This is a genomic window from Acinetobacter sp. ANC 4636 (assembly GCF_054454555.1).
Genome location: NZ_JBTKVD010000001.1, coordinates 115,344 through 171,955 on the forward strand (window position 1 = coordinate 115,344; position 56,612 = coordinate 171,955).

General features: G+C 40.1%; 61 protein-coding genes and 1 tRNA gene (2 of these 62 cut by a window edge). 41 read left to right on the top strand and 21 right to left on the bottom strand.

Annotated features, from left to right (window positions below):
* A protein-coding gene (locus tag ACX1N5_RS00550) for a LysR family transcriptional regulator (protein WP_004903780.1) crosses the window boundary here: on the bottom strand, positions 1 to 876 show its 5' portion. The gene continues 114 nt to the left of window position 1, outside the view; only the first 876 of its 990 coding nucleotides appear in the window; its start codon is at positions 874 to 876; its stop codon lies beyond the left edge, outside the window.
* Positions 877 to 1,399: 523 nt separating this feature from the next.
* Between ACX1N5_RS00550 and ACX1N5_RS00555 the strand changes: the two genes are divergently transcribed.
* Complete coding sequence (locus ACX1N5_RS00555; protein ID WP_131380925.1) at positions 1,400 to 3,004, top strand: isocitrate lyase; 1,605 nt, start codon at positions 1,400 to 1,402, stop codon at positions 3,002 to 3,004.
* Between the two features lie 196 nt (positions 3,005 to 3,200).
* Here the strand turns inward: ACX1N5_RS00555 and ACX1N5_RS00560 are convergent, their stop codons facing one another.
* Together ACX1N5_RS00560 and map are read right to left on the bottom strand one after the other, a co-directional pair.
* A complete protein-coding gene (locus ACX1N5_RS00560) occupies positions 3,201 to 3,509 on the bottom strand; it encodes a hypothetical protein (RefSeq protein WP_131380923.1) in 309 nt (102 codons plus the stop codon).
* Between the two features lie 260 nt (positions 3,510 to 3,769).
* Positions 3,770 to 4,594 (bottom strand): type I methionyl aminopeptidase, encoded by an 825-nt coding sequence (gene map / locus ACX1N5_RS00565; RefSeq protein ID WP_458799980.1) that lies wholly within the window; start codon positions 4,592 to 4,594, stop codon positions 3,770 to 3,772.
* Positions 4,595 to 4,801: 207 nt separating this feature from the next.
* On the opposite strand from map, the gene rpsB reads away from it, so the two are divergent.
* Positions 4,802 to 5,554, top strand: coding sequence for a 30S ribosomal protein S2 (gene rpsB, locus ACX1N5_RS00570; protein WP_004753293.1), 753 nt, complete (start codon positions 4,802 to 4,804; stop codon positions 5,552 to 5,554).
* Between the two features lie 144 nt (positions 5,555 to 5,698).
* Positions 5,699 to 6,574 carry a translation elongation factor Ts gene (gene tsf / locus ACX1N5_RS00575; protein ID WP_045793814.1) on the top strand — a complete coding sequence of 292 codons (876 nt, stop codon included), beginning with the start codon at positions 5,699 to 5,701 and terminating at the stop codon, positions 6,572 to 6,574.
* A 398-nt stretch (positions 6,575 to 6,972) separates the two neighbouring features.
* On the opposite strand, the gene ACX1N5_RS00580 is transcribed toward tsf, so the two are convergent.
* The 7 genes from ACX1N5_RS00580 to ACX1N5_RS00610 form a co-directional block, all read right to left on the bottom strand.
* On the bottom strand, positions 6,973 to 7,581 hold the full coding sequence (locus ACX1N5_RS00580; RefSeq protein ID WP_004753290.1) for a septal ring lytic transglycosylase RlpA family protein: 609 nt from the start codon (positions 7,579 to 7,581) through the stop codon (positions 6,973 to 6,975).
* 289 nt (positions 7,582 to 7,870) lie between these two features.
* Positions 7,871 to 8,872: a lytic murein transglycosylase B gene (gene mltB / locus ACX1N5_RS00585; RefSeq protein ID WP_458799983.1), complete on the bottom strand. Its 1,002-nt coding sequence runs from the start codon at positions 8,870 to 8,872 to the stop codon at positions 7,871 to 7,873.
* A gap of 14 nt (positions 8,873 to 8,886) precedes the next feature.
* On the bottom strand, positions 8,887 to 10,029 hold the full coding sequence (rodA, locus tag ACX1N5_RS00590; protein ID WP_131381190.1) for a rod shape-determining protein RodA: 1,143 nt from the start codon (positions 10,027 to 10,029) through the stop codon (positions 8,887 to 8,889).
* Positions 10,030 to 10,160: 131 nt separating this feature from the next.
* Positions 10,161 to 10,814, bottom strand: coding sequence for a hypothetical protein (locus ACX1N5_RS00595; RefSeq protein WP_458799984.1), 654 nt, complete (start codon positions 10,812 to 10,814; stop codon positions 10,161 to 10,163).
* 28 nt (positions 10,815 to 10,842) lie between these two features.
* Complete coding sequence (gene queF, locus ACX1N5_RS00600; protein WP_458799986.1) at positions 10,843 to 11,658, bottom strand: NADPH-dependent 7-cyano-7-deazaguanine reductase QueF; 816 nt, start codon at positions 11,656 to 11,658, stop codon at positions 10,843 to 10,845.
* Complete coding sequence (locus tag ACX1N5_RS00605) at positions 11,655 to 12,428, bottom strand: ABC transporter permease (protein WP_458799988.1); 774 nt, start codon at positions 12,426 to 12,428, stop codon at positions 11,655 to 11,657. The genes queF and ACX1N5_RS00605 overlap by 4 nt, the downstream gene beginning before the upstream one ends.
* Positions 12,425 to 13,360, bottom strand: coding sequence for an ABC transporter ATP-binding protein (locus ACX1N5_RS00610; protein WP_004753275.1), 936 nt, complete (start codon positions 13,358 to 13,360; stop codon positions 12,425 to 12,427). The genes ACX1N5_RS00605 and ACX1N5_RS00610 overlap by 4 nt, the downstream gene beginning before the upstream one ends.
* Before the next feature lie 181 nt (positions 13,361 to 13,541).
* Between ACX1N5_RS00610 and ACX1N5_RS00615 the strand changes: the two genes are divergently transcribed.
* From ACX1N5_RS00615 to ACX1N5_RS00625, 3 genes are all read left to right on the top strand, one after another.
* Positions 13,542 to 13,617: transfer RNA gene (locus ACX1N5_RS00615), tRNA-Arg, on the top strand.
* 959 nt (positions 13,618 to 14,576) lie between these two features.
* Positions 14,577 to 15,419, top strand: a complete 843-nt coding sequence (locus tag ACX1N5_RS00620) for a hypothetical protein (RefSeq protein ID WP_458803632.1) — start codon at positions 14,577 to 14,579, stop codon at positions 15,417 to 15,419.
* A complete protein-coding gene (locus ACX1N5_RS00625; RefSeq protein WP_458799993.1) occupies positions 15,406 to 15,861 on the top strand; it encodes a hypothetical protein in 456 nt (151 codons plus the stop codon). Before ACX1N5_RS00620 ends, ACX1N5_RS00625 begins: the two co-directional genes overlap by 14 nt.
* 8 nt (positions 15,862 to 15,869) lie before the next feature.
* Here the strand turns inward: ACX1N5_RS00625 and ACX1N5_RS00630 are convergent, their stop codons facing one another.
* A complete protein-coding gene (locus tag ACX1N5_RS00630) occupies positions 15,870 to 16,928 on the bottom strand; it encodes a phage portal protein (protein ID WP_458799995.1) in 1,059 nt (352 codons plus the stop codon).
* On the bottom strand, positions 16,928 to 18,706 hold the full coding sequence (locus ACX1N5_RS00635) for a terminase large subunit domain-containing protein (RefSeq protein ID WP_458799997.1): 1,779 nt from the start codon (positions 18,704 to 18,706) through the stop codon (positions 16,928 to 16,930). The genes ACX1N5_RS00630 and ACX1N5_RS00635 overlap by 1 nt, the downstream gene beginning before the upstream one ends.
* A 178-nt stretch (positions 18,707 to 18,884) precedes the next feature.
* On the opposite strand from ACX1N5_RS00635, the gene ACX1N5_RS00640 reads away from it, so the two are divergent.
* The 25 genes from ACX1N5_RS00640 (at position 18,885) to ACX1N5_RS00760 (ending at position 38,573) form a co-directional block, all read left to right on the top strand.
* On the top strand, positions 18,885 to 19,715 hold the full coding sequence (locus tag ACX1N5_RS00640) for a GPO family capsid scaffolding protein (RefSeq protein WP_458799999.1): 831 nt from the start codon (positions 18,885 to 18,887) through the stop codon (positions 19,713 to 19,715).
* Positions 19,716 to 19,763: 48 nt separating this feature from the next.
* Positions 19,764 to 20,771, top strand: a complete 1,008-nt coding sequence (locus tag ACX1N5_RS00645) for a phage major capsid protein, P2 family (RefSeq protein WP_458800001.1) — start codon at positions 19,764 to 19,766, stop codon at positions 20,769 to 20,771.
* A 5-nt stretch (positions 20,772 to 20,776) separates the two neighbouring features.
* Entirely contained in the window at positions 20,777 to 21,625 is an 849-nt protein-coding gene (gene gpM / locus ACX1N5_RS00650) for a phage terminase small subunit (protein WP_458800003.1), read from the top strand.
* 100 nt (positions 21,626 to 21,725) lie between these two features.
* Positions 21,726 to 22,175, top strand: a complete 450-nt coding sequence (locus ACX1N5_RS00655) for a head completion/stabilization protein (protein ID WP_458800005.1) — start codon at positions 21,726 to 21,728, stop codon at positions 22,173 to 22,175.
* Positions 22,172 to 22,384: a tail protein X gene (locus tag ACX1N5_RS00660; RefSeq protein ID WP_458800007.1), complete on the top strand. Its 213-nt coding sequence runs from the start codon at positions 22,172 to 22,174 to the stop codon at positions 22,382 to 22,384. The genes ACX1N5_RS00655 and ACX1N5_RS00660 overlap by 4 nt, the downstream gene beginning before the upstream one ends.
* A 2-nt stretch (positions 22,385 to 22,386) precedes the next feature.
* Complete coding sequence (locus ACX1N5_RS00665) at positions 22,387 to 22,779, top strand: putative holin (protein WP_458800009.1); 393 nt, start codon at positions 22,387 to 22,389, stop codon at positions 22,777 to 22,779.
* 3 nt (positions 22,780 to 22,782) lie between these two features.
* Positions 22,783 to 23,058: a phage holin family protein gene (locus ACX1N5_RS00670; RefSeq protein WP_458800011.1), complete on the top strand. Its 276-nt coding sequence runs from the start codon at positions 22,783 to 22,785 to the stop codon at positions 23,056 to 23,058.
* On the top strand, positions 23,055 to 23,909 hold the full coding sequence (locus tag ACX1N5_RS00675; protein WP_458800013.1) for an N-acetylmuramidase domain-containing protein: 855 nt from the start codon (positions 23,055 to 23,057) through the stop codon (positions 23,907 to 23,909). Before ACX1N5_RS00670 ends, ACX1N5_RS00675 begins: the two co-directional genes overlap by 4 nt.
* Positions 23,906 to 24,406, top strand: a complete 501-nt coding sequence (locus ACX1N5_RS00680; protein WP_458800015.1) for a phage tail protein — start codon at positions 23,906 to 23,908, stop codon at positions 24,404 to 24,406. Before ACX1N5_RS00675 ends, ACX1N5_RS00680 begins: the two co-directional genes overlap by 4 nt.
* Complete coding sequence (locus ACX1N5_RS00685; RefSeq protein WP_458800017.1) at positions 24,407 to 24,859, top strand: phage virion morphogenesis protein; 453 nt, start codon at positions 24,407 to 24,409, stop codon at positions 24,857 to 24,859.
* Between the two features lie 72 nt (positions 24,860 to 24,931).
* Complete coding sequence (locus ACX1N5_RS00690) at positions 24,932 to 25,465, top strand: phage baseplate assembly protein V (RefSeq protein WP_458800019.1); 534 nt, start codon at positions 24,932 to 24,934, stop codon at positions 25,463 to 25,465.
* Positions 25,462 to 25,809 (top strand): GPW/gp25 family protein, encoded by a 348-nt coding sequence (locus ACX1N5_RS00695; RefSeq protein ID WP_458800021.1) that lies wholly within the window; start codon positions 25,462 to 25,464, stop codon positions 25,807 to 25,809. The genes ACX1N5_RS00690 and ACX1N5_RS00695 overlap by 4 nt, the downstream gene beginning before the upstream one ends.
* On the top strand, positions 25,810 to 26,709 hold the full coding sequence (locus ACX1N5_RS00700) for a baseplate assembly protein (protein WP_458800023.1): 900 nt from the start codon (positions 25,810 to 25,812) through the stop codon (positions 26,707 to 26,709).
* A 2-nt stretch (positions 26,710 to 26,711) separates the two neighbouring features.
* Complete coding sequence (locus ACX1N5_RS00705; RefSeq protein ID WP_458800026.1) at positions 26,712 to 27,317, top strand: phage tail protein I; 606 nt, start codon at positions 26,712 to 26,714, stop codon at positions 27,315 to 27,317.
* A complete protein-coding gene (locus ACX1N5_RS00710; RefSeq protein ID WP_458800028.1) occupies positions 27,314 to 28,843 on the top strand; it encodes a BspA family leucine-rich repeat surface protein in 1,530 nt (509 codons plus the stop codon). The genes ACX1N5_RS00705 and ACX1N5_RS00710 overlap by 4 nt, the downstream gene beginning before the upstream one ends.
* Positions 28,840 to 30,243 (top strand): phage tail-collar fiber domain-containing protein, encoded by a 1,404-nt coding sequence (locus ACX1N5_RS00715; RefSeq protein ID WP_458800030.1) that lies wholly within the window; start codon positions 28,840 to 28,842, stop codon positions 30,241 to 30,243. Before ACX1N5_RS00710 ends, ACX1N5_RS00715 begins: the two co-directional genes overlap by 4 nt.
* A gap of 13 nt (positions 30,244 to 30,256) precedes the next feature.
* A complete protein-coding gene (locus ACX1N5_RS00720) occupies positions 30,257 to 30,538 on the top strand; it encodes a phage tail protein (RefSeq protein WP_458800031.1) in 282 nt (93 codons plus the stop codon).
* A gap of 104 nt (positions 30,539 to 30,642) precedes the next feature.
* The gene (locus ACX1N5_RS00725; protein ID WP_458800033.1) at positions 30,643 to 31,809 is read left to right on the top strand and encodes a phage tail sheath protein; all 1,167 of its coding nucleotides are present in this window, start codon (positions 30,643 to 30,645) and stop codon (positions 31,807 to 31,809) included.
* A 4-nt stretch (positions 31,810 to 31,813) separates the two neighbouring features.
* Entirely contained in the window at positions 31,814 to 32,329 is a 516-nt protein-coding gene (locus tag ACX1N5_RS00730) for a phage major tail tube protein (RefSeq protein WP_458800035.1), read from the top strand.
* 63 nt (positions 32,330 to 32,392) lie between these two features.
* Positions 32,393 to 32,728 (top strand): phage tail assembly protein, encoded by a 336-nt coding sequence (locus tag ACX1N5_RS00735; protein ID WP_458800037.1) that lies wholly within the window; start codon positions 32,393 to 32,395, stop codon positions 32,726 to 32,728.
* Positions 32,729 to 32,745: 17 nt separating this feature from the next.
* Positions 32,746 to 32,856, top strand: coding sequence for a GpE family phage tail protein (locus ACX1N5_RS00740; RefSeq protein ID WP_265596620.1), 111 nt, complete (start codon positions 32,746 to 32,748; stop codon positions 32,854 to 32,856).
* Positions 32,853 to 35,951: a phage tail tape measure protein gene (locus ACX1N5_RS00745; RefSeq protein ID WP_458800039.1), complete on the top strand. Its 3,099-nt coding sequence runs from the start codon at positions 32,853 to 32,855 to the stop codon at positions 35,949 to 35,951. The genes ACX1N5_RS00740 and ACX1N5_RS00745 overlap by 4 nt, the downstream gene beginning before the upstream one ends.
* A 12-nt stretch (positions 35,952 to 35,963) precedes the next feature.
* Positions 35,964 to 36,389 (top strand): phage tail protein, encoded by a 426-nt coding sequence (locus ACX1N5_RS00750; RefSeq protein WP_458800041.1) that lies wholly within the window; start codon positions 35,964 to 35,966, stop codon positions 36,387 to 36,389.
* Positions 36,386 to 37,882, top strand: a complete 1,497-nt coding sequence (locus ACX1N5_RS00755) for a contractile injection system protein, VgrG/Pvc8 family (RefSeq protein ID WP_458800043.1) — start codon at positions 36,386 to 36,388, stop codon at positions 37,880 to 37,882. The genes ACX1N5_RS00750 and ACX1N5_RS00755 overlap by 4 nt, the downstream gene beginning before the upstream one ends.
* 106 nt (positions 37,883 to 37,988) lie before the next feature.
* Positions 37,989 to 38,573 (top strand): hypothetical protein, encoded by a 585-nt coding sequence (locus tag ACX1N5_RS00760; protein WP_458800044.1) that lies wholly within the window; start codon positions 37,989 to 37,991, stop codon positions 38,571 to 38,573.
* A 264-nt stretch (positions 38,574 to 38,837) separates the two neighbouring features.
* On the opposite strand, the gene ACX1N5_RS00765 is transcribed toward ACX1N5_RS00760, so the two are convergent.
* The 3 genes from ACX1N5_RS00765 to ACX1N5_RS00775 form a co-directional block, all read right to left on the bottom strand.
* Positions 38,838 to 39,716, bottom strand: a complete 879-nt coding sequence (locus ACX1N5_RS00765; protein ID WP_458800045.1) for a hypothetical protein — start codon at positions 39,714 to 39,716, stop codon at positions 38,838 to 38,840.
* A gap of 500 nt (positions 39,717 to 40,216) precedes the next feature.
* Complete coding sequence (locus tag ACX1N5_RS00770; RefSeq protein ID WP_458800047.1) at positions 40,217 to 41,020, bottom strand: DNA adenine methylase; 804 nt, start codon at positions 41,018 to 41,020, stop codon at positions 40,217 to 40,219.
* Positions 40,986 to 41,186, bottom strand: a complete 201-nt coding sequence (locus ACX1N5_RS00775; RefSeq protein WP_458800049.1) for a Com family DNA-binding transcriptional regulator — start codon at positions 41,184 to 41,186, stop codon at positions 40,986 to 40,988. The genes ACX1N5_RS00770 and ACX1N5_RS00775 overlap by 35 nt, the downstream gene beginning before the upstream one ends.
* Before the next feature lie 112 nt (positions 41,187 to 41,298).
* On the opposite strand from ACX1N5_RS00775, the gene ACX1N5_RS00780 reads away from it, so the two are divergent.
* A complete protein-coding gene (locus tag ACX1N5_RS00780) occupies positions 41,299 to 41,580 on the top strand; it encodes an Ogr/Delta-like zinc finger protein (protein WP_458800051.1) in 282 nt (93 codons plus the stop codon).
* Positions 41,581 to 41,736: 156 nt separating this feature from the next.
* Here ACX1N5_RS00780 and ACX1N5_RS00785 read toward each other — a convergent pair whose 3' ends face one another.
* A complete protein-coding gene (locus tag ACX1N5_RS00785; protein ID WP_458800053.1) occupies positions 41,737 to 42,438 on the bottom strand; it encodes a hypothetical protein in 702 nt (233 codons plus the stop codon).
* Positions 42,439 to 42,476: 38 nt separating this feature from the next.
* Positions 42,477 to 43,931 carry a V-type ATP synthase subunit I domain-containing protein gene (locus ACX1N5_RS00790; protein ID WP_458800055.1) on the bottom strand — a complete coding sequence of 485 codons (1,455 nt, stop codon included), beginning with the start codon at positions 43,929 to 43,931 and terminating at the stop codon, positions 42,477 to 42,479.
* A gap of 341 nt (positions 43,932 to 44,272) precedes the next feature.
* Here ACX1N5_RS00790 and ACX1N5_RS00795 point away from each other — a divergent pair, with 341 nt between their 5' ends.
* Both ACX1N5_RS00795 and ACX1N5_RS00800 read left to right on the top strand, forming a co-directional pair.
* Positions 44,273 to 44,443, top strand: a complete 171-nt coding sequence (locus tag ACX1N5_RS00795; RefSeq protein WP_458800057.1) for a hypothetical protein — start codon at positions 44,273 to 44,275, stop codon at positions 44,441 to 44,443.
* 4 nt (positions 44,444 to 44,447) lie between these two features.
* Entirely contained in the window at positions 44,448 to 45,008 is a 561-nt protein-coding gene (locus ACX1N5_RS00800) for a hypothetical protein (RefSeq protein ID WP_458800059.1), read from the top strand.
* Between the two features lie 42 nt (positions 45,009 to 45,050).
* Here ACX1N5_RS00800 and ACX1N5_RS00805 read toward each other — a convergent pair whose 3' ends face one another.
* Entirely contained in the window at positions 45,051 to 45,401 is a 351-nt protein-coding gene (locus ACX1N5_RS00805; protein WP_458800061.1) for a hypothetical protein, read from the bottom strand.
* A gap of 85 nt (positions 45,402 to 45,486) precedes the next feature.
* Here ACX1N5_RS00805 and ACX1N5_RS00810 point away from each other — a divergent pair, with 85 nt between their 5' ends.
* Genes ACX1N5_RS00810 through ACX1N5_RS00825 form a run of 4 tightly spaced genes read left to right on the top strand, consistent with a single transcriptional unit; the run spans position 45,487 to position 48,845 of the window.
* Entirely contained in the window at positions 45,487 to 45,687 is a 201-nt protein-coding gene (locus tag ACX1N5_RS00810; protein ID WP_458800063.1) for a ribbon-helix-helix domain-containing protein, read from the top strand.
* Positions 45,688 to 45,691: 4 nt separating this feature from the next.
* Positions 45,692 to 45,937, top strand: a complete 246-nt coding sequence (locus ACX1N5_RS00815) for a hypothetical protein (RefSeq protein WP_458800065.1) — start codon at positions 45,692 to 45,694, stop codon at positions 45,935 to 45,937.
* 4 nt (positions 45,938 to 45,941) lie between these two features.
* Positions 45,942 to 46,115 carry a hypothetical protein gene (locus ACX1N5_RS00820; protein WP_458800066.1) on the top strand — a complete coding sequence of 58 codons (174 nt, stop codon included), beginning with the start codon at positions 45,942 to 45,944 and terminating at the stop codon, positions 46,113 to 46,115.
* A gap of 15 nt (positions 46,116 to 46,130) precedes the next feature.
* The gene (locus tag ACX1N5_RS00825) at positions 46,131 to 48,845 is read left to right on the top strand and encodes a toprim domain-containing protein (protein WP_458800068.1); all 2,715 of its coding nucleotides are present in this window, start codon (positions 46,131 to 46,133) and stop codon (positions 48,843 to 48,845) included.
* A 90-nt stretch (positions 48,846 to 48,935) separates the two neighbouring features.
* Here the strand turns inward: ACX1N5_RS00825 and ACX1N5_RS00830 are convergent, their stop codons facing one another.
* Positions 48,936 to 49,793, bottom strand: a complete 858-nt coding sequence (locus ACX1N5_RS00830; RefSeq protein ID WP_458800070.1) for a hypothetical protein — start codon at positions 49,791 to 49,793, stop codon at positions 48,936 to 48,938.
* Positions 49,794 to 49,862: 69 nt separating this feature from the next.
* Positions 49,863 to 50,132, bottom strand: a complete 270-nt coding sequence (locus ACX1N5_RS00835) for a hypothetical protein (RefSeq protein ID WP_458800072.1) — start codon at positions 50,130 to 50,132, stop codon at positions 49,863 to 49,865.
* A gap of 322 nt (positions 50,133 to 50,454) precedes the next feature.
* Between ACX1N5_RS00835 and ACX1N5_RS00840 the strand changes: the two genes are divergently transcribed.
* Both ACX1N5_RS00840 and ilvD read left to right on the top strand, forming a co-directional pair.
* Complete coding sequence (locus ACX1N5_RS00840; protein ID WP_458800074.1) at positions 50,455 to 51,609, top strand: Arm DNA-binding domain-containing protein; 1,155 nt, start codon at positions 50,455 to 50,457, stop codon at positions 51,607 to 51,609.
* Between the two features lie 802 nt (positions 51,610 to 52,411).
* A complete protein-coding gene (gene ilvD / locus ACX1N5_RS00845) occupies positions 52,412 to 54,241 on the top strand; it encodes a dihydroxy-acid dehydratase (RefSeq protein WP_131380911.1) in 1,830 nt (609 codons plus the stop codon).
* A 255-nt stretch (positions 54,242 to 54,496) separates the two neighbouring features.
* Here the strand turns inward: ilvD and ACX1N5_RS00850 are convergent, their stop codons facing one another.
* Complete coding sequence (locus tag ACX1N5_RS00850) at positions 54,497 to 55,597, bottom strand: diguanylate cyclase (RefSeq protein ID WP_458800076.1); 1,101 nt, start codon at positions 55,595 to 55,597, stop codon at positions 54,497 to 54,499.
* Between the two features lie 160 nt (positions 55,598 to 55,757).
* Here ACX1N5_RS00850 and ACX1N5_RS00855 point away from each other — a divergent pair, with 160 nt between their 5' ends.
* Positions 55,758 to 56,612, top strand: the 5' portion of a protein-coding gene (locus ACX1N5_RS00855) for an acyltransferase family protein (protein WP_458800078.1). Its footprint extends 123 nt past the window's final position; the window shows 855 of its 978 coding nt (coding positions 1–855); it begins with the start codon at positions 55,758 to 55,760; the stop codon falls past the right edge of the window.

Sequence of the window (56,612 nt, forward strand, 5' to 3'; positions counted from 1 at the left end):
ATGCAATAAAGGACACCATGCCATTTTTAATTCGATTTCTGGAATATAAAATGGAGGATCTTTAATCACAAGTTCCTGACTTTTTGCTTGTAAGCGTGCAATGCGGCTTGGTAGTGTTGCAATCAGATCAACATTTCTAGCGAGCAAGGCTGGCATTTGATAATGACGGGTAAAGACGGAAATTTTACGTTTTTGACCAATACGTTCTAAAGCTTGATCAATCCAGCCTAAACCTGCCTGTTTGTCAGGGTTGACACCAAAACCAATGCCCATACCTGTCTTGGAAACCCAGATGTGATGTGCATCAAGATAGTTTTTTAGGTTAAGGTTGTTGGCATTAGGATGTTTGGGGTTGACTAGACAAGAAAAGCTATCGCGCCAAACCAAGACCTGATGAAAGCTTTGAGGAATTTCATTGAAGCGATTAATTGCCAGATCGACCTTGCCTTGTTCCATATCACGGTAAGACACATCACTTGGAGTCAGGAAATCAAGAACGACATTGGGTGCTTCAGAACGTAGTGCTTTGACTAGGCGAGGTACTAAAGTTGCTTCAGCATAGTCAGACGTCATAATACGAAAGACACGATTACTCGTATATGGTCGAAATTCGGTACGTGGCTCTAAAATCATGGAAAGATCAGAAAGCACATCTCGAATACGAGGTTGTAGCTCCAAAGCGCGCTCTGTGGGGGTCATACCTTCAGATGAGCGAATGAGCAACGGATCATTAAAAAGAGTTCTTAATCTGCGTAAAATATTACTCATAGCGGGCTGGGTAACACCAAGTTGCTCAGCAGCACGAGTTACATTTTTCTCACGTAAAAGTACGTCAAGATAGATTAATAGATTAAGGTCAACCCGCTCCAAATTCATAGAACAAATACCGAATATAACCGTATGAAATTAGTTGTAAATTATGCCATAAGCAAAAGCTTTTGTGTGAAAATATCCAAAAAAACGCTGAATCTTTATAGTTGTGAAAGGATTTAGTTTCGTTTGATTTTTAATCTTCCTATAACATGCATATAAAAAGAATTTTTACTGAAAAAAACAGCAACAAAAAGCCTTCAAACACAGGTTGAATCTATTAGTCAAAGCCACCATACTTTAGTCGAATGATTAAAAAGATTAAAAAATCATCATTTTTTATAAAAAGCAGTCTAAATAAACTCTTTTTATTTCAATAGCTTGATAATAATCATTACGATTATAATACGACTTTGATCTATGTATTTTTTTAATAAATAGTGGGGATTAGTCAAGGATATTGGATTTAATTTTTTTTACGTTCTAATCTGTGTTCATCAGGCGGAAATGATCAAAAACCAAACAATCCAGTAAAGCGGGATTTGATCATGATGCGTTATGAAAATCCTAAAATTAAAAGGAACCAATCATGACTACATACCAAACAGCGATTGATGCAATTCGTGAATTGAAGGCAAAGTTCGGTAATACATGGGCAGATATCAGCCCAGAAGATGCAGCACGTATGCAACTGCAAAACCGTTTCAAAACAGGTTTAGATATTGCTAAATATACAGCTGCAATTATGCGTCGTGATATGGCTGAATACGATGCCGATTCTAGCAAATACACTCAATCATTAGGTTGCTGGCATGGTTTTATTGCACAACAAAAAATGATTGCTAACAAAAAATACTTCGGTACAACTAGCAAACGTTATATCTACCTTTCTGGTTGGATGGTTGCGGCACTTCGCTCAGAGTTTGGTCCACTTCCTGACCAATCTATGCACGAAAAAACTTCAGTTCCAGCGCTTATCGAAGAGATCTACACTTTCTTACGTCAAGCTGACGCGAAAGAATTGAATGATTTGTTCCGTGCCTTGAACAAAGCAAAAGAAGCTGGTGATGCTGCTAAAGTTGCAGAAATTACTGCTCAAATCGACGGTTTCCAAACTCACGTTGTGCCAATTATTGCTGACATCGACGCTGGTTTCGGTAACGAAGAAGCAACTTACTTGCTTGCTAAGAAAATGATCGAAGCTGGTGCTTGTGCACTTCAAATCGAAAACCAAGTATCTGATGCGAAACAATGTGGTCACCAAGCTGGTAAAGTTACTGTTCCACACGAAGACTTTATCTCTAAGATCCATGCTTTACGTTACGCATTCTTAGAAATGGGTGTTGATGAAGGTGTTATCGTTGCGCGTACTGACTCTGAAGGCGCTGACTTGACTCAAAAAATCCCAGTGGTTAAAGAGCCAGGCGACATCGCTTCTCAATACATCGCTTACTTAGACACTCAAGAAATTGACATCTCTGAAGCAACTGATGACGAAATCCTAATCAAACGTGATGGTAAGTTACATCGCCCTAAACGTTTGGCTTCTGGTTTGTACCAGTTCCGTGAAGGCACTCAAATTGACCGTGTAGTACTTGACTGTATTACTAGCTTGCAAAACGGTGCTGACCTTCTTTGGATCGAAACTGCGACTCCAAACGTAGATGAAATTGCACACATGGTGAACCGTGTTAAAGAAGTTGTTCCAAATGCGAAACTTGTTTATAACAACTCTCCATCGTTCAACTGGACTTTAAACTTCCGTCAACAAGCTTACGACCGTTTCGTAGCTGAAGGTAAAGACGTATCTGCATACGACCGTGCTAAATTAATGAGCGCTGACTATGACAATACTGAATTGGCTGCTGCTGCTGATGATAAAATCCGCACATTCCAAGCTGATGCGTCTCGTGAAGCAGGTGTGTTCCATCACTTGATCACACTTCCAACTTACCACACAGCTGCTCTTTCTACTCATGAGCTTGCTAAAGGTTACTTCGGTTCTGAAGGTATGTTGGCTTATGTTGCTGGCGTACAACGTAAAGAAATCCGCGGCACTATCGCATGTGTTAAACACCAAGCAATGGCTGGTTCAGACATCGGTGATGACCACAAAGAAATCTTCTCTGGCGACAACGCGCTTAAAGCAGGCGATGACTCTAAGAACACAATGAACCAATTCTCAGCTCACTAAGCGCTGAAAATAAAAAACCCTGCTCATGCAGGGTTTTTTTTATTTTTGTTTAAATGATTTGAGAGTTTTGATTTTATATTGCGCTGTTCATAAGATCATTTGATTTATCTCTGTGTTGCAAGAGAACATGAAAAGAGTGTGTTAATCAAAGCGATCTTGTTTTTATAAAACTGAATGAAGTCCAGTTTATTTATTTTTATAAAACTCCACCGATAGATTGGCATGCTTCTTTATATAATTTGTATTGCTGGCTAATGACGTCATCTAAAGGGATATTGAATAGTTTGTCACCATTTTTATAATGCTGGAGATAATCGGTTGCTTTTTGTTTGGTTGAGTTCAATGTTTGCTCATGAAAGCTATTAATTGGGCTCATGCTATTATCTGCATAATTGTGACAACTAAAATGAGAAAGCAGCAGCTCAGAGCGCTTGACTTCATTGGAACTAGTAAATAAACATCCAGATAGGTACAAAGAAATTAGCGGTATTAATAAAAGTTTCATGGTGAAGGGGTTATTTTAGGGCTGCAATATTCTAAGCATATTTAGATAACCGAATTATATGACATATTTCTTAAATCCCATTTATTTTGTTTAAATAAAGTAACAAAAAGTAATTTAAAATATAATATTGTTAATAAATAATTAATTTGTTTTAAAAATGAGAACTTGTTCCTGTTTTTATAAAAATTGATATTATGAGTGTTTATTGAGATAAAGGGCACAAGAGAATTAACATCTTTTGTACCCATTTAAAGTTATGCTTAGTTAAAACGTGATAAATCTTCTTCAGGGCGAGCAGTTAAAATTTCTGCACCTGTTGGTGTGACCAAAATTGTATGTTCATATTGAGCAGATAATTTATGATCTTTGGTGACGACCGTCCACTTGTCACCTAAAGTTTTGGTTTGCCAAACACCTGCATTGACCATAGGTTCAATGGTAAATGTCATACCTGCTTCTAAGCGCATGCCTGTATTTTTTGTACCGTAGTGCAATACTTGTGGTTCATCATGAAATACTGTACCAATGCCATGTCCACAATATTCACGTACAACACTAAAACGCTCAGATTCAACATATTTTTGAATTACAGCGCCAACATCACCAATATAGGTGCCAGGTTTTACTGCTTCAATACCACGATACATTGCTTCTTGTGCAACATGACATAAACGGTTCGCTAAAATAGATGTTTCACCACCCACGATGTACATCATATTGGTATCGCCATGATAACCATCTTTAATGACAGTCACATCAATATTTAGAATATCGCCTTTCTTCAAAATTTTATCTGCTGATGGAATACCGTGACACACTACGTGATTCACAGAGGTGCAGATTGTATGTTGAAAAGCAGGGCGACCAGGTGCTGCGCCGTATCCTAAACATGCTGGAATTGCATTTTGAACATTTACAATATAATCATGACAAATCGTATCTAATTCTAGAGTGCTTACCCCAGGTTGGATATGCGGTTTGATCATATCCAAAACTTCAGCCGCCAGTCGTCCCGCCACACGCATTTTTTCAATTTCATCAGGTGTTTTAATCAGGCGGCGTGGAGCTTCGTAAGTACTGTTCATGATCTCTAAAAACTTTTGGAAATTTATGTGTGACTATGGTATAAATAGCCGCCCATTTTATCAAATGCTTTTTCGTGAATAAATTTCACGGGCTTTGTTGGATGGGGCAATAAAATCCGCACATATATCGACACATTTCTCTGGGTGCCTTTCGAGGTGGAGAATGCGGATATATGGAGGCTTAACCCAAACTTTAAGGTAAAGAAAATGGCAGATTACAACGTAAGCATGCGCGACCTTCTTCAAGCTGGCGCGCACTTTGGTCACCAAACTCGTTTCTGGAATCCAAAGATGCGTCAATACATCTTTGGTGCGCGTAACAAAATTCACATCATCAACCTTGAGCATACAGTTCCTGCGTTAAATGATGCTTTGAACTTTGTTAACAATCTTGCTAGCAAAAAGAACAAAGTATTGTTCGTTGGTACTAAACGTGCTGCATCTAACATCATCCGTGAACAAGCGCAACGTGCTGGTCAGCCGTACGTTGATCACCGTTGGTTAGGTGGTATGTTGACGAACTGGAAAACTCTTCGTCAATCAATTAACCGTTTGAAAGACCTTCAAACTCAATCTCAAGACGGTACTTTTGCGAAGCTTACTAAACGTGAAGCTTTAGAGCGTACTCGCGAGATGGAAAAACTTGAACGTGCTTTAGGCGGCGTTAAAAACATGGGTGGTTTACCTGACGCATTATTCGTAATTGACGTTGACCACGAATCAATCGCGATTAAAGAAGCTAAAAACCTTGGTATTCCTGTAATCGGTATCGTTGATACAAACTCTAACCCAGACAACGTAGATTACGTTATTCCTGGTAATGACGATGCGATCCGTGCGGTTACACTTTACGCTGCTTCTATGGCTGATGCGATCATTGCTGGTAAAGAGTACGCTCAATCACAAGCAAACGCTCAAGCTAAAGTTGAAGAAGCTGCTAAAGAAGCTCCAGAGGCTTAATGCGTTTTGACGCAGGCTTGTCATTTTTGCGACATGTAATCGTGGCAAATTAAGCGTCAAGAAAGCAGAACGGTCCAGAGAACACTTTGGGCCGTTTTTGTTAAAAAAAAGATTGATTATTTTCTACCTATTTAGGAGATTAACATGACTGCAATTACTGCAAGCATGGTTAAAGAATTACGTGACCGTACTGGTCTTGCGATGATGGAATGTAAAAAAGCTTTGACTGAAGCGAATGGTGATATCGAATTAGCGATTGATAACCTACGTAAATCAGGTCAAGCAAAAGCTGCTAAAAAAGCAGGTAACATTGCAGCTGATGGTGCGATCACAATTGCTCAAGAAGGCAATAAAGCGATTCTTTTAGAAGTAAACTGTCAAACTGACTTCGTTGCTAAAGACGAAAACTTTGCAAACTTCTCTAAAAATGTTGCTGTTGCTGCTCTTGCTGCTGGCGAAACTGATGCTGCGAAAATTGCAGAACTTAAACTTGAAGACGGTGCAACTGTTGAAGAAGCACGTATTGCGCTTGTTCAAAAAATTGGCGAAAACATTCAAGTTCGTCGTGCTGCAATCGTTGAGGGTGAAAACCTTGCAGTTTACAAACACGGTTTAAAAATCGGTGTTGTTGTATCTTACACAGGTGATGCTGAAACTGGTAAAGGTGTTGCAATGCACGTTGCTGCGTTCAACCCAGTTGCAGTAACTGCTGAAGCTGTTCCTGCTGAGCTTGTTGCTAAAGAGAAAGAAATCGCTGAAGCAAAAGCAATCGAATCTGGTAAACCAGCGAACATCGTTGAGAAAATGGTTACTGGTTCAGTTGAAAAATACTTGAACGAAGTTGTACTTGAGCGTCAAATGTACGTTATCGACAACGACAAAAAAGTTGCTGAAGTATTGAAAGCGACTGGTACTGTTATTGCTCAATTTACTCGCTTTGAAGTGGGTGAAGGTATTGAGAAAAAAGCTGAACTTTCTTTCGCTGAAGAAGTTGCTGCTGCTCAAGCTGCCGCTAAATAATTTTAGCGCTGCAAAAAAGCCCCTTTGGGGCTTTTTTTATGCTTGTATAAAACAATAAAAAATGCCTGTTAAGGCATAATTTCTAGATGGAGTGGTATAAATTTCAGCAATTCAAATATGGAAAAACCAATCAAAAAAATACAATTAAAAGGCATAAAAAATCAATGCCATTTATTTGCGCCTAAAATCGCATATTTCGATGATTTTAAAAATTAAGCTAGGGTTATAGGTGAAAATGGTTTTTAGGTGTAAAAAACGCAAAGGAGAGCGAAATAATGGATATGTAAATGATGGATTGGACGCAAATAGCCTGATTGCTGAAAATAGCCCGATTTTGCTGATAAAAAAAGCCACATAATTGTGGCTTTGGAATGTCAAAAACAGTGTGGAGATATTTTTTAAGAATTTGGACCGTCTACACGCTCAATGCTCACTCGTGCCGTACCAGAATTAGTTACACCAATTTGTTTTGCGGCAGCATAAGATAAATCAAGAACTCGGTTGCCGTGGAATGGACCACGATCGTTAACTTTAACCACAACACTACGGCCGTTATCTTTGTTGGTTACTCGGATATAGCAGTTGAGTGGTAGGCTGCGGTGAGCAGCAGTCATTGCATTCATATCGAAAGTATCGCCATTGGCAGTTTTACGACCATGAAATTGGCGGCCATACCAAGATGCAATACCTGTTTGGGTGAATTTACGCACGGTATTTGAAGCAACATTGTTTAAACGATCAATTACAGAAGGCTCATCTTCTGGTACTTCAACTTTTGCAGCTAAAGTTTGGCGGCGGATTTTATCTCCAGAACGCTCAGTAATTGAAAGACCATTTAAGTTTGAGTGATAAATTGCTTTTGTAGAATCTTTATTGATTACGCGAGCTGCAAGGCTAGAGCTCTCATTGTCATTGTTTAATGACGATGATTGCACCATGTCAGCATGCGTTTGCGTCAGCGATACGCAAAATGTAATAGCTAGCAGTGATTTCACTGGAAAGCGCATAAATATTATCTCCTTAAGTTAAGGCATCGTTATCTTCAAGTAATTACTTGAAAATCAACACAACCTGCCTAAAACTTGATGTGTTCAACTGTATTTGACGCTAGGGATAATATTCATGTGACCAGTAGAGTGTCTAGTGTTGGGTGGCGAAAAATTACAAAAACAGTGAAAATGCTACATTATGCGGTTAAAAAATAACCAAAATTGTAACATTTAATTAAAATTAATCAAATTTGAGGCATTTCTAACAATAAAACACTTGACAATTTTAATTTACATTATTTTTTTGTTATCTATTCATGATTTCTGTACCCAATTGCCATACCGCCGTTGCATACATTCGGCTTTTGTTATACGTGGTAATGACCTGAAAATTTGGATAGGTAATGTAGTAGATTTCAGCATTATAATCTTGCAATTGAATGACATTAACGAGATCCAAATCATCGATTTTTATGAGCGGATTGAGTGGTGCAATATTTTGTTGTTTTAACGCACCGTACGGGGTGGGGTGAGTTAAATCTTTGGCAATCACTGTATCTGGTGTGCTGCCTGTATAGCGTGCTTGAAAACCAATAGGCTGATCACGTTGCCAACCTTGCTGAGCAAGATAATTCGCGATTGAACCAATGGCATCGGCAGGTGAGTTACGCAGGTCAATATGCCCGTTACCATCGTAATCTACGCCATACTTGCCAATGTTACTTGGCATAAACTGTGGATAGCCAATCGCACCAGCGTAAGAGCCTGTAATGCTAGTGATAGGATAGCCTTCTTTATATGTCCATGCGATCAGGGAACCTAGTTCGTTGGCAAAGTAATCGGCACGACGTGGATAACCAAAAGCAAGGGTAGCTAAAGCATCGCGTGTGATGATCGTACCTTTGTTATTGCCAAAACCTGTTTCTACACCCAAAATTCCCAAAATAACGGTTTTAGGTACGCCAAACTGTTGTTCAGCACGGTTGAGAACATCTGCATATTGATCACGAAAGCGTACTCCACGTTGAATAGTGCTTTCGGTCATGAACATTTCCCGATAGGCATACCACGGTTTGCTTTCGCCAGGATTTTCCATGATTTTCAAGATATTCGGGCGATTTTGCGCACCTAACATGGCGCGATCTATCTGCTCGGCACTTAAACCATATTGCTGCATGGTTTTAAGTTTGAAGTTTTCATAATTTGGATTGTTAATAAAATCATTTGCCTGACAAAATGAAGTAGAAAATACTGCTGTAGTTACAATTGTAAGAAGCTGACAAATTTTATGTAATTTTTGTTGCCACATAATGTGAATCCGAGTTAACGATGAGTATGAATCGACATGACAATGCCAAAAGCTGTCATTAAAGTAATAATTGCGGTGCCGCCATAACTCATAAATGGTAAAGGCACGCCCACTACAGGTAAAATACCACTGACCATGCCTGCATTTACAAAGACATATATAAAAAACGACAATCCATAAGCACCTGCAAGTAAACGACCATAATTGTGGAAGCATTGCATACCAATTTGGAATGTGCGGCAGATAATGGCAAAATACAATAAAACCAAAATGATTACGCCAATTAAGCCAAATTCTTCTGAATATGCGGCAATAATAAAGTCGGTATGACCTTCAGGTAAAAAGTGCAAATGTGATTGCGTGCCTTGCAGGAAACCTTTACCAGAAAAACCACCAGAACCAATCGCCGTTTTGGACTGAATAATGTTCCAGCCTGTGCCGAGCGCATCAGCTTCTGGGTTGAGCAGGGTCAGTACTCGCTGACGTTGATAGTCATGCAATAAAAATTCCCATGCAACAGGAATAAATATCCCAGCCCCTGCGAATGCAGCAGCAATCAGTTTCCAAGATAAGCCACTGAGAAATAAAACAAAAACACCACTACCCAAAACCAAGAGCGAAGTACCTAAGTCAGGTTGTTCAGCAATCAGCACAAAAGGAATAACAATCAATACTAAGGTCACAATGACTGTTTTCAGCTTAGGAGGTAATGCTTGGCGGGTCAGAAACCATGCTGCCATCATTGGCATCCCCAGTTTCATGAATTCACTGGGTTGCACACTCCCGATGCCAGGAATATTAATCCAGCGCTGCGCACCCATACGTACTTCACCTACGACTTTCACCGCAGCCAGACAAAGCACACCAAATAAGTAAAAATAGGGGGAAAAAGACTGAAACACCTTTGGTGGAATTTGTGCAATGCTGAGCATTACTAGAAAACCTAAACCAAAACTCAAGGCTTGCTTGCTGACCATACCAATATCTTGTGCAGAAGCACTATATAAAACAGTGAGTCCAAGCAGAGCATTTAGAATGAGAAATGAGCATAACCAAGGGTCGATATGTAGCCTTTGCCAGCGTGAAGGCTGCATAGCTGTACTTAAGCCATCACGGGGTGCTTGACGTAAAAATTTGTACTGTGGACTTGGTGCCATAATGGATTGAAAACGAGTAATAAGCAGCAAGTGCGAATGCTAACATATTGGACTTTTTAGGCAATCTCTTTGCACATTTAGCAATAAAAAAACCTAGCCTAAGCTAGGTTTTCGATAGCTGAAAGTTTAGCTCAGTGGAAAAATAAGCCATTATGATATTCAGCGAGTGCTTTTAGCTCATGCTTGTTTAAATGCGGGATAATTTTATCAATCGCAATATGTACAGCTTTAATTACCGCAGCACAGCCCAAGTCTGAGGCTTTGCGTTTAATCATGCCTAAATCAAGGGTGTGATTAAAGTCATGCATATAATGGCGTACGGTTGCTTCGGCAAACATTTTGTAGCTTTCTGCCAGAGCATGCAAATTGATTTTTTCACCTGCCTGAATTTGCGCAAACTGATGTTTCAGTGTTGTCACTAAACTATCATCCAGTGCTTCACCTAAACGCCATTGATTTTGTGGATCCTTAAACAGGCTTTGTTCTGAAAAAGCGATAGATTGACGCACGACATCATTTGATGCCTTGCTCAATAATTGCTTAGACAATAAAAAGTGCACACTGGACTTGACAAAACCTGCCAGTTTTTCAGTTGTTTCACGTTTATCTGTTTCAGGAAAATGGTGAATCAGATTTGTGACAATCGCATCAATAATTTCGTCATTGACCTGTAAGGCAATTTCATCACGCAATGGATACAGTGGCTCTTTCGAGTTTTTTTGCGCGATAGCGGTTTGAATCTTGTTCAATAAACTTTCAGATGGAATAAAACCAAAAAAAGCCATGGTTACACCTCAAAATTCAAATGGTTGTTTATTGTCTGGCAAGGCGGACAGGTGTTTGTGGTAACCATGCTTCAGTGGAAACACGGCATGGGTTGATATCTAGCCCACCACGACGGGTATAGGCAGCATAGACCATAAGTTGCCCAGGCTTTAGCGTTTTCCAGATATCTGCATAAATTTGCTCGACACATTGTTCATGAAAACCGTTGTGTTGGCGATAAGAAATAATATAAGCCAATAAACTTGCTGGGCAAATTTTTTCACCACGATAACGAATGAAAATCGTACCCCAGTCAGGTTGACCTGTTACAGGGCAGTTACTGCGCAACAAATTGGAATAATATTGTTCTTCAACCATGCGACCTGAACCTGCATATTGTAACAAACTGGCATCAGGCTGTTCAGATAAACGCTGAGGTGAAAGCTGATCCAGACATTGACCTTCAGGTTGTGATACTGCCAGGTTATTTGCATCAATCAGTGTCAATTGTACAGGTGCTTCGGCGGCTTTTGACAAATCCTGTTCCACAGTTGCAATCAGCTGTTTTGTAGAATCAAAACGCATGAAGTTCAAACTATTAAAGTAGAGTTTTAGCGATTTTGATTCGATCAGGTTCGGCGATGTTGCAGGCAGGCGTAACCGTCCAATCGCAACTTGAGGAATTCCTTGTGCATTTAGCCAAGACAGTTCAAACACATGCCACCAGTCGCAGCCTTGCTGAATTCCTGCAACATCTGCATAACTCTCACGAGAGAGGCTTCGAGAAATTGGAAATAAAATCTCAGGTTGATAGGTTGTCGGGTAATTGGTGTCTTTACCCAATAAAGATTTTTCTACACTCATTCACGAATTCCTGAACCGCGTGCTAATAAATAGTAGGCAATAGCATAAAAAGCCAAGCAGAACCCGCTGATTGCAGCAAGTGAGATACTGACATTAACATCACTATGTCCCAAAATGCCATAACGGAAAGCATTGACCATATAGACAATCGGGTTGATTAATGAAAGCGTTTGCCAAAATGGGCTTAATGCGCTAATTGCATAGAATACACCACCTAAATACGTCAGTGGAGTCAGTACAAAGGTTGGAACAATCGAAATATCATCAAATGAACGGGCGTAAATCGCATTAATGAAGCCTGCAATCGAAAATAGCAAGCTGGTCACCACAACGGTATAAATTGTAATAAATAAGTTATGAATGTGTAGGTCAGTGAAAAACAGGCTGACTATGGTCACAATCAAACCGACTAAAACACCACGGCATACGCCACCAATCACATAACCCCACAGCACTAAATAAAGTGGTACAGGGCTCATGATGAGTTCTTCAATACTTTTTTGGAATTTGGCACTAAAGAAACTTGAGCAGACATTGGCATAACTGTTGGTAATCACTGCCATCATAATCAGACCTGGGACAATGAACTGCATATAGGTGAAACCACCCATATGTCCAATTCGTGACCCGACCAGATTACCAAAAATCACAAAATACAGACTCATAGTGATGGCAGGTGGAAGCAGAGTCTGTGCCCAAATGCGCATAAAGCGGCGAATTTCTTTGCGAACCAGTGTCCATAAGGCAACTTGCAGTTGAGTGAAGTTCATTCAGATGCCTCCTGTAAATTTTTCTCGACCATTTTGACAAATAACTCTTCAAGACGGTTGGCTTTGTTGCGCATACTGCGCACCTGAATGCCTAAATTTTCAAATAATTGAAAAATTTCATTTAAGGCATGCGATTTATCCATTGTGACTTCTAAGGTCAGACTATCAACCAAATGAAAACGAATTCCAATAAAGTTCAGCTTGATAGGCTCAATCGGCGCTGCCAAATCAAAAATGAAAGTTTCTTCATTGAGCTGGCTCAAGAACGCTTTCATGCTTGTGTCTTCTTTAATCACGCCATGATCGATGATTGCAATGCGGCGACATAGCATTTCGGCTTCTTCTAAATAATGCGTGGTCAGAATAATTGATGTACCTTTTTCATTCATTTCAGTGAGAAACTCCCACATAGAACGGCGCAGTTCGATATCAACTCCAGCGGTTGGTTCATCTAAAATCAGGAGTTTGGGTTCATGCATCATGGCACGTGCAATCATTAAACGGCGTTTCATACCACCAGACAGCATGCGGCCTTGCAAATTTCGTTTTTCCCAAAGACCCAGTTTTTCTAAATAATGTTCGGCACGTTGTTCGGCGATTTTCTTGGGAATACCGTAATAACCTGCCTGAGTGACTAAAATGTCAAAAGTTTTCTCAAACTGACCAAAGTTAAATTCCTGCGGAACGACACCTAAACACTGTTTGGCTTTTGAGGCTTCAGTGTCGAGGTTATGTCCAAAAATTTCGACTTGTCCCGATGTTTTACGGGTTAGCGAGCTAATAATGCTAATAGTTGTCGACTTTCCAGCACCATTTGGCCCGAGCAGTGCATAAAATTCGCCCTCAGGTACAGTCAGATTGATGCCTTTTAAGGCTTGGAAGCCATTTTTATAGGTTTTCGATAACTCTTTCAGCATTAATGCATCAGTCATGAATTTCTCACGTATTAATAGACGGGTATATTGTGAGCGATCTAGTCGGATAAACCAAGTAATCTAAATGGAATTCTTCGTTGCATAGATAAAACTGTTTAAAGGATAGACAGTAAGTCAAGTAGAAAATCATTCTTTGCTTTACCTTATGATTTTTTTTGTTATGATGGGCGACTTAAAAGCGCTCATAGCTCAACTGGATAGAGTACAGGTCTCCGAAGCCTGTGGCGTGGGTTCGAGTCCCGCTGAGCGCACCAAATTTAAAAAATAAATTAATATATATCAAATAGTTAAATTTATGTACAAATGTATATAAATTGAGTTTTTAGCCTAAAAATTCCCATTTCATTCCCATATTTCCGTAGTTTTTGAGTGTAAATTAGTCAAAACACCCTGAAAGAGAACACCAAAAAATAAAATGGTGATAGCGATTTTTTGAGGTAATAAAGTAATATTTATCTATTTCATCTTATAAATCAGTACAATACATGATCATTTGAAAGTAATTTTGAAGTAATATTTGAGTAATAAATTACTGTATAAAAAAGTGATATAAATATAAAACAACTATCAATAAAAACAATAACTTATAAAATATTACTTCTGTTATTACAAAAAATTACCTTTAGAAGTAATCTAATTTTTTATTTATAATCAATTGTTTAGTGTTTGACATTACTTTATTACCTCTAAATGAATTCTGAACCTATAAAAAGTCATTTCATTGTGCTGTGAATGGTCATCAGCTTAATTTGATGGTCTTAAACTAATAAAATTCATCTAAGCTGTGCTTATGCAGTGAAATGCAGTATTTGATTTTTAAAATTTTTCTTTCTAAAGCCTAGTTTGTATAGGTTTTTGCGATTTACCCCATAGCCATCTTGCTTGCAGTAATATTGACCCATTTAGATGAACCGCAGGCGCGCGGGTGACTGCGCTAGCTTAGCCCTAGTAATGTTTTTGAAAATGTTTTTCCTGTTTTATTAAGATCAAGAGTTCTTTATTAGTTAAAAATCAGATTGTTTAAAGTTATTTAGTTTTAATTTAAGCGCTTTAACGAAACATTAGTTTTGCAATACATTACCTAGTTAGATGTCCTTTTATATTGCAACGTATGGACTGGCTATGCCAATATAGTAAGTCATTATTTTATAAGAATCAGATGTTAATAATGTCAAGATCGCCATTTAAAAATATTCGTGTTGATTTTTTTCAGATGACTATTACTCCAACAGAAACTATTGCAACGCCTTTACAGGGTTTTCAAGCAATTATGAATGAGACAATAGTTAGTCATCATGACAATGGCGGTTATAAAAGAGAATTCTATGATTTAACTGCTCGAGGGGCGGTTGGCTGCTGTGGTTCTTTGCGTAAATTTAGAAATGATGATTTACCAAAAATTAGTTCATTAGGCGGGATTGAGATAGATCTACCTTTAATAGATGGTCAAGGATTAGTAGAGCATAACTGCTTTATTTTTTTCCAAAAATACAATGTAATTGCTATTCATTATAATATCCATGCGAATCATCATAGCAGATTAGCAGACACACTAACTGCATTGTGGGCAACTAAAGTTGAGCTTACTCCTTTAATTAGTGCTGACACGTTTAGACGTTTAAATCAGACAGGTACAACATTAGTTGAAATTGAGGCAAAAATACCTAAACCTCAAAATCCTACTTTACTCCCTGATCCAGACAATTTTTCACGTCATGCTTTAGATATGTTGAATTTATCAGGTGCAGATAATCTAACATTTAAAGTTGGGATTGATCAGCGATTTTCAGGAATGAATAGACGTTTATCAAATTGGCTAAAGACTTCAGTTCGAACAATTAGTCAATATGATCCACAAAAATTAACTGCTAAAATTGATGAAAGCGGAGTTGTTTCACCAATTGATCTTATTGCTGATCGGATTAAATCAATTCAGCAAGTTGAAGCAACGGGACGATATATTTCACGCGAAACATTATATAGTGCAATTGAAAGGGCTTATGCTGAAGTGGAGAGTGACATAGATGCATATTTCGCGGCCGATGAAACTACTTAAAAGATTAGTGAAATTTCTTATTTCACTAATTCTTTCTTTGGTTGCTGCTTGGCTAACATGGAAATATGCAGATTCATATTTAGCTAAACCACATGAAAATAATGGCCCATATGAGTTAGCAAAACAAATTTCTAGTATTGCTGGAGTAATTTTAGGATTTGTACTGGCTGCAATTAGTATTTTAACAGCAGTAATGGATAAAACATTAATTGCTAATATGGTCAGAACGGGGCATTTCCAAAATTTCGTTAAACAGGCTTTTTATGGTTGTACTTGGTTGATGATTCTAATTGCTGTTAGCTTAGCGTCGTTAGTAGTGCCAGAAGGTTATTTAAAATGGGCTTTAGCTGTCATGATAGGTGTGACAATCTATACAACGATTGAACTCTTTATAACAGCTAAGCGTTTTTATAATATTATTGTTGTGATGAGTAGTCGATAACGTCTCATTCAATCAATACCTTTTAACTCATAAGGTTTAAATCTAATAATCTCATCATTAGCCCACTCATTGATCTGCTGCATTCGTGACTGTAGTGGAACAATTTCATTCTGATAAAAGACTTCTGCCGCATCTTTAATAGAACCAAATCCACCAGTGTTATTTGGGACAATCCCCATAAGCTGAGGCGGTATCCGAAGAGCAGCTAACGTATCGTCACGTGTGATTGATTTAATATTGGTAAAGTCATCCTTTGCTGCAATTTCAGAAACAGGCAAGATTTGAATCCCATCCTTTTTCCCGCCTGGTGCATAGTAAAATAAGTTACGGAAGTTACCTGGCCCCTTACTTTCTTTGAGTGCCTGACGTAATGCTGTAATGTCATTCGGATCTTGAGCTGCATCATTTACATATAAGATAAATCCAGCGTGTGAACCATTGTTATAGTATTTGCGACGGAATAGGGTAGCCGATTCATTCAGCCATGCACTTTGTAATGCTGAGATATATTCAGGTGCACCATAAATTTCTTGATCAATGTCAGCTTCTCGAATATGGCAGATCCGATTTTGAAACTCATATTCTTGATAGCCTTTGTAATCATCACAAAGTAAGAAGAATTGATCCGTATATTCACCACGACGCATATATTTTGCTAAAGATGGCTTATATTCAATGACATTACCAAGTCGTGAATTGATTTCTTCTAAATAAGAATTACCACACCAAATAAAATCTAATGCAACTTGCTCGAATGCTTTACGGTTAAGCTTTGTATGAGGAACAAATAAGTTGGCTAGAAAATTACGTTTAAAAATAATGCCACTATTTAGATAGGGTGTTGATTTAAAGGATTTGGCTAAACCATTCATACTGACCTGAGGTTCATACCAACGACCATTGAACCAACATTCCAAATAATCTGATAATTCATTGCCATTGAGAACAGGAACAGCATCACCAAATGTGAATGCCATTGATTCATTCTTAGAGGATTTACTTTGAAAAACGGGCAATTGGTTTTTAGCAAAACTCATTAAGTTTTTGGCAGTTGATAGGGGATTCATTAATAGATCTCCATGAAAGATTGGTTCATTTGGGTTTGGCCTTCTAATGGTTCGTTATAAAGTGCATGCATCAGTGACCACGCTAGATCTGCGTGCCCGATTTCTTCTGAGCGGCCTGCTGTAAATGTCATTTGGCGCTGGCTGGCAGTGAGGGTTTTTTTGATGCTCATCAGCGATTGAGAAAGGTCAGTCCATCCTGCGTCATATTCCAAACGACCATGTCGGATAACATCCATTGTTTTTAAAACAAGGCGAGTTTTTACTTCTGGTGAGTAACTGAACTCTGTGACATTCGGGAAAAATTGTTTAACCAGTTGAGATACACCAGTCCCCATGCCTGTAATATCAATCCCGATATAGGTCACGTAATAACGTAGGGTTGTTTGGCGGATCATTTCAGCTTGATTTTTAAAGTCCATGCCGCGAAATTGGATGCGTTCAAGCACTCGGAACTTTCCACCAGAAACAGAGGGTGGTGCGACTGCCACTAAACCAGCACTATCACCACTTTCAGCAGGGTCATAGCCAATCCAAACAGGATTATTTCCATAAGGGCGATTATGAAAAGGTTTAAAGTCATCTGCCCAAACTTCCCATGAGTCGATCATGCAAGGCTGCAACATGGCTAATGGGAAAATAGATGCACCGTCATCAATAAATTCACACATCAAAAGGTTGGCAAATTCTTCAGGTGAATACTCGAATCGTAGCTCCTCGATGTCGAATAGGTCACATCCACCATTTTCTGCATCAAGAATAGTGACAATCTGTCGCCACATTCGGTCTTCACATAAGCGACCATTTTTTAGGGCATTATGAGTGACATCAATTTCTAATCTTTGGTCTTTAGGTCGACCACGATTGGCACGAGTACCTGTCCAAAAGGTATAGGCTTCATGCGCCATTGTGGATGGTGTTGAGAAATAGGTTTTACGCCATTTCTTATGTAAAGCCATTGCTGACGCAACTTTATTCAGTTCGTTAAAACCAAACGTCCAGAAAAATTCATCAAAATAAAAATTACCGTGATGTCCTTGTGCTGTTCGGTAGTTTGTTCCTAAAAAGGATAGGGAAGCCTGATTGTTATCGGGTAGAATAATTGGATCTCCAACCAATTCGACACCACAGGCTTCATAGGCAAAACCTTTAATATATTCTTTGAAAATATGAGCCTGTGCCTTAGATGCAGATAAGAAAATCTGATTACGACCAGTTTTAACTGCATCGACTAAGGCTTCACGGGCAAAGTACCAAGTTGCTCCAATTTGACGACTTTTTAGAATTACTCGAGTACGCTGATTACCAGCTTTATACCAATCGCGTTGATAATCAAAAAGACTATCTTCAAAGGCTGAAATAAGTTGTTCGACTTGTTCTTCAGTGAATTGATTATTTTCTTTTTTCTTCTTCGGTACGGCATTACGCTTGGCAATATTAGGATTCAGATCCGCTTCATTACCACCTTCTTTATAACGTTCGATTCGGGCAAATTCTTTGTAATTCTTAAATAGTTCACCAAGCTCTTTATAGTCACCACTTGATTTCTTATTTTTAAGGGTCAGTGTCATTAAACGAACAGTCAAGGCTTCTTCAACACGACTTTCAGAACGTGTTTTGTCCCATTCTTCACGTGTTTTCCAAGCTTGAACTGTGCGTTCATTTTCATCTAGTGCTTCAGCAATATCGACAATTTTCCATCCAAGCCAAAACAAAAATTTAGCTTTAAGTTTGTTATCGAGAATCAGCTCAAGATTGGCTAATTGAGAGAGTTCGTTCATATCTTGCGGAATGTATTAATTGCATCCGCAAACGATGGCAGGCAACCCATGATTTATCAGTCATGTGAATTTGTATATCAGTTATATACAAGGATTTTTAATTGCTACACCTAAGCAATATTGCCCATTCTGCACCTATTGAAATTGCCCGAAAAAACCTTGCAACAGGTACAGCAGAATGACTGATAAAACACAGCCTAAAAAATTTAAATCGAAATGGTTTCGCGTTGCCGTGGCTGGTGACACTACCGATGGACGAGAAATTCAGTCTGAATGGATCGTACAAATGGCTCAGACCTATAACCTGAACACCTATGGTGCACGAGTTAATCTAGAACATATTAAAGGGGTTGCCCCAGATGGAATTTTTGGCGCTTATGGTGATGTAGTTGCATTAAAAACTGAAAAAGTGACCATTAATGGTGAGCAGAAAGATGCCTTGTTTGCTCAAATTCAACCCAATGATAATTTGATTGCGCTCAATCAAAAAAATCAAAAAATTTATACATCAGTTGAAATTGATGACAATTTTGCCAAAACAGGTCAAGCCTACCTCGTTGGTTTAGCTGTTACTGATAGCCCTGCATCACTGGGTACAGAAATGTTGTCTTTTGCTGCAGGTGCAAATGAAAACCCATTGGCCACTAAGAAATTGCGACCAGAGAATTTATTCAGTGCAGCGCAAGAAACTTCTTTTGAATTTGAAGAAGTGAAAGAGTCATTTGCCAGTGATTTGGTGAATAAAGTCAAAAAATTGTTTACAACTCAAGAGCAGCAACAGCAGCAAACCCAAGACAACTTTAGCCAAAATGAACAGGCTATTCTGGAAATTGCACAGCAAACAGCTACACAAGGTACTGAATTTGCAAATTTAAAACAAAAACATGAGCAGCTGCTATCAGAGTTCAATGATCTGAAAGCCAAATTGGATAAAGAGCCACAAGGCAACCAACGTCCGCCATCGAACAACAGCAAATTCTCTCAAGAAATTGAAGAAGTCGATTGTTAATTCAATCGACTTAAACCCTCTATTTATTAAATTTTCGAGTAAAAAAGAATGCGTACAGAAACACGAGTTAAGTACAACAAGGTCATGATTGAGTTGGCAAAACTCAATAATGTGGAGAATGTTTCACAGAAGTTTAATGTCACACCTTCAGTTCAGCAGAAACTGGAAGATAAAATTCAGGAATCGTCTGAATTTTTGAAAAAGATTAATATTTTTCTAGTCCCTGAGCAATCTGGATCATCTATTGGCTTGGGGATCTCTCGTCCTATCGCATCACGTACCAATACCGACAACAATGAACGTCAGGCAAACGATCCAACAGGCATGGATGAGCGTTTTTACTTTTGCCGTAAAACTGATTTTGATACCGCAATTAAATATCAAAAACTGGATCAATGGGCGAAATTTAAAGATTTTTATAGTCGTTTCCGTGGAGCGATTGTCAAACGCCAAGCTCTTGATCGAATCATGATTGGTTTTAATGGTACCAGTATTGCAGCCAATACTGATATCACAGCCAATCCATTATTGCAGGATGTCAATAAAGGCTGGCTGCAAAAAATGCGTGAAGAAAATTCTTCTCGCGTGATGAAGTCTGGCGCAACACAAAACAAAATTATTGTCAGTAAAACAGGTGACTATAAAAACTTGGATGCGCTGGTGATGAACATTGTTGATGAGATGATCGATGATGTTCATCAGGGTAATCCTGATCTAGTCGTGATGTGTAACCGTAAAACGGTCTCTGACAAATATTTTCCTTTGGTCAACAAAGACCAGGATAACTCGGAAAAACTGGCAGCAGATATCATTATCAGCCAGAAACGCATGGGTGGCTTACCTGTTTACTCCGTTCCGTTTTTTCCTGAAGGCATCATTTTTGTCACTACATTCGACAACTTGTCGATTTATGTACAGGAAGGTGCACGTCGTCGAACTATTATCGACAATCCTAAACGTGACCAAATTGAGAATTATGAATCTTCAAATGAAGATTATTACATCGAAGATCTTGGCCTAGCTTGTATGGCTGAAAATATCGAAATTCAGGATTGATCCCAATGAACTTAGCTCGACGCCATTTCCAACAGCATCAAGCTAAATCTGCAGCTGAGTCGGCTGCAGACTTTGGAACGATGCGGAATACAACTGCTTATGAGCAGCAGCTCATTCAGCTTAATACTGATAAAAATCGACTCAAAAATATTCAATCAAAACAGAACAAAGTCCAACTTAAACGCCAGTTACTTCCTAATTATAAGCCTTACATTCAAGGCATTTTAGAAGTTAAGCCTGGTGTGCAAGATGCGGTCATCACCGAGATTCTCGTTTGGGCGATTGATATTGGTGATTATGACTTTGCTCTTGATATTGCTGAATATGTTTTGAACTATGGTTTGAAACTTCCTGACCGTTTTGAACGTTCAGAAGCATGCTTCATCACCGAAGACATCGCCGATGAAGTGTTAAAAGTGCTTAAAACTGACATCGAAGTTGATATTCACATTTTAGAGCGTTTAGAACGTCTCATCACGGATGGATCTTTACCTCAATCTCAGCGTGATATGCCAGATGAAGTGAAAGCAAAACTTTATTTGGCACTTGGAAAAGCTGAAATGCGCTTGATTACGGGTGAAACCCACGATGACTTATGGCACACGATTCATGCGCGAGATTATTTAGAAACGGCTTGCAAGCTGGATGATAAATGCGGGGGACGTACTGATCTGACAAAGATGTCAAAGCTCAAACTTCGATTAGAAGTAATTCATGACGCAGATATTTTTACCCCAGAAAAAACCAATGTTCAAGTGCCAACCGAACAACCAGAAGAGACCAATGTTTTGTTAAATCAAAATGGAACGCCTGTGGTCGATGACCAAGGCAGTATGGTACCAACTTCTGAATAAGTGCCCCGCACCGCACTGGAGTGCAATGGTCGTGATCATCACATCACAGTAAATCTTCACCGAGCCATTGCCCCTCCCAGTGCACTAAAGGAGAGTCTTGATGAGTTTCATCGCAAACGGTGCAAATATACCAAGCAATATCACCATTTCCAGTGGCACTTTTTTCCCTGTTATTTCCCTTGATGAAATTCGCGATTTTGTACGAATTGATGGTTCTGTAACAGATGTCCGTTTACGTCAACTGGTTAGAGAAGAAATCATTGATGTCAATCGATTACTTGCCAGTATTGTCATGAAAGCCGATACATTGGCAGATCTTGCTGTAAATCAGATTGATGGAAAACCTGATACTGAAATTCTGTATTTTTCCGCAGTATCTAACGGTATTGCTGCAAAAATCAAAGAAAAGTATCCAGATTATGACAGTACCAATTCAGGCGTAAAAAAAGCTGAATTAATGGAATGTTCAGTCGATGATTGCCGTCGTAATAAACAGTGGGCTATTCAACAGCTCAAAGGTGAAAACCATTCTGTAGTGGAGCTGATATGAGCAAAAGTATCAAATCCATTCAGAACGACACCATCGACAGTATTTGCTGGCGCTATTACGGACGTAGTACAGGCGTAGTGGAACAGGTGCTGAGTGCCAACCCACAACTGGATGAACTGGGGGAGATTTTACCCATCGGCACAGATGTTTTGCTCCCTGATCTTGATTCTCCCCAAAACATCCAACACAGCATCAATTTATGGGATTAACTATGCCAGATCCAACAACAACCGTGGCAATTACCGCAGGTGCAGGTGCGGTTTCTATGCTGCCATTCGTCAATGGTAATGCACTTTTTGGTGCGGTCATTGGCGCAGCTTTTATTGCTTTTTATACTCAAAATGTCAGTTATCAAAAACGCATCATTTCATTTTTACTATCTACTGCCATTGGTTATTTACTCTCGCCAGAAGTGGTAAACCGTACCCTGATTGATAGCCATGCGACAGGGGCGTTTATGGTTTCACTTGTGGCCATTGTGATTTTACAGAAAGTTTTGGCGTGGTTAGAGGGAGCTTCTCTTGCCGATGTTCTGAGCATACTCAGTGGGAAACTGATTGATCTTGCGTCCATTTTTTCCAAAAAACCGAAAGGGAAGGACTAAACCATGCTTGAAATTCTCTATTCCATGATTGCCGTCGTTTTATATGTGTTGATTGCCTTGCGCATCATTTGTTTTGACAGCAATGCCACCGTGCATCAGCGTCTGCATGAAATGGTTGCCTTCATTTTGATTGCAGCGCTCTTTGGGCAAAGCATCAACATTATTTTTTATAAAGATCCCGTCACCATCTGGGATGCATTTTTTGCGCTGGTGCTGTTTGTGATTGTGTTTCGGGCAAAGGGCAACATTGCCGTGATTTTTCGGAGTAAGTCATTATGATTTTAAAATTTGGTGCAAAGGGTGCAGATATTCTTGCCCTGCAAAAAGCCCTCACGCGTTTGGGTTATGCTGATCAAAATGGTAAAGCACTGGCAGCCGATGGTGATTTTGGTGCAGGCACAGAATATGCAGTGATGCAGTTCCAGAAGAAAATTGGCTTGGTTGCAGATGGCAAAGTTGGAGATAAAACCGCAGCAGCCATTAACGGGGCAGATGTCAGCAAATTGCTCAAAGACAGCGATTATCAGCAGGCAGCCACCCGCCTCAAGGTTTCAGAATTGGCGATTCGGGTGTTTGGTGCGGTAGAAGGTCGTGGCTTAGGTTTTCTCAGCAATGGTAAACCCAAGATCCTGTTTGAACGCCATCGCATGTATGCCTATCTGAAACAAAAATTTAGCCTAAGCCGTGCCAATGAATTAATGCAGAAGTACCCAAATATTGTGAATACAGCAACGGGTGGTTATCAGGGAAATGAAGCAGAATATGTACGTTTAGAGCTGGCCAAGCAAATTGACGTTGAATGCGCCCTGCAGTCTGCCAGTTGGGGACAGTTCCAGATTATGGGCGAGAACTGGAAAGATTTGGGCTATAGCTCGGTACAAGATTTTGTCGATCAGCAATATTCTAGTGAATCGCTCCAGCTTGAAGCCTTTGTGCGTTTTATTGAATGGAAATCGGGGACAGTCAACAGTAAAAAAGTGACCTTGCTTGATGCCTTACGCACTGAAAACTGGGATGTGGTTTTTACACTGTATAACGGCTCTAATTATAAGAAGCTCGGTTATCAAGCCAAGTTCCAAGCGGAATGGGATCATTTAGAACCTATTTATGGCGGAACAAAAGCAGCATGAAAAAGCCACAGAGTTTAAGAGATCATCTGCTTGATGCAATTCCACAACTCCGTCGTGATCCTGAACGTATCCTTATCTTTGTGGATGAGGGTGCGGTCAGAAGTACTATGGCAAATGGTTTGTCCTTTGAATATGCATATACCCTCAATATGATTTTGACCGATTATGCAGGTGATCTTGCTGCAGTCAGCATTCCTGTCCTTGATTGGGTGCGTGTCAACCAATCTGAGCTGTTGGCAAACTTAGACAAAGCCAAATCTGGAATCAAGTTTGAAGCTGAAATCTTAGCAAATGATAAAGTTGATTTAGCGATACAGATTCCATTGACTGAGCGAGTGATTGTGAAGCAAGTCGAGGCGGGTTTAACGGTAGATTATCCAGAAGAACCCAAATACCAAAAAGCTGAACAATCAAAAGAAGTGAAATTGCTGGATCAAAATGGGGTTGAACTTGCATCGTGGCAATCCCGTAATCCGCAGCAAGAGTGGTTTTTATAAATGGCAGAGTTGGAATATCTTCCTGAACATCTGAATGGATTATTGGCAGCATTGGGTGATGCTGAACGTCGTAAGCTTGCTATGTCAATTGCTCGAAAAATTCGTGCAAGTCAAAGTCAACGTATCTCACGCCAGCAAAACCCTGACGGTAGTGCATATATTCCTCGAAAAAATTTAAGAAAAAGAAAGGGAAAAATAAAAAACAAGATGTTCATGAAGCTGAAAACAGCCAAATTTATGAAAGTTGAAAGTATGCCAAATGGTGTATCGATTGGATTTGATCAACGGATTTCAAAAATTGCTCGTGTACACCAGGAAGGTCTTACTGACAACTTAAAATATAATGGTCGTACTTTTAAAGTGCGCTATGCACAGCGAATATTGCTCGGTTTTACCAATGCTGAAATCGAAATGGCTGAAGATGAACTTTTAAAATATTTCGATAAAAATTAAATCGACTTGTATATAACTGACATACAAATACAACCAAATGCATTAATCCTCTAGCTGCAACACGATTGCAGCATGAATGCAGATACTTCCCGTCGCTTGGAGAATTTGATCCGTTTGGGTCGAATTGACAGCGTTACCCCGTCCGAACCTTTTCATACCGTCACCGTCAATTTAGGCGACATCGTGACCACTCAATTACGCCTGATCAATTTACGGGCGGGCGCAGATAAAAGCCATGACCTGCCGAGTGTTGGTGAAGAATGCGTGGTGTTTAGCCCCTGCGGTGAATTGGGTCTGGGCGTGGTGCTCTGTGGTTTAAATAATGAAGACCACCCCAGCATCTCGACCAATCCCAACATCAAGTTACGTCTGTTTGAAGATGGTGCGCTGATCAGTTACGACACCGAAAATCATTCCTTACAAGCCTTGTTACCTGAAGGGGCAGAAGCGGTGATCACCGCCAATTGTCGCATCAATGGCAGCTTACACGTTACCGAAGGCATTACCACTGATGGTGATGTTAAGGCGGGCGATATTTCCCTGAAACACCATAAAACCAGCAAGGTTAAAGCAGGCTCAGATGATTCGGGAGAACCAATTCCATGATGTCATGCAGCACTGGCCAGCTTTTACAGGATGAGATCGACAGCATTCAGCAATCCGTGAGTGACATTCTGTCCACCCCACTGAATTTACGCATCATGCGTCGTAATTATGGTTCACGCCTTGCGGATCTGATTGATCAGCCTGTGAATGATGCGCTGATTGTACAGCTCTACAGTGCCATCTATACCCCGATTTTACGTTGGGAAAATCGTATCAGCATCGAAAAAATCTCCGTATCCGATATCAGTTCAGGCGGTCTGATGATTGACCTTGAAGCGGTGCATCTGCTGTCGGGACAAAGCCTGAATTTAAACATTCCATTGAAAATGGGAGCAATCGCTTAAATGACCAGCGCAAACAGTGCCATCGACCTTTCCCAACTTGACCCGCCCGAAGTGGTCGAAGAAATTGATTATGAAGTCATTCTCAATGCAGGCATTCAGGACTTTTATGCACGGATGCAGGCATTGGGCGTGGATTATCCCGAGTTACGCGAATCTGATCCCGCTTACAAGTTAGCGGAAGCCTTTGCCTATCGGGAAATGCTACTTAGACAACGCGCCAATTCATCTGCCAAAGCAGTGTTGCTGGCCTATGCCACAGGTTCGGATCTGGAACATAAAGCTGCGGAACGCAATTTACAACGCAAAGTCATCAGCGAAGCTACCAGTACTCAAGATGCGGTACTGGAAACCGATGATGCCTTACGTACCCGTGTGCAGCTGGCGCCTGAAGGTTATACCACCGCAGGTTCGGAAGGCTCTTATATTTTTCATGGCATGAATGCCGATGTACGGGTCAAGGATATTCAGCCCGATTCGCCCAGTGCAGGCGTGGTCAATCTGTATGTGCTATCCAGTGAGAATAATGGTCAGGCACAAGAAGAATTGCTCAACATCGTCAACCTTGCGGTGAATCAGAAGCAGATCCGCCCACTGACCGATCAGGTGCAGGTGTTTTCCGCCAGCATTGTCGAATATGAAGTCGAGGCGGTACTGGAAGTTGAGGCTGGGCCAGACTCGGATGTGATTCTACAAAAGGCACAGGCTGAACTGGCCAGTTATACAACGCAGAGTCATGCCCTGAGTAAAGCACCTGCCTTGTCAGGGATTTATCAGGCCTTACACCGACCAGGCGTGTCCAGTGTCGAACTGCTCAGTCCGACCCAGAATTTTAAATTAGCCGTGGGTCAGGCCGCCTACTGTACTGCGATTAATGTCAGCATCCGTACGCTGGGGAATTAAGCATGTCGAATTTATTGCCACCGAATGCCACTGCCTTTGAACGCTGTTTTGATCAGGCCTTTGCCCGTGTTGCCGACGTGCCGATCCTGACCCGTTCCCTGAATGATCCACAAACAGCGCCCCGCGTGGTCTTGCCTTGGCTGGCATGGGAACGCTCGGTGGATTACTGGAACAAGGATTGGTCAGAGCAGCAGAAGCGCAACACCATTGCCGCAGCCTATGACGTGCATTGCCACAAAGGCACCATCGGGGCGTTAGAAACCGCCATGAATGCCATCGGCATCAGCTGTCGGGTCGAAGAATGGTTTAAGACCAGCCCGCAGGGTGTGCCTTACACCTTCAATATTTACATCGAAATCAATCAAATCGGGGCAACCCAGAGCCAACTGGTGGATGAACTGGCCAGTGCCATTCGCATCAATAAAAACCTCAGATCACATCTGTTAGGACAAAGCGTGGTGGTTCGCAGTGATGTGACTGCATGCGCTGCAGCCGTGCTGTGTCTGGGCTGTGAAATGGGCTTTGTCGGGGTGGCAGGTTCACTGGCCCTGAACGGGTCTTGGTCACTGGATGGTTCTCAACAACTGAATGGAGTTAAACGCGGATGACGAATTTAATCGGCAAAGCACTGTGGTCGGATGTGCGTCTGCTGGAAAGCCATGAATACGCCCAAGGCGGTGAAAACGGCAATATGAATGAACAGGCCAAAGCCCTCGTCAATCGGACTGAGTTTTTAAAGGGGCTACTGGAGCAGCTGCAACAGGCCCAGCAAAGCCAGCAGGACTGGCAGACGCAGTTTACCGAGCAGATCAATCAGTTAGGGCAGCAGATTGAGCAGATCAATCTTAAACTTAATCCAACACAGCCTAGTATCAGTTGTACTGGCGCTACCCGTGAGTTCAAGTTTAGAACTGACTTTGGCGTTAGAACGATTGAAGCAAGCGTCAATGGTAGCGATTGGGCTGAAGTGAGTACGTTCAGTGAGTTATCTACATCATTGCAGCCTGTTAATGGCGGAGTGCAGATGAGTATTAGCATGAATACTCATGATGATACGAGAGTCAAGCTGCGTAGCACATCTGATATCTGCTTATTTGTAGACCCTGTTCAAGACATTGACGAAGTGAATCAGCCGAATAAAGCATACACATTGTATGACGCTGGTGGCCATGTAATCGACCCGAGATTAGGTGCCAACCAAACATATAACAGTCGCTACATTGATGATTCAAACACGGATCAGGATTATGTTGTGTTGTTCCGTGCTGTAGATTTCTGCCTGTCTGCTGAGTCTACAGATCCAGAACAACCGACCGATCCCGAAACGCCAACAGATCCTGAGCCTGTTTACCCTGCATCGGCAATGGTCTTGCGGTCTTCCGATCAGGTCAGTGAAGTAAGTCTTCAATTAGTTAAGGGAACACACAATATTGATTGGGGCGATGGCACAACAGAGACGAATGTTAGTGGCAATCTTATCCATCACTATGACAGTTTAGCCAAGCACACGATTATCGTTGAAAAAGCCTCAAACGAAGGCGGTTCAAATGGGAATAATACGATGGTTATGGTTCAAGCCTACGGGATTGAAGAAGTGGTGCAGTGGTGTGATCAAGGTTATGAAGTACTGGGTTTCGCTCTTGGTTCACAAATCCTACAAGACACCTTAATGAAAGTGCCAACAACTGCCCCATTAGTATTTAACACAACCTTTCAGGTATTTATGCGTTGTTCGGTGTTTAATGACGCCAGTATTTTAAATTGGGATGTTTCACCATACACAGACTTGAATTGCTTATTCTTTGAATGTCATGCCTTTAACCAACCGATCGGGGCAACATGGGATTTTAGCAATAAAGAACTTTTATACTCGATGTTCTACAACTGTCAGAGCTTCAATCAGGATTTGAGCATGATCAATGTAGCGAATGCCGCCAATATGGATGATATGTTCTATGGTTGTACTCAGTTTGATCAGGATCTCAGTGAGTGGTGTGTCATTAATTATCAAACCCCAATCACTGATCCAATGTGGAATAATGAACGCTTTGCTTATGGCTCAGCGTTAAAGCCTGAACATTATCCTGTCTGGGGCACCTGCCCACGTGGTGAAGCTTCAGGAGTCAGCGCATGAGTTATCAATGCATTCATACCCATAAGGGGCTGCAACTTTTAGCACAGGCTGAAGCACAAGGTACACAGTTACGTCTAACCCACATAGCGGTCGGTGATGGTCAGGGTTATGCGGTCAGTCCTGATCCCGCACAGAATCAACTGGTTCGGGAAAGCTTTAGAACCACGATCAATCGGGTGTTTCAAGACCCTGAGAATGCAAACAAGTTTACCGTGGAGATGATTATCCCTGTCAGCGCAGGCGGCTTTGTGATGCGTGAAGTCGGGGTGTTTGACAGTAACGGTAATCTAATCTTGGTCGGCAATTTACCTGATACTTATAAACCCGTTGCCAATGATGGTGCATTTAATGACACAGTGATCCGTATTCCGTTTATGGTCAGCAATGCCTCCACCATTCAGCTGCAGGTTGATCCGAATGTGGTGATTGCCACACATAGCTGGATTCTGAATACCATTACCGCAGGTTTCTTACTCGGCGGAGGCACCACAGGGCAAGTGCTGAAGAAACAATCCAATATCGATGGTGATGTGGTCTGGGAAGATCCGAGTGCCAGCAATGTGTTTGTGGACACCTTAGAAGAAGAACAGCAGCTGGCGGAGCAGCAAACCCAAATCACCTTGTCACAACTGACCACGACAGGTTTGGCGGTGTATATCAACGGGCAGCGTATCAGTCAGAAAGCAGGTGCTGAGGGCTGGCAAGCCTTATCCGCCACCAAAATCCAACTCGGACAGAGTTATGCGGCAGGCAGTCACATTTTATGCGTGCAGAATGAGCCTTTAGGCACAGCGCCTTATCCTCTGGCCAAAGCCGAGAATCTGGCCGATGTTGAGGACAAAGCCCTTGCCCGCCAAAACTTGGATGTGTTCAGCAAGGCTGAGAGTCGCAGCAATGGTTTGCCTGCAGGCAGCATGATTTATGTGGCCATGAACAAGGCCCCGACAGGCTATCTCAAGGCCAATGGCGCTGCCATTTCCCGCACAGTATATGCCGAGTTATTTGCCGAGATCGGCACCAGCTTTGGTGCTGGCGATGGGGTGAATACCTTTAACCTGCCTGACTGCCGTGGTGAGTTTATTCGTGGCTGGGATGATGGGCGTGGCATTGATCTGGATCGGGTGTTGGGCAGTAAACAGTCTGGTTCGATGAAGTCGCATTATCACGGGACGGGTGACTTTGGTTCAGATGCCGAAGATAACTGGTATGCGATCGTGCGCAACTGGGAAGGTAAATATACAGGCCGATGGGTGCCTGGTGAAAGTAACCGCAATTTAAACACCAGTATCACAGGCGGTACAGGTGGCATGCGCTACACAGGAACCTCCAATCAACTCGAAGCTGCAGATGGCGAAACCCGCCCACGCAATCTGGCTTTCTTAGCCTGTATCAAATATTAAGGAGCACGCTGAAATGACTGAGAAAATCGTCTATCAATATGACACGTCAGGCTTATATCTGGGCACGACCGTTGCCGATGAAAGTCCACTGCAACAAGGCGTGTTTCATTTGCCTGCGCATTGTACCGAAACCCCTGTGCCAACCACTTGGGCAGAGGATCAGCATCCACGCTGGGATGGTTGCACATGGCAACTGGTGGCCAAGCCGAAACTGACTGTTGCAGAATCGCCTGAGCAAAAGCTGGCGGATTTTTTGAAAAATAATCCTGATGTCGTAAAGTTGATCAATACCTAAATCATTTTGTATATAACTCATATACAAACAAGACAACATGACATCAAAACATCAATTTGTAAGCCTGTGATCTGAAAAAAATTCAATCGATCACAGGTTTTTTTATGGCAGATTCCTACCATCACGGAGTGAAGACGCTGGAGTTGAATGACGGTACCCGTCCGATCCAGACCGTTTCCTCTTCCATTATTGGCATGGTCAGCACCGCATCCGATGCCGACCCTGACCAGTTTCCCCTCAATACCCCCGTTCTGATTACCAATACCCAAGCCGCAATTGATAAGGCAGGGGTCAAAGGCACACTGGCACGTTCCCTACAAGCCATTGCCGATCAAGCCAATGCAGCCACGGTAGTGGTACGGGTTGAACAACTCAGCGATCAAGCCCAGCAAACCTCTGCAGTAATTGGCGGCACAGTCAACGGTAAATATACAGGCATGAAAGCCTTGCTGGCAGCCGAAGCCCAGCTTGGAGTGAAACCACGCATTTTAGGTGCACCAGGACTGGATGCAGCAGCCGTCGCCACCAGTATGGTCAGTCTGGCACAGCAGCTGCGTGCTTTTGCTTATGTCTCGGCTTTTGGTTGTGAGACCAAGGAACAAGCCACGGCTTACCGCCAAACTTTCGGTGCGCGTGAACTGATGGTGCTCTGGCCAGACTTCTTAGGTTGGGATACCAGCTTAAATGCCACCAGCAGTTTTGATGCCACTGCACGCGCTTTAGGTCTACGCGCCAAAATCGACAATGACATCGGCTGGCATAAAACCTTATCCAATGTCGCGGTCAATGGCGTGACGGGCATTAGCAAGGATGTGTATTTCCAGCTGCAAGACTCGACCACAGATGCCAATTATTTGAATGAGCATGAGGTGACCACCCTGATCCAGCGTGATGGTTTTCGTTTCTGGGGTTCGCGCACCTGTTCCGATGATCCGCTATTCGCTTTTGAAAACTATACCCGTACCGCGCAAATTCTTGCTGACACGATGGCAGAAGGGCACATGTGGGCGGTGGATAAACCACTGACGCCAAGTCTGGCGCGCGACATCATCGATGGCATCAATGCCAAATTACGCGAAATGACAGGCACTTATTTACTCGGTGGTGAATGCTGGCTAGATCCTGTGATCAACACCAAAGAGGTGCTGAAAAGCGGAAAATTCTATATCGATTATGACTATACCCCAGTGCCGCCTCTGGAAAATCTGACTTTGCGTCAACGTATTACCGACCGCTATCTGGCGGACTTTTCTGCCCGAGTCACAGGATAACCACATGGCTTTACCGAAAAAACTCAAACTGATGAACCTGTTTAATGAAGGTAATTCCTATCTTGGACAAACAGGTGAGGTGACCTTACCCAAACTGGGACGCAAGCTGGAAAACTGGCGTGGCGGTGGGCTGATTGGCAACGTCAAGGTGGACTTCGGTCTGAGTGACGACATGATCGAAATGACATGGAAACTGGGTGGGATTGACCCACTGGTGATCCAGCAATATGGCGCTGCTTCCATTTCCGCCTTTGGTTTACGTTTCGCAGGCTCTTACCAGCGTGACGATACGGGTGAAACCACAGCCGTGGAAATTTCACTGCGTGGTCGTCATGAAGAAATCGACTTCGGCAATGCCAAACCCGGAGACGACACCGAAATGAGCATAAAAACCATCTGGAGCTATTACAAGCTTTCCATCGATGGTTCAGCCGTGATTGAAATTGATATCCCGAACCTGATCTGTACGGTCAACGGGGTCGATCTCTACGCCAAACATCGCGAAAACATTGGACTTTAACTTTGCTCCCCACTGGTCATCGCCAGTGGGGTTTTATGACTTTTTTGATTTTAGGAGCATCCCATGACTGAACAACAACAGACCGAAAACCTTGACCTGTTACAACAGGATTCACAACGTATTGATCTAGATAGCCCGTTAATGATGGGCGATTTAAAGATTGAAAGTTTAGAGATTCGTAAACCGAATGTGGCGGCATTGCAGGGCATCAAACTCAGTGATCTGGCGCAAGGCGATACCTTGGCGATTTGTACCGTGTTGCCGCGTGTCTGTACCCCCAATTTAACCAAAGCCCAAATTGCTCAGCTTGACCCAGCGGATCTGGCTCAGATTGGTGGAGTGTTTGTGCTTTTTTTGCAGCCGAAGTCAGTGCGTGCGGAAATGTTACGCCAACTGTAGACGATGCGATTGCCAATATTGCGGTGATCTTTCACTGGCCACCGCAGTTTTATGACGAGATGTCGCTTTATCAACTGATGCAATGGCATCAAAAAGCCATTGAACGAAATGGAAATGATGCCGAATGAAACCGTTACGCCTTGAAATTCTGTTTGGATCAAAGGACAAACTTTCACCCGCGTTGCGTTTGCTGGTCAGCAGCAGTAAAGCTGCGGCCAGCGCAAGCAAACAAGCCCGTGATGAGCTGAAAAAACTTAACGATCAGCAAAAGCAGATTGATGGCTATATCAAACAGAAAAAAGCCACCGAAGACAGCGCCAAAGCCTTACAAGACATTCAAACCCGCATTAAAAGTTTACGGCAGGAGATGGCACGCAATCCATCCGATGCCTTAAGCCGTGAATTTAACCAAGCCACCACACAGGCACGTAAACTCAAAGAGGCACATGGCCAGAACCAGATCAAGCTGCAGCAACTACGCACTGGACTGAATCAGGCAGGCTTTTCCACGCACAATCTTGCCCAGCAACAAACCGATCTGACCCGTCGCATTACCGCTGCCAACAATTCTATCGAGAGCCAGAAAAATAAACTGGCCAATCTCAGCCGCCTGCAGCAAAGCCACAACCGACTCAGCACAGGCACGCAGAAAATGGCGATGTATGGGATGGGAGCAGCAGGCACAGGGGTTGCGGCTTTATATCAGATGCGTAAGCCGATTGAAGAAAGCAAACGTCTAGATGTGGAAGAGCATCGGATTGGTTCACTGGGTCTGGGCAAGAAAGCCACCCTTGATGCGATTCAATATGCCAAAGCCATGAAAACTTTCGGTACCAGTACCTTGGATAACATGACGCTAGTGCGGGATGGCATCACCGCTTTTGCCGATGTGCATCATGCCAAGATGGTTGCCCCGATGCTGGCCAAGATGAAGTTTGCCAACCAAGCCATGTATGGTGAGGAACATGGGGCTGAAAATGAAAAGAAATTCATGGACATGCTCAAAGTCATCGAGATGCGTAATGGCTTAAAAAGTGAAGCTGCCTTTAAAGAACAAGCCAACATGATCCAGCAGGTGATTACCGCCACAGGTGGACGGGTACAAGCAGAAGAATGGCTGAACCTGATTAAAACTGGGGGGATTGCCGCCAAGGGCATTGATAACAAGGCGTTCTATTACAAACTGGAACCTCTGGTGCAGGAAATGTCAGGCTATCGGGTCGGGACAGCCATGATGTCTGCTTATGCCAACCTGTATCAGGGACGAACCACCAAACGGGTTGCCAACCATCTGGGTGATCTTGGTCTGATTGCCGATAAACGTAAGGTTCACAATGACAAGGTCGGGCAAATTGCCTATCTGGATATTGGGGCAATTAAAGGCGCAGCGCTGTTCAAGAAAGACCAGTTCGCTTGGATGGAACAGGTGCTATTACCGACCTTAAAAGCCAAAGGCATTACCAAAGAAAGCGATGTGGTGGATGCGATTGGGAGCATTTTTAGTAACCGTACCGCATCACAACTGTTTTCGACCATGTATCTGCAGCGGGAAAATATTCACAAGAACATGCGCCTGAATGCAGGGGCAGACAATATCGATCAACTCGATAAACAAGCCAGAAATACCACTGCAGGTAAGGAAGTTGAGGCCAAAGCCAAACTGCATGATGCGTATTTGCAATTCGGGCAAACCATTCTACCTATCTATACTCAAGCCTTGGTCATGGCAGGCAATGCCATGCAGGTGTTTACAGGCTGGATGCAGAAAAATCCTGCCTTGGCCAAAACACTGGGCACTGGATTACTGATTGCAGCAGCAGGGCTGATTGCGATTGGCGGAACGCTGGCCTTGCTGTCACCGCTGATTTTAACTGTGCTGAGTCTCAGGCTGATGCTGTCCACGCTCAGTATTACCAGTACAGCCGTGGGGATCGCCTTTAAGGTGTTGCTCAGCCCTGTCAAACTTCTAGGGGCAGGGTTATTGTGGCTGGGCAGAATGTTCCTGCTGGCAGGGCGGATGATGCTGACCAATCCGATCATTTTAGCGGTGAGTTTAATGGCAGGGGCAGCCTATCTGATTTACCGCAACTGGACACCAATCAAGCAGTTTTTTACAGAGATCTGGTCAGGGGTCAGTCATGTCTTTCAGACAGGCATCAACTCGATCAAGAGCATGATCCAGTCTGTGGATAGCATATTTGCCAATAATCCACTGCTGACCTTCCTGTTTCCACTGATTGGTATTCCTCGGCTGATTATTGCCAACTGGTCGAGTATCAGGACATTCTTTGCTGATCTCTGGATGAGCCTCCAATTTGGCGCCAGTGAGACATGGAATAGCATCAATCTGTTATTTGCTCCGATGGGACTCTGGTTCTCGGAGCGCTGGGCGCAGATTAAAACTGGCGCCAGTGATGCATGGAGCTTTGTCAGTCAGAGTGCTGCAAGTGCATGGAATGCCATCAGCACTGTGTTTTCCCCTGTGGGGATGTGGTTTTCTGCACGCTGGGCGGAAATCAAAGCCGTATTTAGTGGCGGGCTTGCTGGGCTGTCTGCCCTGATTCTGAACTGGTCACCCATCGGGCTATTTTATGCGGCATTTGCCCGCGTCATGAACTGGTTCGGGGTGGAGTTACCCAGCAAGTTTACAGGCTTTGGTCAGATGATCATTGAAGGGCTGATCAAAGGCTTAAATCAGGGTTTTGACAAGCTTAAAAGCAAGTGGCAGGAAATCAACAGCTATATGCCTGACTGGATGCGTAAAAAAATGGACATTCACAGTCCATCGCGGGTGATGGCAGGGCTGGGGCATTTCATCATGCAGGGGATTAATGTCGGTCTGGATCAGGGTTTTCCAAGCCTGAAAAACAAGTTCAATACGGTACTGGATCTGTTTCAGGGCAATGCCCCGCAAGTCGATATCAAGAGCCGTTTCAGCAATGCTTTAAGCCACATGGCACAGAGCAATACCCCACGAGAAGCCTTTGATCCCATCGCCAGCATTCAATCGATTGTCACCAAAGTTAAAGCGGTGCAGCTGAGCTCTGCATCGAGCAAAGCCAGCCGCCCGATGGTGATTGAAGGTGACAGCATTACCGTGCAGATCCATGCCCAGCAGGGGCATTCGGTACAGGATTTGGTACAGCAATTTGAACAGTTTTTACAGCGTCGTGAGCGAGAAAAACAAGCCCAAGCCCGTGCACGCTTTTTTGATGATGAATAAGGAATTTAAAGCATGATGATGATCTTTGGGGTATTTCCCTTTGCGATTCCCACCGCAACCTATCAGCAACTGGTACGCAAAACCGCTTGGCGGCATGTCAGCAATTCACGGGTCGGGGAAATGCCTGCCTATCAGTTTGTGGGGCGGGGTGAGGACACTATCTCACTGGAAGGCTCCATCGTGCCTGAATTCGGTTCACCGATGAGCATGAGTGCTTTACGGGTCATGGGTGATACAGGCATGTCTTTTCCCCTGATTGGCGGTACTGGCAAGGTATTTGGCTTATATACCCTAAATGATTTGCAGGAAACCCAGAGCTATTTTTTTAAGGATGGTACACCGAGCAAAATCGAGTTCTCCTTAAACCTGACCCAAACCATGCGACCAGGAACATTGATTGGTAATGTCGTGGGCAGCTTACTGGGGCTGGCATCATGACCTTGTTGACCACGTTAAGCTCGACCCTTAAAGGCGTGCTCAATAGCTATCCCAAAGCGATTTTTAAACTGGTGGTGGATGGTATCGATATCTCCAACAAGGTGAATAATCGCCTGATTCAGATGCGGATCGAAAATAAGCGCGGTTTGGAAATTGATACGCTGGATCTGTCTTTATCCGATCATGACGGTTTACTGAATATTCCCAGCAAAGGGGCAGTGATTGAAGCGTGGTTGGGCTGGGATATCACAGGTCTGGTGTATAAGGGCAGCTATATCGTCAAGGAAGCTGAGCATTCAGGTGCGCCCGATATCTTACGCCTGCGTGCCACCAGTGCCGATCTAAAAACCACACTCAAGCAAAAACGTGAGCGCAGCTTTGACAATATCTTGCTCGGTGATCTGATTGAAAAGATTGCCATTGAGCAGAGCTTAAAATTTCAAGTCTCGCCAGAACTGGCCGCCCATAAAATCATTCATATCGATCAGAATGAATCGGATGCCAATCTGCTGACCCGTCTTGCCGATGAACATGATGCGATTGCCACGGTGAAAAATGGTAGCTTGCTGTTCATGCCCAAGGGGCTGAGTCAATCCGCATCAGGGCAGAACCTACCCACCATGCTGATCCAGCGCAATAATGGCGATAATCACCGCTATGGCTTTAGCGATGGTGGGGAAGAAGTCACAGCCGTTCGGGCCTTTTATTATGATGAAAAAATGGCGAAAAAACTGGAAGTGGTGGTTGGAGATCAAAGTAACCAGAACATCAAGGAATTACGTCATATTCATCGGGACAAGGACAGTGCCACCTTTGCGGCACGCGCTAAACTGAATAACCTAAAACGTACTGCTGCCACACTCAGCTATACACTGGCCAAAGGTGAACCGCAACTGATTCCAGAGATGACCTTTTTATTTGAAGGCTTAAAGGAGGACATTGATGCGATTTACTGGCTGGCCAGCAGTGTTACCGACACTTTGGACAGTTCTGGCGGCTATACCACCGATCTGGAGCTGGAAATCTTCTTTCCTGATGCGGATGACGTTTCTGATTTGTTTGAAGACCAGTTTGTTACCGAGAAACATAAAAAATGGACAGGGGTGGTGGTCTATTATCAACAAGGCAGTAAAGCCATTGCAATCACCAAGGGCGATCAGAGCCATCCGAAATATTTTAGTTATTTGTATGAAAGCAAAGCAGCAGCCCAGCAACGTGCCAATCAGGAATATTCCTTACTGGATTTAGAAACAGGCAAATTCAAGGCACATAATCAGCTAGAAATGAAGCCGTACACAGGATTAAAAGCACAATATACCATTGGTAAAAGCCTAGCGCCACGTTACTGGGTCACATTGGGGGATCAGTCCAATGCTAAAGTGATTAGTCATGTTTATCACAGTAAGAAAGCGGCAGAAAAAGCCTTAAAATTAAGACTCCCAAGGCTAAATGCTAGAAGAAATATGATTCAGCAGGTGAAAGTAAAAAATTAAAAAGACTTTTAATTTATATATGGAAATAGAAATTATTTAAAATAATATAATTTTTTTCTTAGATATATTAATCTTAGTTTCACAGTACAATACTTAAGGAATAAAAATGGGATTAAAAGTACATTCTTTAAATAATATTCCTAAAACCGAAAATAGGGATTTTTTTATTTATTTACTCGACTATGGTTGGCATGAGCCTTTAGCTGAGAGTTTAAGAAATAATTTTGATTTTATGGCTAGGAAAGCTGCTACTAGTCGAGCAGTTGTAATTCAAGGAACAGAGATCGGTCATTTTGAGAATGAAGTTTTTTCATGGCATGGAATAAATGGTCTTGATGGAGATGTGTGTTTACCAGCAATATTAATTACAAATATGCACCCATCTGATTTTAAAGATCAGTCTTTTCGCTCAAGAAGACGCTTTGGATTGAACATAGATGAAAATACAAATCTTAAATTAATTTTGATTCCTCTAAAAAAAGTCTGTGAATCTACAATAGATGTTGCAACTTTAATTGAAAAAATATTTTTAGATATTGAACATGGCGAGGACTTAGTAAATTTTAAAGTTACAAATGAGTTAAAAGGTGGAACTGGTAAAGCTATTTTAGATGCATTAATAATAGAGCCTAACTTTAATGGTATTGGTTTTAATTTTCGTAAATTTTTTAATAGTATAAAGAATCAATGAAAATTTAAATTATTAGCCCTCGACATCCTGTCGAGGGCTTTCGTATTTTGCGTCCTAGAGTTGACTTCTGTCATCCCTCACATCCTGATGATTGAACATCCTATTCTTTATGGGCACATCATATTAAACTTAGGATAAGTGGGGGTGGCAAAGGTAATTAATTAGGAATACACACGATTAAATGCTGGAAAGTATGATTCAGTAGGTTAGAACGACAATTTAAGTAAATAAGGGTGCTTCAATCGCTTATTATGAATGAGTAATTTATTCATCATTACTCAATGTACTTAAAGCATTAGGGATAAATTTCTCACTAAAGCCAGAAAGAAAACAAATGCTCATAGTGAAAAAAATCCCAGTGTTTCCATCCTTGATATTAGCAAAAATAATTTCTGATGATAACAGTGCAAAACATACAGCACCTGCAATAACAGCAATAGCATTTCGCTCTAAACCATATCCAGCATACATCCATTTACTAGTGGCTTGCATGATAAAGATAGATTTTGATTTTAGTGACACTGAAAAAAAGCCTCCCATACTGGCAAACCCAGAACAATATGCTAAAAGTAAGAATGAATGGTTATCAGCAAATAATGGCAAAGTTCTATGTAGATAGGCATAAATTGCGTAAAAAGAAGCAAAAATAGCTACAAGTAAAGCCCCTGCTAAATAAGCAAGTCGTCCCCAAAGTTTGTTTGCATATTCTTCAGCAATTTCTGATGCAATACTTCGCAAGAGCATATTTACACTGTCAGCTTTATCAGGCTCTTGAAGGGCTATTACGATTGCAGATGCAGCTCTTTGTTTATGTAGTGGATTATCTCCTGATTTGTATAGAACAGTTTTTAGTTTATCAAACTCAAATTTAACAGAGTTTAGTGCTTTAATAATGGTAGTATCTTCATCTACTTTTGTTTCTAAATACACTTTAATGATTTGGTTTACTTGAGCATCTTTACAATCGTAAATAACATATTCTTCCCCTCTTGCATAAATGTTTTTAATTTCATAACCATTAAGATCAAAAGCACCTGTTTTAATACTAGCCAAATGTTCTTTTTGCTGTTTTAAATATTCTTCAGCTTTGTTATGTTTTTCTTGTCTAGATTGATCTTCTGAAAAATCCATATCGGTACCCATTGCACAACTCACTTTGTAATAAACTATTTAATTATATTATTTTTTTAAAATCTTAAATTAAAAAAGATAGTTACATTTTTTTAATTGGTGAATTTTTAATCATATAAATATCACCATACTAATAGCTCTAAACATTAACGTGTACCTCATTTGATAAATAGCCCTAAAATGACAATTTAGATAATTAAAATTTAATTGAGGATTTTGATTGTTTTTTATCGAAATACAGATCACTTTGCTTTATTAAATTAAATGAGAGCATGTCCTAGAATTGTGTAGATTACCGAAACTATTTAGGATAAATCTTTTATATTAAAAAGCCCCCAACATCCTGTCGAGGGCTTTCATATTTGCGTCCTAGGGGCAACTCCTGTCATCCCTCACATCCTGATGCTAAAACTAAGTTTTTGAACTTCCTGTTCTTTACATCACCATCATAACAAACTCAGCCTAACTGCCTACTGGCAAATGTCCTGAATTCTTGTCAGCAAATGCTCACACTAAAAATTATAAATAATCAGCTCATTGCCATTATGTTCTTCATGAGCTGCCTTGGCATTCACTGACCAACGGATCTTACGATGAGTCATCGCATAGTCTTTAAATAACTCTCGTACTTCAGGTACATCATTCAAACTCAGAATAAATTTACCCTGAACTTTATCTAACTTTTCCTTCAGCATATAAAAGTCTTCTTTCGTCCAGATACCTTTGCCATACATGTTTTCACAATCCCAATAGGGTGGATCTAGATAAAACAGTGTGTCAGGGCTATCAAGACGATCAATCATGTAATCGTATGATCGATTTTCGATGACCACATTTTGCAGACGTTCATGGATAGAAAGTAAATGTTCACGCAAACGCTCGCCTAAACGCATACGGCTGGCTCGGTCTTTTGAATAGCTAAAAGAGCCATCCAATTGGCAACCAAAAGCAGAACGCAGCACATAGTAAAATTTTACGGCTCTTTGGATATCTGTGAGACCAGATTGATCGGACTTAAAATCATTAAATTGTGTTCTAGCAAATAACAACAATTCAAACTCTTGCAAGAAAGCATCGAAGTGAAATTTTAAGATACGGTACAAGTTGATCAGATCATCATTAATGTCATTGATCACTTCAACCGTAGAAGGAGTCTTTTTAAAAAGTACCCATCCAGCACCGCCAAACACTTCAACGTAAGTTTTATGTTCGGGCATCATCTCAATGATAGTGCGTGCCAGTTGAGATTTACCACCGAGCCATCCGCTAAAGCTGTGACCACTAGGATTGTATTGTGGTGAGAGGTTTTGTGTCATGGATCTTACCTGAGTTAGTTTGATGCTCTGGGCATTCAGGTAAGGCACTCTGGGTGCTCTGGAAAGTATTGAGTGTTTTACAACGAGGGCATTTGATTTCGATTTGATGAAATGCCATAGTTTTTGCCAGAAGCTTAAAGCAGCACTGGCACTTTAGATTTTGCATAAATTTTTCTGCATTAGAAAAACCGCACAAATGATATTAAAAATAAATTAAAAGAACAAATATTTATTCTTTTAATTTAAAATAAACATAAATATATTCTTTGGTGCGTAAAATGACTGCGTTGAGCTATAACAAGATTAATAAAAACAATTCACGGCCACAGATTAAGTGCCCACATTGTAAGTCTACTAATTTAAAAATCCGTACAAGTGAGCAAAGACATCCTTTGCTAAAAGAAATTTGGTTAACCTGTCCAAATCTGTTCTGTGGGTTTACCTGTAGAGGACATATTGAGATTACTCATACCATTTCACCGAGTGCCAGCCCTGATCCAGAAATTTACATTCCGACATTACTACAACTTCAAGCTGCCAATGATGAAATGAGAGAATGAATCAGACATGATGATAATTATTTTTATGATTCAATGTTTTATGTGGGGAATTTTAGGCTGCTCGATTTGGATTAACCATCGAGCAGCATCTATGATTGTGTTGGCTATTTCAATTTATATTGATCAACTGAAGTTACAAACTTTATTAGGTTTCATTCATTGAAGTTCAGATGGCTCATCTTTTTTCAATTCTACAAAAGACTTAGCATGAAAAGGAATGAGTAAGGGTTTACATAACCAACCTATGAATAAAGGTAAAATTGCAGCAGAAATATATATAACTAGAATTTGCAATAAACTTAGTTCTTTTTGAAATTTTAGTAAGATATATAGAAGACCTAAAGAAATAAATGCATAGATAATAATCCAAGTGGATAAAGTTATATAAATTAATAGCTTAAATACATATTTTCGTAATACATATCCACCTGTAGATTGATCTTTTTTTACAAAAATAGGAAATATAGGATGTTTTGATAAACGAAAGGCTCGTTTTCGCTCTATTCTAGAAATGCAATATCTGAGTAAATACAAGTCTTCAGTTCGACTTTCATAGAATCTATTTAAAAGAGTTAGCTCCTGTTGCTCATGGACAACATGGGCATAAGGGTAATCATCATTATTCAGTTCATATTTTGATTTAAAATCTTTTAAAAGATTAAGTGTTTCTATTTCTTCTTGATAATCGGTTTTTGGATTAATCCATTTTGAAATCCAGTTAATAACGCCCATTTTTTCTAAAACATTCAGAAATAGCATGATTAAACTGAATAATACAAATATGAAAAATACCCATTTTACTATAATAGGTGGGATACCTAGTGATTGGGCAATTTGAAAGAGTTGAACTTGATTCATTTTTTACTCTTTTGATACTTCTATAAATTATTTAAGTTCTAAGACTGTGACTTTGCTGCTGGGGTATTATCATCAGATTTTGGGTCTTTCTTTTCAGCAACAATATCAACTAATTTTCCCATTATGCTAGCCATATTTGCTGGAATATCAACCTCATCACCTTTAGATGTAAACTTGCCATCAGCGCCTTGGTTGAAGTAGCTAGGAATAAGCCCTTTACGTATCTCTTTTTGTTCATCATGAGTCATACGTGCCATAAATGGTTCAAGTGCTGCAAGTTGTAAAAAAGTACGGTGGTTTTCTTGATAACATTCATAATGTTTTGCTGCTTGCTTTGAAGTGTAAACTGCTAATACAAAAAACATTATTGATATAGATAATCTTGCGAAAATTAGATAATAATCGATATTGTTAGGAGATTTATATTGAAGTGATATCACAATGATAGTAGTCACAATAGCTAAAGATATAGATGAAACAGTCCATCTTCTATTTGTTACATAATCTTTTTTCTCTTCATCTGCTTTTTCTTTATAATTTCTAGTTAATTCATAAATACCAGCTCTTTCGACTAGCATTTTAAAGTCTGAGTGTGCTGTTTCTAGTTCATTGGATTTTTGTTTTACTTCATTAACAATCTTATTAACTTCTAGAAAAATATGATGTTTTTCATTATCTAGCTCACTTCTTATTTTGCTTGTTTCAGCATGAATTATTTTTGAAAACTCTAATTCAACTTTTTGAGTTCTTTCATTTAGGTCAGTTAGTTTTTTTAGACTATTATCAACTTCTTCTTGTAATAATTTACTACTCTTACTAATGCTATCTTGGTCTAATTTTAAATTTTTAATTTCATTTTCATATTTACTAGTTAAATTTTTAATTTCATTTTCATATTTTTTTAAAAGTAAGCCTGCATCTTCCATAAATCTATTTTGATAATCTAAGTTTTTTCTTTCCTCAATAGCTATTTTTTCATTTAATAAGGATTTATTTATTGAATTTAATTTTATTAAAACTTCATCTAAGTTATCTAGAATTCCTTTATCTGAAATTATTATACCTTCTAATATTTTATTAATATAACTTTCTAACTCCTCTTTAATTATATTATTTTTTTCAGATATTTTTTGAGTGATATTTTTACAGAGATCATTATATGTTGTTATAAGATTTTTTATTTTGTTATAATGATTTATTGAAGAAATAAGATCTCCTAAATATTCATTTTTTATTGAACCTGAAAATTCTTCTTTTAATGATTTTATATATTTTTGTTCTATCAGGATGATTATTTTTTCAATATTAATCATTGTGCTCTTTATCTTATTTTCTTGGAACGTAAAATTTGATAAATTTTTTTTATTTACATTTTCTTTTATTAATGCTTCTAATGTTACACTTGAATTTATATATTTATTTTGATTATCTGAATTAAGCTTTTTAATATCATTTAAGAGGTTTATGAATTCATCTTCTAAAATACTTTTCATCAAAAATCTTCTCCCAAAAAACAATATCTTATAAAATATAATAATTTGGTATATTGACATAGCAACTCACTATAGGCAAGATGTAAGGGCACCGCAAAATCGGTGTACAGGCGTGAGAACCTGTAAATCCTTACTCTGAGCGCATAAAATACAGTCGCTTAAGCGGCCTTTTTTTTGCCTAAAAAGTCTGATCGGCTATACTTGTTATGGTAGATCGGGCAGGGCAGCCTTTGGCTGGCCGTTCTCAGAGTACGGTATTCTCACCCCTGTTCGGTCTGCCACCATTACCGTGAGAAGTAATGGCGGTAGGTTTGCAAAAAAACTTACTCTGAGTACTAGTCATGAAAAAATCAATTCATGTGCTTGAGCACACGCCTATCTATGATTTGGACGCTTATAACCAGCGCCAACGTCGCAAAAAAATCAAAAGCACTTTTAAAAATGCAGCCTACGGAATTTTCTATTTATCCGTAATGCTATTCTCCATGTCATTTTTGTTTGTAGGGGAATAAGCACATGAATAACAACATTATCCCTTACGTTCCAATTGCACCGCGCATCAAAGCATCCAACCCAAAAAGTGAACTCCTGTGTAGAGCACTGTTCGAAATTGTCGATAAAGCCGTACAGGCACAATTCACCTTTAACCACGATACAAGCAAGGGAAAGTTATCGATTTGCCCTGATCAAGTGAATGATTTGATTCAGGAACTTGCAAAGAATAAAAACCTTGAAGGAAGTAAGATTGATATCGAGGTACTAAAGCCTGCATTAAGTGATCTGATTTACCCAGTTTTTAAGGGGGAATTTGCAATAAATAGTCCGATTTGGAATAATTCCGAGGTGAGAGTCTGGCAATTTCAATTAAATCAAATTGTTAGAGAAAATCACATGAAAAATTATGAAAATTTAGACTTAATTTTAGATCAAGCTTTAGCGTCAGTTCGTATTTGGAGAAACTCATTAGAAACAGGCAGTGAAAACCGTGATGTTGTTTACAAGAGAAATGACCTGATTTATAAGCTCATGGATTTAGAGCAGAAATTGCAGATTGTTCAAAATGGTTTAGACGAGTAATAAAAAAGCCCACTTTAAAGTGGGCTTTTTAATGCGCGACCATTATTTTTTCTCCATCTCTTTAGCATAAACCGTACTTAAACCTAGTAAAGCTTCTTGGGCTTCAGAACTAAGCTGTCGGTATGCTTTTAATAATGTACTTTCTTCACTGGTTAGCCCCGCATATTCAGGGTCAATCCCTAGAATGACATAACGAATATCAACCCCTTGTTGATGCAAATTATGCAAATAAGCCCACTGATCTGGAATCTTTCCACGTACATACACACCCAGTGTGTTTTCACTAGCACCTATCTCACGCGACAAAGTTTTAGCCTTTAAATTCTTCTTTTCCAGCTCTTCTTTAAAGCGTTTCCCAATTTCAATGCCAATCGTTGGATCTAATTCAGGCATAAAAATGTTCCCTTTTTACGTTGAAAGACTAAATATTTATGCTATAGTGAATTATAGCAAACTACTATTACCGCAAGGATACTGTATGAGTACAAAAATTTCACCTCCAAATAAACAGCGATCTAAAAAGATCACTGGGGGGCGAGTTGCCTGCATTCTTTATTTGCCACCAGAAGAAGTGAAGCAAATTGATCAGGCTGTTGAAAAAACGGGAATGAGCCGTTCCAGTGTAATTTCAAATATCTATTACTTGGGAAAACAAAGTCAAAACACCAATGAGGGTTAAATTTATGTCAATTCAACATCGACGCATTAAAAAACAACTTCGTGATAATCGCTTCAGTATCAACCTCACCAATGATGAAACCGATCTGCTCACAGCAGCATCAAATCTTCTAGGCATTGAAATCAGTGTTTTGATTCGCCAGATGGCAATGAAGCAAGCCATCTACACTTTAGTTGACGATCCAGAAGATGATTTTAATTTGCATACATTCCTAAGTGAAGGCGCACACGAACAGCTTTCTAGGAGCTGAATTGATGCTCAAGCACAACATCGTACTTTCAAGCCAAGAACTCAAACTTGTACAGGAAGTGCAAAAGCAACTGGGGCTTGCATCAGTTGAAGAAACCATAGAACACCTCGCCAGAGAACGCATTCAAGAAAAATTGTTGAACTTGGCAGGGCAAGAACTTAAACGCAGACGGCATTAACCAAGGCAATTGAAAATGATGTTTCCAGAAACTAAAGCTTTAGTTATAGATAAACTTAAAGATGTTTATAGCTTCAAAGTCAAAAGTGGCGATAAATTGCGTGGTAGATGCCCCGATTGTAATCACAAAGAAGCATCAGCTTGGGTTTATCCCGATGAGCCGTGGGTAGTTTTCTGCCCACGTAAAAATGCATGTGGTAAAGAAAATCACGTTCGAGATTTATTCCCAGAGCTTTTTGAAAAATGGGAAAAGCGTTTTGAATCTACTCAAGCAGAACCAAATAAAACGGTGAATGCTTACTTAGTTGAAGGGCGTGGTTTTCCACTAGATAAACTACAAGCTCTTCAATACTCTCAAGAATATTATAAAAGTAATGAGCACCAAGTCGGGTCAGTAACACTACGTTTTCCAATTACCGATGAAGCAGGGAATGAAGGCTGGTGGCAGCGTATCCTTGATGATCATGGTGTACTCCAAAAGACCACTTTTAAATGGCAGTGGTCATCACAAGGTCATGCTTGGACAACACCAAACACCAACTATATTGAATCTAAAGAAATTTGGATTACAGAAGGTATCTTTGACACGATTGCATTGTGGCTTTCAGACATCACCAGTTTTTCAGCTTTAAGCTGCAACAATTATCCATCTATCTTTTTACATCATATTGCTAAGAAATGTCAGGAAGCAGCCAAGCCATTACCTAAGCTGATATGGGCTTTTGATAATGATCAGGCTGGCCATGAAGGTATTTTAAAAAATATCGAAAAAGCCAAAGAGGATGGTTTTCAATGTGAAGCAGCACTTCCACCAAGCGGTCGTAAAAAAACTGACTGGAATGATCTGTACAAACAAGATCGTCTTAAATTTTCTGATTTAGACAGCTATAAGTATTACGGCTCTTTACTGATTGCAGACAAGCCTGTAGATAAAGGCATACTTATCTACAAACATAAAGGAACTAAATCTTTTCCTTTTGATTTCAATAAACAAGTCTATTGGTTCAAGTTAGATATGGATAAGTACGATGACTATATGAAAGGCATCGGCTTTGAAGAAAGTGACAATGAAGACTGGGCACAGGAAGAAAAAGATAAAGCGACTACAGAACGTCGTGATGCAGCAATTTTAGCTGCTGCAGATGCAAAGCTGATCATGGACTGTCGACCGCGTGGGCTCTATTACCAATATATGGCTGAGATTGATGAAGCAGATTATTACTTTCAGATTGATTTCCCTCGTGGTGCTAAAACCATTAAAAATACATTTAGTGCTTCACATATATCGTCAGCATCAGAGTTCAAAAAACGCCTTTTACACGTTGCACCAGGTAAATTTTATAAAGGAAATAGCACCCAGTTAGATGCCTTTCTTGAAAGAGAACTGACCGATATTAAAAGGGTAGAACTGATCAATTATGTGGGTTATCACGCTGACCATAAAACCTATGTTTTAGGTGATATCGCTTATCAAGCAGGTAAACAGTTTTTAATTAATAAAGAAGACTATTTCGAGTTACCACGCCATACCAATTTAAAATGTAAATCTCCGTTTTCATTGGAGATCAATCCAAAGCTTACTGATTATAAAAAACAGTGGATTACAGATTTTATTGATGCATACAGCGTACGTGGTTTGGTCACATTGACTGCATTCTTTGGCAGTCTATATGCACAACAAATCCGAAAAATGCACAAATCTTTTCCATTCTATGAAGTCGTTGGTGAACCGGGAACAGGTAAATCGACTCTACTACTATTTTTATGGAAGTTATTAGGGCGTACCAAATATGAAGGGGTCGATCCTGTTAAATCGACCAAATCGGGTCTAATTCGTACCTTCAGACAAGTTTCAAACTTACCAGTCGTATTGATCGAATCAGAACGTGAGAATGATCGTGGTGTAATTAAACAGTTTGATTGGGATTCGCTGAAAACCCTATTTGATGGCGGATCGCTTGGTGCACAAGGTGTAAAAAATGGTGGCAATGAAACCTATGAACCACCATTCATGGGGACGGTAATGATCAGCCAGAATGCTGAAGTTGCTTCAACTACACCTATTATGGAACGTATTGTTCATACGAAATTTTTTAAAGATCAACTGACTAAAAACAGCCTATATGCATCTCGTCGGTTAGAGAAATATGAACCCGAAGATGTCAGCCAGTTCATTTTAAATTGCCTGACCAAAGAGGTTGCCGTACTTGAGTCTTATCGTTTGGGCTTTGAAAAATATGATGCAGTTTTACACGATGACAAATACAACATCCGCAGTTCACGTGTCGTACAAAACCATGCTCAATTTATGGCTTTATTTGAAGCGCTCTGTAAGCACATTGTTGACGTACCAGTAGAGATACAGAAACAGGTTTATGCCGAAATTACATCAATGGCACAAACACGTGACAAAGTGATCAAGTCTGACTCTGTAATCGTTCAAAACTTCTGGAACACAATTGAGGAAATGGAATCTGCTATTCCACACCTTACAAATGCTGAAACTAACTTAAATCACTCAGCAAAACCTGATTTATTTGCCCTAAATTTTGCTCATCTTTACAAAATGGCAGCAGATTATCGCTATGCATTGCCAGAGGTCAACGAGCTACAAGCAGTCCTGCGTCATAGCCTGCATTACCGCTTTATTGAAGCCAATAAGGCGATTCAAAGCAAAATCACCAGTAGTACCAAACGCTGTTGGATTTTTGAGAAGCCTGCAGGGGGATAATGTAAGTAGTATTTTAGATCTAATAGCTCAAACCTATGCTGATGTATTATTTTTAGTGTTCTGTCAGATTAGATTTGAGCTCCTTGTAAATTAACTATTTTTTAAATGCATTCTCATTATAAAACGGATATATGAATTAATACGATCAATCCAATATAAAGCTTCATCTAGGGGAAGAGTTGAAGCAACAGGGTTGCCGTGGCGCATATCAGGGTAAAATTTATGCATTCTATCCCATAGGCTTAAACCATCTTTGACAATTTCGGTGCGTCCCCATTTATTAGGATCACTGCGAAGAGCTTGGATAGCATCCTTAATATCATCTTTACCTGAAACCTTTTTAACAATTGTTTCCATCGCTGAAAGACAATCACGAACAATGTCTTTAATATCACGATCAGATAAATTATTAGTTTGAAAAAACTGCTCTTGAGCTTGTATTAAATGATCATATGTTTGTTGGCAGATACTTTGAACAGTCTCTATGGTTTTTTCAATTTCTTTAGTACGACTAGTTACATCATCACAGAGAATCCATTGAACAGCGGTACTTGTATATTCACCTATTTTTATATTTTCAAGAATATAACCAAAATTGTAATCACTAAACTGTTCATTTAAATCGCTTAGATTAATGTGATCAAGCTGTGCTAATTCTAAAAAAAAATTCATTTGGCGATTAAATTTAGTTCTGGATAATTTGTAGGTAAAATCAGGTAAATCATCCATTAAAAAATTATATGACCATGCTTCACTTTGTGGACATGGAATATTTTGAGCCATTAATGAAAGAATGTGCTTTATATAATTCGTTGGATTTTCAGATTTATTAACTGCAGATACAATTATACCTTGTAAAGCTGAAAATACTTCAGAGGGAATCATATCTAAAGTATAGGTAGAACTTTGATAAGTTTGATAGTTAGGATGGTCATCTATAAATGACATAAGTAATACCTTATATAGAAAAACATGTTTTATGGAAAGTTAGTGAAATGGGGCAGAATGCCCCATTTTTTATTTTCGAACAGACATAACATCATTTGATGAAATCATAAATTGTGCCTCATAGTGTTTAATGTTAGCTGCCTTGGCGGCATTTTCTAAAATATTTTTGATTGCCTTTACAGCATCATCGTATGTGGTATTTAAACTAAAAGAAGCTGTCCATGTAGTTGTTAAATTTGTCTTTTTAAGTTTTTTTTCATCTAAAAAGTCATAAAAAGCATTACGTTCTGTTTCTTTCACAGCATTTAAATCAACTGTGAGTAATAATTTTAAAGCCATATCAATTCCTGTCTATTTAGAAATTTAAATTTACGTTGCTAAAGTCTAATTTTGAAATCTTATTAGAATAGTAACTAATCGAAGAAACTGTATTTTTGTGATATGTATCACACTTTGTTTCAACTTAATATATAAGTATGGATAGTGATTCACTATTTCAAGGATTGTTAAATATTAAATGATTAATAGTTTATTTTTTGAACAAATTAATTTGTAGATGTGTAGAGACATTACCCTAAGCATTTCTTACGCACCTCCATTCTGAGGTGCATTTTTTTAACATATTCAAAATATTACAAAATACTTTAATGTAGGTCTACTTATGTCAGCAGGGCTAGAAATTCGTGGAAAATCCATGCGTATATGGATCAATGATGGCACAACCGTAATAAAAGAAACGCTGGGCTGGAAAACCACACCAGAAAATATCGAACGTGCAGAAAAGCTGGTCAATCTTATTAAGCTCGAAATAGAAATGGGTACGTTTGATTTAGTTCGGCATTTCCCACATTCAAAACATGTCGAAAGAAATACGATCACATACTATGCACATGAATGGAAACAGGCCACAGAAAGGGAAGTCTCACCTAGCACATTCTATTCATATGGTTATCAGGTCGATTTACATGTTATCCCACGTTGGGGCAAAGAAAACCCTAAAAACATTGAAACGGTGGATGTTAAAAAATGGATTAGAAAGCTTAAGGAAAAGCTACAGCCTAAAACAATCCGTGAAATTGTCACACGACTGGCACAGATCCACGCGATTTGGCGCAATGAGCATAAAATTGCATATAACCCATTCAAAGATATATCCATTCAGCAAGAAGATGCTCCAGAGCCTGATCCATTCACTAAGGCAGAAATCAGTACATTACTAAACACGGCAACATTCCCAGATATAGAAAATTTAATACCTTGTTTGCTGTGGACAGGATTGTCTATTTCTGAGCAATTAGCATTGGCTTGGGATGATGTTGATCTAGACCAGGGAACGATCTTAATACAGCGAGGTTGGGTACGTAATACCTACAGAGTGACAAAGACACGTCGACGAAAACGTCAGATAAAATTGCTTCAACCAGCAATAGATGCGTTAAAAAAGCAATACCTGATTACAGGGCAGTACAAATCTAAAACGATTGATATTTTACAAAGAGATAATCAAACCTTTAGAAAAGAGAAGTTAAGTTTTGTCTGGATTAACCATGAAACCATGATGCACTATAAATATCATGAGCTGCGTTACAGATGGAATCAGCATCTTAAAAAGTCAAAGGTTCGCCATAGAGGTATCAATCAAGGACGGCATACTTTTGCCAGTCAACTTTTATCCAGTGGCCAAGTACCACCAGAATGGATTGCGGATCAACTGGGACATGCAGATACCACGATGATCTATAAGCACTATGGAAAAATCATTGCTGAGGATGCGCCTGACTACATATCAAAGATAAATAATTACATCTTAAAGTAATGTAAAACACTTTGGGATTACTCCATTTGTTACTTTATAAGTAACTGATTTTAAAATTTAAAAATAAGATATTACTCCATTACTTCATTTTTGAGGGGCAATAGATTTTGCCTCTCTTATTTTTAATCTCAGATAGAAAACCCACACCAAATATTGAAGATAACCAGTCGTTAGAATCTATATTCCCATATTGGCAATTTTTCGCTACCTAGTAATCTGTAAGGTACTGATTTTTAATATGTATCCGAAAATTGTGGCGTAGGTTCGAGTCCCGCTGAGCGCACCATCTTCGTGTTTATACCTTCCTTGTTTTATTCAAATTTCTTATTTTTTTGCGAATAATTTTCTATCTGAACAGAGTATTTGCATTTATTTTTCATAAAAATCATTTATTGATAATAAATTTTTCATAAATTGTGTAATAAATCAGTAAATTTTGATAAAAATTTTTCCCATGACTCGTGTATAAAATATCAATATCATCCAAATTGCCCATAAACTGGGAATTCTAAGGATCTGTTGAGTTTTTTAGTTTTAGCCATCATTCCGAGCAAGACTCAATGACAGGGTATTTTGCCGTGAATTGGTGATGTTCTGTTCATTTAGAAAAACTGAGCTCTGCAAAACATACTTTGTATCAGCTTAAAAACAGCACTGTTGCAAGTATCTGTGCAATATCAACAGACCCTAGTATGATATATCGGTAGCTTTACTGATCAAGTACTCTATAGGTGAGTATTCTTTCGCCAGAATGAATCTCGAGATGATTCATTTCAAGCACAATTTCATTGGAAACAATAACATGCCTGACTATCGTTCAAAAACATCGACACATGGAAGAAATATGGCTGGCGCACGCGGTTTATGGCGTGCAACAGGAATGAAAGATGAAGATTTTGGAAAACCGATTATTGCCGTGGTCAACTCTTTCACCCAGTTTGTGCCAGGTCATGTACATCTAAAAGACTTGGGTCAACTGGTTGCTGAGCAAATTCAGGCAGCAGGTGGCGTGGCTAAAGAGTTCAACACCATTGCGGTCGATGACGGTATTGCGATGGGACATGATGGAATGTTGTATTCATTGCCATCACGCGACCTGATTGCTGATTCTGTAGAATATATGGTCAATGCACATTGTGCCGATGCGATGGTTTGTATTTCAAACTGCGACAAAATCACCCCAGGGATGTTAATGGCATCAATGCGTTTGAACATTCCAGTTGTATTTGTGTCTGGTGGTCCAATGGAAGCGGGTAAGGTCAAATTCCGTGGCAATGAAAAAGCCATTGATCTTGTCGATGCCATGATTGTTGCCGCTGACGATAGCTATACCGACGAAGAAGTACAAGCATTTGAACGTTCTGCATGTCCAACCTGTGGTTCATGTTCAGGGATGTTTACTGCAAACTCAATGAACTGTTTGACCGAAGCTTTAGGTTTGTCTTTACCTGGTAATGGTTCAATTGTTGCAACGCATGCAAACCGTAAAAAACTGTTTGAACGTGCAGGAAAATTGATTGTTGAATTGGCAAAACGCCACTATGAGCAAGATGACTACAGCATTTTGCCACGTTCTATTGCAACCAAGGCAGCATTTGAAAATGCCATGACTTTGGATATTGCTATGGGTGGTTCAACCAATACCGTATTGCACTTATTGGCTGCTGCAAATGAAGCAGAAGTTGATTTCACTATGGATGATATCGACCGTCTATCTCGCAAAGTGCCTGTACTTTGTAAAGTTGCGCCAGCGAAACAGGATGTTCACATGGAAGATGTGCACCGTGCAGGCGGCATCATGTCAATTTTAGGTGAGCTTGATCGTGCTGGATTGTTGACAACATCGGTAAATACTGTACATGAACCAACCTTAAAAGATGCGTTGGACAAGTGGGATATTATCCGTACTGAAAACCCAGAAGTATATGAATTCTACCGCTCAGCTCCTGGTGGTGTACCAACACAAGTTGCATTCTCACAAAACCGTTACTACTCAACTTTAGATGGTAACCGTGAAACAGGTGTGATTCGTAATTTAGAACATGCTTTCTCTAAAGATGGTGGCTTGGCAGTTCTTTACGGCAACATTGCATTGGATGGCTGTATTGTAAAAACTGCGGGTGTAGATGAGTCGATCTTGAAATTCACAGGTACAGCACGCGTATTTGAAAGCCAAGATTCTGCTGTAGAAGCAATTTTAGGTGGCAATATTAAAGCGGGTGATGTGGTTGTGATTCGCTATGAAGGTCCACGTGGTGGTCCTGGTATGCAAGAAATGTTGTATCCAACCAGCTACTTGAAATCGAAAGGCTTGGGTAAAGACTGTGCCTTGATTACCGATGGTCGTTTCTCTGGCGGTTCTTCAGGTCTATCAATTGGTCATATTTCACCAGAAGCGGCTGAAGGTGGTGCAATTGGTTTGGTTGAAGATGGCGATACGATCCAGATCGATATTCCAAACCGTACCATTCATCTAGATGTTGATGATGCAACTTTGGCACATCGTCATACTGCACAAGAAGCAAAAGGCTGGCATCCAAAAGAAGAGCGTAAACGTAAAGTGTCTAAAGCACTTAAAGTTTATGCTCAGCATACAACCAGTGCTGCAAAAGGCGCAGTTCGCGTTCTATAATTTGTAAGTAAAGCAAAAAACTTCTTGATGAAGTCATGCCAGTCAGTCTATCGATTGACTGGCATTTTTTTATTTAAGATTAAGTGAAACGTCATTTGTGATTGGTTGAAGAAAAATATTATTAAAAAGCACTGTTTTTATCATTTAAATTGAGTGTAGAGAAAGTTTTCACTCAAGGTATTGAAAGAAAATAAATAAAAGATGACAGTGTCTTACAGTTTTAACTCATATTTAAAATGCTTTTAGTAATCAATATTATTTTTTGAATGATTTTTTAATAGCCTGTTGTTCATTTTGAGGTTTTTGATATAGGAAAATACCATTTCTTCCCGAATTTTTGACTTTATATAAAGCTTGATCTGCTTTACGTAACCAGTCAGCAGTTGAGTACGCATCTTTAACTGAAGCGATCCCAATGCTGATGCTGACACGACATAAGTCATGATTGGTGAGTCGCAAAGCTGTGATTTTTTCTAAAATTTGTTGAGCCAAATCGCACACATCATCTTGTTTATAATTGATGGCAATGACTGCGAGCTCATCTCCACCAAAACGGGCAGGCGTGTCAGATGCATGTAAGGTTTGCCGTAATATATTGGAAATTTCCAGTAAGATGTAATCGCCAATTTCATGTCCGTAGTTGTCATTAATTTGTTTAAAATGATCAACATCCAGTAGCATTAAATAGGCGGAAGTTTGTGCACGCTGGGTTTGAATAAAAGTGCTGGCAAGACGTTGTTCAAACAACCGTCGATTGGGAATATGCAAGCGAGGGTCCATCATGGCGATGCGTTCAAATTCACGATTGCGCTTGCTTAAACGTACAGATAAATGTCTGGAGATGACACTTAGACCAATCATATAAATGGTTGCTAATGGTAGACTGAGCCATACTGTGCGTTGGCTAAACTCAAGATGTATCCGATAACCGAGTAAAGCCCAGATCACAAAAAAAGCCAGAAATAAAGCAATTAAAGCCAATCTTAAAAGTTTCCAACCACCAGCAGCATAACGATCAGCAACCAATACCGAAAAAATCAGCAAGGAGGGAAATGGACTAATTCCCATAATCGCAATCCAGATACCTCCAAGAGCACTGTCAATAATTAAACAATTGTTTTCAGCTTTGACAGGGTCATATGCCTGCATGCTAAACAGGCAAGCAACAGTTGGCCAGACAAAAGCATTGACTGCCAGCAAAACGAAATAAAATAGATGGTAATGCATGTCCCACATCACAGAAGCAATGGCCATAAAGCACAGACTTGTACCGAGTTGGCGCATCATAAAAATTCGCCAGACAAATCTTTGACTGCGAGCTTTTAATGCTGCTTCATCAGGAATGATATAAGACATAATCAATGCCTAAGAATGATTATTATTGGATTAATCTAGCAAATTTTAATCGGTTATAGCGAAAGAAAAGTAAATTTATAAAAATAAAATTCTATAATCGTTTGATTTTCTATGCGGTTGTAAAACTTATTAATTTTACCAGTCAGTGTACGATGAGTATATGCGAGATCAGAGTATTGATATCTATAAAGGATTGCTGATTTTTTTGGTGGTCTTTGGGCACTTTTTAGAACGGTTGTTAGGCTGGCAAGATACTTTGGCCAAAATTTTTTTACAAAACATTTATGTACTACACATGCCGGCCTTTGTGTTTATTTCGGGGTATTTGTTTAAAGATCAGAACATTTCTCAAAAACTGCAATATTTCTTGTCGTTAATGATTCCGTTTCAACTGTTTTATATCCTGCTTGATGTTTATTATACGGGGCAGTTCAGTAGCAAATGGCTGTGGCAGCCATATTGGTTGTTGTGGTATCTGTGGGCAATGCTGGCTTGGGTTATTTTGACGCATTGGCTGAAACAAACAGCATATCCCGTTGTGCTGAGTTTGCTGTTGGCCTTACTGATCGGTTTATCTCCAATCAATAACTATCTATTCTCGGTTGGGCGGATCTTTAACTTCTTGCCATTTTTTATGCTTGGGCACGTTTATGGTAAGACGTGGCTGGATATTTTACGCCGCTTGCCATTTACTTACCTTATTGCGGTCATTGCCATCGTGGGGTTACTAGGTTTAACGCAATTGCATCCACTTAAATCTTACTGGCTATATGGCAGTCTAAGCTATACGCAAATGCATATTGCGCCTTTGCAGGGCATGCTGATACGCAGTCAATATTTAATCATGTCATGCTGTGCAGTGTTTGCTTGGGCAATGCTCGCAGGAAAACTCCCACAATTTTTATCTCAGCTTGGGCAGGCATCATTATCCATTTATTTGTGGCATGGTTTGATTGTGCTGTGGTTGAGTCATATATGGCATGTTGCCATGACACCGTCTGTTCAACTACTCATT

Excerpts from the sequence above, each read along its gene's own strand:
- ACX1N5_RS00735 (WP_458800037.1), top strand. The coding sequence starts at position 32,393 with ATGACTGAACAACAACAGACCGAAAACCTTGACCTGTTACAACAGGAT.
- ACX1N5_RS00640 (WP_458799999.1), top strand. The coding sequence starts at position 18,885 with ATGACTGATAAAACACAGCCTAAAAAATTTAAATCGAAATGGTTTCGC.
- ACX1N5_RS00655 (WP_458800005.1), top strand. The coding sequence starts at position 21,726 with ATGAGTTTCATCGCAAACGGTGCAAATATACCAAGCAATATCACCATT.
- ACX1N5_RS00700 (WP_458800023.1), top strand. The coding sequence starts at position 25,810 with ATGACCAGCGCAAACAGTGCCATCGACCTTTCCCAACTTGACCCGCCC.
- ACX1N5_RS00595 (WP_458799984.1), bottom strand. The coding sequence starts at position 10,814 with ATGGCTTTTTTTGGTTTTATTCCATCTGAAAGTTTATTGAACAAGATT.
- rodA (WP_131381190.1), bottom strand. The coding sequence starts at position 10,029 with ATGGCACCAAGTCCACAGTACAAATTTTTACGTCAAGCACCCCGTGAT.
- ACX1N5_RS00660 (WP_458800007.1), top strand. The coding sequence starts at position 22,172 with ATGAGCAAAAGTATCAAATCCATTCAGAACGACACCATCGACAGTATT.
- ACX1N5_RS00705 (WP_458800026.1), top strand. The coding sequence starts at position 26,712 with ATGTCGAATTTATTGCCACCGAATGCCACTGCCTTTGAACGCTGTTTT.
- ACX1N5_RS00720 (WP_458800031.1), top strand. The coding sequence starts at position 30,257 with ATGACTGAGAAAATCGTCTATCAATATGACACGTCAGGCTTATATCTG.
- ACX1N5_RS00850 (WP_458800076.1), bottom strand. The coding sequence starts at position 55,597 with ATGTCTTATATCATTCCTGATGAAGCAGCATTAAAAGCTCGCAGTCAA.
- ACX1N5_RS00730 (WP_458800035.1), top strand. The coding sequence starts at position 31,814 with ATGGCTTTACCGAAAAAACTCAAACTGATGAACCTGTTTAATGAAGGT.
- gpM (WP_458800003.1), top strand. The coding sequence starts at position 20,777 with ATGAACTTAGCTCGACGCCATTTCCAACAGCATCAAGCTAAATCTGCA.
- ACX1N5_RS00555 (WP_131380925.1), top strand. The coding sequence starts at position 1,400 with ATGACTACATACCAAACAGCGATTGATGCAATTCGTGAATTGAAGGCA.
- ACX1N5_RS00665 (WP_458800009.1), top strand. The coding sequence starts at position 22,387 with ATGCCAGATCCAACAACAACCGTGGCAATTACCGCAGGTGCAGGTGCG.
- ACX1N5_RS00560 (WP_131380923.1), bottom strand. The coding sequence starts at position 3,509 with ATGAAACTTTTATTAATACCGCTAATTTCTTTGTACCTATCTGGATGT.
- ACX1N5_RS00715 (WP_458800030.1), top strand. The coding sequence starts at position 28,840 with ATGAGTTATCAATGCATTCATACCCATAAGGGGCTGCAACTTTTAGCA.
- ACX1N5_RS00680 (WP_458800015.1), top strand. The coding sequence starts at position 23,906 with ATGAAAAAGCCACAGAGTTTAAGAGATCATCTGCTTGATGCAATTCCA.
- ACX1N5_RS00750 (WP_458800041.1), top strand. The coding sequence starts at position 35,964 with ATGATGATGATCTTTGGGGTATTTCCCTTTGCGATTCCCACCGCAACC.
- ilvD (WP_131380911.1), top strand. The coding sequence starts at position 52,412 with ATGCCTGACTATCGTTCAAAAACATCGACACATGGAAGAAATATGGCT.
- ACX1N5_RS00695 (WP_458800021.1), top strand. The coding sequence starts at position 25,462 with ATGATGTCATGCAGCACTGGCCAGCTTTTACAGGATGAGATCGACAGC.
- ACX1N5_RS00815 (WP_458800065.1), top strand. The coding sequence starts at position 45,692 with ATGTCAATTCAACATCGACGCATTAAAAAACAACTTCGTGATAATCGC.
- ACX1N5_RS00800 (WP_458800059.1), top strand. The coding sequence starts at position 44,448 with ATGAATAACAACATTATCCCTTACGTTCCAATTGCACCGCGCATCAAA.
- ACX1N5_RS00760 (WP_458800044.1), top strand. The coding sequence starts at position 37,989 with ATGGGATTAAAAGTACATTCTTTAAATAATATTCCTAAAACCGAAAAT.
- ACX1N5_RS00605 (WP_458799988.1), bottom strand. The coding sequence starts at position 12,428 with ATGAACTTCACTCAACTGCAAGTTGCCTTATGGACACTGGTTCGCAAA.
- rpsB (WP_004753293.1), top strand. The coding sequence starts at position 4,802 with ATGGCAGATTACAACGTAAGCATGCGCGACCTTCTTCAAGCTGGCGCG.
- tsf (WP_045793814.1), top strand. The coding sequence starts at position 5,699 with ATGACTGCAATTACTGCAAGCATGGTTAAAGAATTACGTGACCGTACT.
- ACX1N5_RS00765 (WP_458800045.1), bottom strand. The coding sequence starts at position 39,716 with ATGGGTACCGATATGGATTTTTCAGAAGATCAATCTAGACAAGAAAAA.
- mltB (WP_458799983.1), bottom strand. The coding sequence starts at position 8,872 with ATGTGGCAACAAAAATTACATAAAATTTGTCAGCTTCTTACAATTGTA.
- ACX1N5_RS00780 (WP_458800051.1), top strand. The coding sequence starts at position 41,299 with ATGACTGCGTTGAGCTATAACAAGATTAATAAAAACAATTCACGGCCA.
- ACX1N5_RS00810 (WP_458800063.1), top strand. The coding sequence starts at position 45,487 with ATGAGTACAAAAATTTCACCTCCAAATAAACAGCGATCTAAAAAGATC.
- ACX1N5_RS00685 (WP_458800017.1), top strand. The coding sequence starts at position 24,407 with ATGGCAGAGTTGGAATATCTTCCTGAACATCTGAATGGATTATTGGCA.
- ACX1N5_RS00675 (WP_458800013.1), top strand. The coding sequence starts at position 23,055 with ATGATTTTAAAATTTGGTGCAAAGGGTGCAGATATTCTTGCCCTGCAA.
- ACX1N5_RS00725 (WP_458800033.1), top strand. The coding sequence starts at position 30,643 with ATGGCAGATTCCTACCATCACGGAGTGAAGACGCTGGAGTTGAATGAC.
- ACX1N5_RS00840 (WP_458800074.1), top strand. The coding sequence starts at position 50,455 with ATGTCAGCAGGGCTAGAAATTCGTGGAAAATCCATGCGTATATGGATC.
- ACX1N5_RS00690 (WP_458800019.1), top strand. The coding sequence starts at position 24,932 with ATGAATGCAGATACTTCCCGTCGCTTGGAGAATTTGATCCGTTTGGGT.
- ACX1N5_RS00805 (WP_458800061.1), bottom strand. The coding sequence starts at position 45,401 with ATGCCTGAATTAGATCCAACGATTGGCATTGAAATTGGGAAACGCTTT.
- ACX1N5_RS00630 (WP_458799995.1), bottom strand. The coding sequence starts at position 16,928 with ATGAATCCCCTATCAACTGCCAAAAACTTAATGAGTTTTGCTAAAAAC.
- ACX1N5_RS00825 (WP_458800068.1), top strand. The coding sequence starts at position 46,131 with ATGATGTTTCCAGAAACTAAAGCTTTAGTTATAGATAAACTTAAAGAT.
- ACX1N5_RS00645 (WP_458800001.1), top strand. The coding sequence starts at position 19,764 with ATGCGTACAGAAACACGAGTTAAGTACAACAAGGTCATGATTGAGTTG.
- ACX1N5_RS00775 (WP_458800049.1), bottom strand. The coding sequence starts at position 41,186 with ATGCAAAATCTAAAGTGCCAGTGCTGCTTTAAGCTTCTGGCAAAAACT.
- ACX1N5_RS00755 (WP_458800043.1), top strand. The coding sequence starts at position 36,386 with ATGACCTTGTTGACCACGTTAAGCTCGACCCTTAAAGGCGTGCTCAAT.
- ACX1N5_RS00795 (WP_458800057.1), top strand. The coding sequence starts at position 44,273 with ATGAAAAAATCAATTCATGTGCTTGAGCACACGCCTATCTATGATTTG.
- ACX1N5_RS00610 (WP_004753275.1), bottom strand. The coding sequence starts at position 13,360 with ATGACTGATGCATTAATGCTGAAAGAGTTATCGAAAACCTATAAAAAT.
- ACX1N5_RS00785 (WP_458800053.1), bottom strand. The coding sequence starts at position 42,438 with ATGAATCAAGTTCAACTCTTTCAAATTGCCCAATCACTAGGTATCCCA.
- ACX1N5_RS00580 (WP_004753290.1), bottom strand. The coding sequence starts at position 7,581 with ATGCGCTTTCCAGTGAAATCACTGCTAGCTATTACATTTTGCGTATCG.
- ACX1N5_RS00820 (WP_458800066.1), top strand. The coding sequence starts at position 45,942 with ATGCTCAAGCACAACATCGTACTTTCAAGCCAAGAACTCAAACTTGTA.
- queF (WP_458799986.1), bottom strand. The coding sequence starts at position 11,658 with ATGAGTGTAGAAAAATCTTTATTGGGTAAAGACACCAATTACCCGACA.
- ACX1N5_RS00745 (WP_458800039.1), top strand. The coding sequence starts at position 32,853 with ATGAAACCGTTACGCCTTGAAATTCTGTTTGGATCAAAGGACAAACTT.
- ACX1N5_RS00835 (WP_458800072.1), bottom strand. The coding sequence starts at position 50,132 with ATGGCTTTAAAATTATTACTCACAGTTGATTTAAATGCTGTGAAAGAA.
- map (WP_458799980.1), bottom strand. The coding sequence starts at position 4,594 with ATGAACAGTACTTACGAAGCTCCACGCCGCCTGATTAAAACACCTGAT.
- ACX1N5_RS00670 (WP_458800011.1), top strand. The coding sequence starts at position 22,783 with ATGCTTGAAATTCTCTATTCCATGATTGCCGTCGTTTTATATGTGTTG.
- ACX1N5_RS00830 (WP_458800070.1), bottom strand. The coding sequence starts at position 49,793 with ATGTCATTTATAGATGACCATCCTAACTATCAAACTTATCAAAGTTCT.
- ACX1N5_RS00635 (WP_458799997.1), bottom strand. The coding sequence starts at position 18,706 with ATGAACGAACTCTCTCAATTAGCCAATCTTGAGCTGATTCTCGATAAC.
- ACX1N5_RS00710 (WP_458800028.1), top strand. The coding sequence starts at position 27,314 with ATGACGAATTTAATCGGCAAAGCACTGTGGTCGGATGTGCGTCTGCTG.
- ACX1N5_RS00620 (WP_458803632.1), top strand. The coding sequence starts at position 14,577 with ATGACTATTACTCCAACAGAAACTATTGCAACGCCTTTACAGGGTTTT.
- ACX1N5_RS00625 (WP_458799993.1), top strand. The coding sequence starts at position 15,406 with ATGAAACTACTTAAAAGATTAGTGAAATTTCTTATTTCACTAATTCTT.
- ACX1N5_RS00770 (WP_458800047.1), bottom strand. The coding sequence starts at position 41,020 with ATGACACAAAACCTCTCACCACAATACAATCCTAGTGGTCACAGCTTT.
- ACX1N5_RS00790 (WP_458800055.1), bottom strand. The coding sequence starts at position 43,931 with ATGAAAAGTATTTTAGAAGATGAATTCATAAACCTCTTAAATGATATT.